Origin of the sequence: Micromonospora sp. RV43, from assembly GCF_001029515.1 — a bacterium.
Lineage (GTDB): Bacteria > Actinomycetota > Actinomycetes > Mycobacteriales > Micromonosporaceae > Micromonospora > Micromonospora aurantiaca.
Genome location: NZ_LEKG01000041.1, coordinates 1 through 43377, shown reverse-complemented (window position 1 = coordinate 43377; position 43377 = coordinate 1). Strand labels below are relative to the sequence as shown.

Below are 43377 nucleotides of genomic sequence, written 5' to 3'. Positions count from 1 at the left end.
GGGCCGAGTTGCCCGCTGACGAGGCCGCGACCGTCTCCCGTGCCGTGTTGCAGACCCTCGCCGACCGGATCACCGCGGACGAGACGACGGACCTGGCCGCGCAGCTGCCGGACGACGTGGGCGGCTATCTGGAGCCCGCCGGCACCGCCACCACCGGTGGCGCTGTCGACTTCCTGTACCGCGTGGCCGAACGCGCGGCGGTGGACCCGGCGGTCGCCGAGGTGGGTGCCGTCGCGGTGCTCGCGACGCTGCGCGACACGGTGACGGTGGGGGAGTTTCACGACCTCGTCGCGCAGCTCCCGAAGGGCTTCGACGCCATGGTGGACCCCATCCCACGACCGCCGTACGATGTCTGAGCAGGCTCCCCGCGATCCGGGTCGAGCTGCGGCACCGAGGCCGTCGCGGCGAAAGATTCCACGGCCTGGAAGTATTTTCACCGTAAAATAATTTGTCGGTTGTCACGTACGCTGAAAAACGTCTACGCGCTAGAGGGATGATCGGACGAATTCCTCCGTCCGAGGTTCCAAGGTGCCGTCCCCTCTTCGGCTCAAGCCTCATCGCCGCTCTTCCGGCGCACGGATCGAGCCATATTCTGCTTCCAATGTGAAGTCCTGGGGGGGATCAATGATCACATTCGTCGATTGCTGCCTGCCTGCCCTCTGTGGAGCGCAACCCGCTTCCTGACATGGCAGAGACGATGATCATCAATCGTTTCGGCGCGATCTCGGCGGTACACGGCGGACGTCCGGCACTTCTCGGTGAGACCCACGAGGTCACCTACACCGAGCTGGCCGGATCGGCCGGCGGGCACGCTGCCGTGTTCGCCGCCGCGGGCCTGCGCGCCGGAGACCGGATCGCGCTGCTCACCGCACACGGTGCGCCCACCGTGGCGGCGATGCTCGGTGCCCTCGCGACCGGATGCGCGTACGTTCCGCTGGACCCGGGCTTCCCGGTCGCGCGGCTGCGCCACATGGTCGACGCCGCCGGGGTCACCGCGGTGGCCTGCGCCGCCGAGCACCGCGACCTGGCGTCCGCACTGGCCGCCGGGCGCCCGGTCGTAGCGCTGGACGAGGCGCCGCCGGCCCCGCTGCGCCCGGTCGCGGCCGACCCGGACGCGCTGGCGTACGTGCTGTTCACCTCCGGCTCGACCGGAGTACCCAAGGCGGTCGGACAGACCCACCGCAACCTGGCCCACGTCGTCGACAACCAGATCGCCGCGCTCGGCGTCGGCCCGGACGACCGGCTCAGCCTGCTCGCGTCGTTCAGCTTCGACGCCGCCATCCCCGACCTCTACCCGGCGCTGCTCACCGGCGCCGCAGTCGTACCGGTCGACCTGCGCCGCCAAGGGCTGGCGCACGCCGTCGACCAGCTCGACCGGCACCGCGCCACGGTGCTGCACTGCACGCCCACCGTCTACCGCTTCCTGCTCGACACGCTCGGCGCGCGCCGGCTGCCCACGGTGCGGGCGGTGCTGCTCGGCGGCGAGCAGGCCACCTGGGCCGACGCGGCCCGCGGCCGGGACCGCTTCGCCCCGGGCTGCGTGCTCGTCAACGGCTACGGCGCCACCGAGATGACGTTCGCCGCCCGGCATGTGCAGCAGCTGTCCGAGGTGGACCCTGATGCCCGCGGGCCGCTGCCGGTGGGTGTCGCGTTCCCCGGCTACCGGCTGGACCTCGCCCCGGACACCGGCGAGATCGTGGTCCGCAGCCGCCACCTCGCCCCCGGCTACCTCAACCAGGACAGCGACCGGTTCGGCGTCGACGCCGACGGGCTGCTGTCGTACCGCACCGGTGACCTGGGCCGGCTGCTGCCCGGCGGGGAACTGGTCTGCCTCGGCCGGCTCGACCGGCAGGTCAAGGTACGCGGGCACCGGGTCGAGCTGACCGAGATCGAAGCGGTGCTGTCCGCCCAGCCCGGCGTGGCGGGCGTGCGCGCGATCGTGCGCGACGGCGAGCTGCTCGCGTACGCCCGCCCGGCCGGCGCCTGCCCGGACCCGGCGGCGCTGCGCGCGGCGCTGACCGCCGCGCTGCCCGACTACGCCGTGCCCCGCGCGGTGATGGTGGTCGACGAGTTCCCGCTCACCGTCACCGGCAAGGTCGACGAGCGGGCGCTGCCCGACCCGGTCACCGAGGTGCCCGCCGAGGAGGCCCCGGCCACCGACACCGAACGCGCCGTGCACGACATCTGGTGCGCGGTGCTGGGCCGCGACGCGGTCGCCCGCACCGCCAGCTTCTTCGACGTGGGCGGGCAGTCGCTGCTGCTGGGCCAGGTGCAGCAGCGCCTCGCCGAGCGGTTCGGCGTACGCCTGCCGATGCTGCGCCTGTTCGACCATCCGACCGTCGCCACCCAGGCGGCGCTGCTCGACGCCCCGCCCGAGGCCGTCCGCGCCCCGGTGCTGCCCGCGCCCGCCGCGCCGGTGCGCGCCGCACGCGAGTACACCGGCGACGAGATCGCCGTGGTCGGCGTCGCCGGGCGGTTCCCCGGCGCGCCCGACGTGGCCACGTTCTGGTGGAACCTGTGCACCGGCGTCGACTCGGTGCACGACCACACCGACGAGGAGCTGGCCGCGCTCGGTGTCGGCCCCGCTCTGCGCGCGGACCCCCGGCACGTCCGCGCCACCGGCCGACTCGACGGGGTGGCCGACTTCGACGCCGACTTCTTCGGCTTCGGCGCCGACGAGGCCGCCCGTACCGACCCGCAGCACCGGCTGTTCCTGGAGACCGCCTGGGAGGCGCTGGAGGACGCCGGGCACGACCCGGCGCGCTTCCCCGGGTTGGTCGGCGTCTACGCCGCCACCTCGGCCAACCGCTACTTCCTGTTCCACCTCATGGACAACCCGGCGGTGGTCGGCGACGTCGACCCGGACGACTGGGAGGCCCGGCTCGTCGGCCGCCAGTTCACCGACCACCTGCCCGGTCAGGTGGCCTACCGGCTCGGCCTGACCGGCCCGGCGATGGCCGTGCAGAGTGCCTGCTCCAGCTCGCTCGTCGCGGTGTGCGTGGCCGCGCAGAGCCTCGCCGACTACCAGTGCGACCTGGCGCTGGCCGGCGGGTCGACGGTGATGTGGCCCCGGAACCGGGCGGGCGGGCTCGCCTCGCCCGACGGCCGGTGCCGGGCCTTCGACGAGGCCGCCGCCGGCTCCGGCTTCGGCTCCGGCGCGGGCGTGGTCGCGTTGCGCCGGCTCTCCGACGCGCAGGCCGACGGCGACCGCATCTACGCGATCCTGCCGGGCTGGGCGGTCACCAACGACGGCCCGGACCGGGCCGGCTTCGCCGTACCCGGCCCGGCCGGCCAGGCCGCCGCCGTCGCGAACGCGCTCGCCACCGCCGAGGTCGCACCCGGCGAGGTCCGCTTCGTCGAGGGCCACGGCAGCGGTACGCCACTCGGCGACGCCATCGAGGTCGCCGCGCTGCACGAGGTGTACGCGGGCGCCGCGCCCGCCGAGTCCACAGCGCTCGGCTCGGTGAAGACCAACATCGGTCACCTCGACGCCGCGGCCGGCATCGCCGGGCTGATCAAGACGGTGCTGGCCGTCCGGCACGGGGTGATCCCGCCGAACCTGCACTTCACCCGCCCGCACCCGGAGATCGACCTGGCCGCCGGACCCTTCTACGTGCCCACCAAGGCGCGGGACTGGCCGGACGACGCGCGCCGGGTCGCCGGAGTGAGCGCGTTCGGCCTGGGCGGCACCAACGCGCACGTCGTGGTGGAACAGCCGCCGCCCGCCGAGCCGGCCGACCCGCCCGGCGGGGGACCGTGGCTGCTGCCGGTCTCCGCGCGTACCCCGGCGGCGCTGCGGGCCGCGCTGGCCCGCCTGCGCAGCCACCTCGCCGGGGCCGCCCCGGCACTGTCCGACGTGGCCGCCACGCTGGCGCTGGGCCGGCGGGCGTTCGCCCACCGGGCGGCGGTGGTCGCCGCCGACCTGCCGGCCGCGCTCTCCGCGCTGGACGTGCTGCTGGACACCGGCGCCCGCATCGCCGGTGACGGCGGCCCGCTGCGCGAGACGGCCGCCGAGTGGGTCGCCGGGCGCGACGTCGACTGGCACGCGCTGCACCCCGAGGGCACGGTCCGGCGCACCGGACTGCCCACCTACCCGTTCCAGCGCCGCCGGCACTGGATCGACCCCGTGCAGAAAGGTCCGCGGTGAACTGGTTCGTCTCCGCCGGAAGCCGACCCGAGGCGCCGGTGCGGTTGTTCTGCCTGCCCTACGCCGGAGCGGGCGCCAGCGCGTTCCGGCGCTGGGCGGCCGAGTTCGGTCCGAGCGTCGACGTGGTGCCGGTGCAACTGCCCGGCCGGGAGAACCGGATCACCGAGGACCCGCGCTTCAGCGTCGCCGAGGTGGCCGACGCCATCGCCTCCCGTGCCGACCGCCCGTACGCGATCTACGGCCACTCGATGGGCGGACGGCTCGGCTTCGACGTGGTCCGTGAGCTGCGCCGCACCGGCCGCCCGCTGCCGCTGCGGCTCTACGTCGGCGGCGCGCGCGCCCCGCACGTCGCCACGCCCGGCCCGTTCGACGGGCTGTCCCGGGCCGGCGACGACGAGCTGCTGCGCCGCCTCGGCGAGGGCGGCGGCCTGCCCGCCGAACTGCTCGACCACCCCGAGCTGGTGGAACTGCTGCTGCCGCTGCTGCGCGCCGACTTCGGCCGGGTCGACGACTACCGCCACGTGCCGGGCGAGCCGCTGCCGGTGCCGATCGTCGTGTTCGCCGGCCGCACCGACCGGGCGGTCAGCCGGGAGCAGAGCGCCGCCTGGGCCGAGCACACCGCGGCCGGGTTCACCCTGCACGAGCTGGACGGCGGGCACTTCTTCCTGCACGACCGGCTGACCGAGCTGGTCGCGCTGATCCGGGCCGACCTGACCGCCGCGTCCACCGACACCCGCCCCGGCACGCCGGACGCGGGTCCGGACCCGGTGCGCGCCGCCGGTCGCGGGACCGCCGGCGCCGCGCACCGGGTTCCGCTCGGCGGCACCGGCTGGTCGGTGTGGCGCGACGCGATGCTGCGGACCACCGGTTTCCCGGCCGACGGGCTGGAGCTGTTCACCGCGCCCCGGGCCGCCGCGGCGGCCGACGAGCTGCTGGCCACCGGCGCCGGTGAGGACCGGTTCACCAAGGAGTTCGAGGAGGCGCTGCGCGCCGGCGCGCAGCGGTTCAGCGAGCTGGCCGCCGACCCGCTGCTGCGCGAGGCGGTCACCTGGCAGAACCGGGGCGCGCTGGTGGCGTTCGACGGGCTGGTGCGCGGCGGCGCCGACGCGGCCCGCAACGTGCGCCGCCGCGACCGGGAACGGGCGCTGCTGAAGTACTGGCAGCGCTACTGCGGCAAGAACGAGACTGTGGGCTTCTTCGGCCCCAGCTGCTGGGTCACTGTCGATCCCGCGCAGCCGGAAGTTGCCCGAGTCAACCCCGGCGACAGCCTGACCCGGCGGCGCTGGGTGTGGTTCGAGTCGTGGGCGCTGTCCGCGTACGCCGAACGGATCGGCGCGGACCTGGCGGTGCGGCGGTGGTGGCCGCCGATGCTGCGGGCCCACCTGGCCGTCCGGGACCGCGACGTGCTGCGGCCCGGCCGCCCGCCGCTGACACTGACCCCGGTCGAGGCCGCGCTGCTTCGTGCGGCCGACGGCCGGCGCGCCGCCGCCGACCTGGTCGCCGACCCGGCGATCGGGCTGCGCCGCCCGGAGGACGGCTACGCGCTGCTCGACCGGCTGGTCGAACGGGAACTGATCACCTGGGACGCGGCCCTGCCGGTGAGCCCGGACGCTGAGCGGGTGCTGGCCGACCGCATCGACGCGATCGGCGACGACCCGGCCCGCGTCGCCGCCCGCGCCGGGTTCGACCGGCTGCGCGCCGCCCGCGACGACGTCGCCGCCGCGGCAGGCGACGCGGACCGGCTGCGGACCGCCCTGGACGCCCTGGACGCCACGTTCACCGAGCTGACCGGCGTGCCCGCGGTGCGCCGGGCCGGACAGATGTACGCCGGCCGCACGGTCTGCTACGAGGACAGCGCCCGGGACCTGGACGTGGTGTTCGGCGCGCCGCTGCTGGCCGAGCTGGCCGCCCCGCTGGACGTGCTGCTGCGCGCCGCCCGCTGGCTCGCCAACGCGCTCGCCCGCGCCTACCTGGACGTGCTGCGCGGCCTGTACGAGGAGCTGCGCGCCGAGTCCCGCGGCCCGGTGCCGCTGGCCGACCTGTGGTTTCTGGCCCAGGGGATGTTCTGGGGCGACGGGGACCGGCCGGTCGACGCGGTGGCGGCGGACTTCGCGGCCCGGTGGGCCGGACTGTTCGGCCTGGACACGCTGCCCGCCGGCACCACCGACGTACGGCTGCGCGCGGCTGACCTCGCCGGCCGGATCGACGCCGTGTTCCCCGGCGACGGTCCGGGGTGGTCCAACGCCGCCATGCACAGCCCCGACCTGCAGGTCTGTGCCACCGACGCGGACGCGCTGCGGCGCGGCGACTACACGGTGGTGCTCGGTGAGCTGCACGCCGCCTGGTCGTCGTTCGACTGCGCGGTGTTCACCCCGTCGCACCCGGACGTGGAGCGGCTACGCGACGCGCTCGCGGTGGACATGGGGCAGCGGCGGGTGCGGCTGCTGTTCCCGGCCGACTGGCCGCGGCGCACCAGCCGTACCGCCGAGTCGCTGACCGGCCCGACCGACCGGCACCTGGCGTTCCTCGACGCCCCGGGCGCCGACCCGGCCCGCGTGCTGCCCACAGTCGACCTGGTCGTCGAGGAGGTGGACGGCGAGCTGGTCGCCACCGCCTCGGACGGGCAGCGCTGGCCGCTCGTCGAGGTCTTCGCCGAGCCGCTCAGCGCGCACGCCGTGGACGGGTTCAAGCTGGTCGCCGCCGCGCCGTACACGCCCCGGATCACCGTGGACCGGCTGGTGCTGGCCCGGCAGACGTGGCGGACCACGGTGGGCGAGAGCGGCCTCGCCGTGCCCGACGGCGAGCGGGACCGCTTCCTCGCCGTCCGGGACTGGCGGCGCCGCCTCGGCCTGCCCGAGCAGGTGTACGTCAAGCTCGGCACCGAGACCAAGCCGTGCTTCGTGGACCTGTCCGCGCCGGCGTTCGCCACCACGCTGTGCGCGATGGTGCGCGCCGCCCGGGTCGACGGCGGCGACGACGTGTCGTTCACTGTGAGCGAGATGCTGCCCGCACCGGAGCAGGCGTGGGTGCCCGACGGGCAGGGCCGCCGCTACTTCAGCGAGCTGCGCCTGCACATCACCGACGCCCGGCGGGAGGACCACCGGTGAGCCATCTGCTGCCCCTGGGCGACACCGGCTGGTCGGTGTGGCGGGACGTGGTCCTGCGTACCGCCGGTTTCCCGGCCGCCGGGCTGGACCGGTTCGCCGCGCCGGACTGCGCCGCCGCCGCGGACGCGCTGCTCGCCGGCGACACCGGCCCCGAGGTGTTCGGCAAGGCGCTGGGCGACGCGTTCGCCGAGTCCTCCGCGGTGGCCGGCGAGCTGGCCGCCGACCCGCTGCTGCGCGAGGCGGTGACCTGGCAGAACCCGGACATGCTCATCGCGCTGGACGGGCTGCTGCGCACCGACCCGCAGGTCCGCAACGTCCGCCGCCGCAAGCGCGAGCTGAGCCTGCTGCGCTACTGGCAGCGCTACTGCGGCAAGGCCGAGACGATCGGCTTCTTCGGCCCGGTCTGCTGGGGCACGTTCGACGCCACCCGGCCCGGCGTGCACACCGCGCCCGGCGCCGCGCTGGTGCACCGGCGGCGGGTGTACTTCGAGGCGTGGGCGCTCATCGCGTACGCCGACCGGCTCGCCGACGACCTCGCGGTCCGCCGCTGGTGGGCACCCGCCCTGCAACCGCACCTGACCGTCGCCGGACGGGAACTGCGGGCGCCGCTGCACCCGCCGATCGCGTTGACCCCGGTCGAGGCGCTGCTGCTCGGCGCCTGCGACGGGCGGACCCCGGCGCTGGAGCTGGCGCACCGGCTCTGCGACGCCGGTGAGGTGCACAGTCCCGACGACGTCTACCTGCTGCTGGACCGGTGGGTGGAGCGCGGGCGGCTCAGCTGGGGCGCCAACCTGCCGATCGCGCCCGACGCCGAGCAGGTGCTCGCCGCGCGGATCGCCGCGATCGGCGACGAGCCGGTCCGTGCCGCGACGGCGGCCGAGTTCGGCCGGCTCCGCGCCGCCCGTGACGAGGTGACCGCCGCGGCCGGCGACCCGGACCGGCTCGGTGCCGCGCTCGCCGCGCTCAACGCCGAGTTCACCGCCGTCACCGGCCGCCCGGCCACCCGGCACAGCGGTCAGATGTACGCCGCCCGCACGGTCTGCTACGAGGAGACCGCCCGCGACCTGGAGTTCCGGATCGGGTCGGCGGTGATCGACGCGCTGGCCGAGCCGATGGCGGTGGTGCTGCGTACCGCCCGCTGGTTCACCACCGAGGTCGCCGCCCGCTGCGGCGAACTCTTCACCGAGCTGCACGAGGAACTGGCCGCCGACGGCCCGGTGCGGCTGGCCGACCTGTGGCTGCTGGCCCAGGGCACGCTCGTGGCCCCGGACGGCCCGATCGGCCGGGCCGGCGCCACGCTCACCGCGCGCTGGGCCGAGCTGTTCGGCCTGGCCGACCTGCCCGAGGGGCAGGCGGAGCTGCGGCTGCGCGCCGCGGACCTGACCGAACGGGCCCGGGAACTCTTCCCGGCCGAGCGGCCCGGCTGGCCGTCGGCCCGGCTGCACAACCCGGACGTGCAGCTCAGTGCGGCCTCGCCGGAGGCCGTCGAGCGCGGCGACTTCCTGCTGGTGCTCGGTGAGCTGCACCCGGCCTCGGTCGCGTTCGACAGCGCGGTGCTCAGCCCGTTCCACCCGGACCCGGCCGCGCTGCGCGCCGACCTCGACGCCGACCTGGGTCCGGTCCGGCTGCGGGTGCTCTGGCCGGACAGCTTCCCCCGCCGCACCACCCGCACCACGTACGCGCTGACCGGCCCGGCGGACCGCCAGCTCGGCATCGACACCGCGCACGGCGCCGACGTGGACCGCCTGGTTCCGGCCACCGCCGTGGTGGTCGAACGCACCGGGGACCAGCTCACCGCGGTCTTCCCCGACGGCGCCCGCTGGCCGCTGATGGAGGTGTTCGCCACGCTGCTCGGCTCGCTGCTGCTGGACGCGTTCAAGCTGCTCGGCGCCGCCGCGTACACGCCCCGCATCACCATCGACCGGCTGGTCGTGGCCCGGCGTACCTGGCGTACCACGGCCGGGGCGTGCGGGCTGGGCGGCCACGCCGACGAGACCGCCCGCTACCTGGCGGTACGCCGCTGGCGCGCCGGGACCGGCCTGCCCGAGCGGGTGTTCGTCAAGGTCGGCACCGAGATCAAGCCCTGCTACGTGGACCTGACCGGCCCGCTGTACGCGCAGTCGCTGTGCGCGATGGTCGACGCCGCGCTGCGTACCGGCCCGGACGTGCCGGTGTTGGTCTCCGAACTGCTGCCCGCACCCACCGAGGCGTGGGTGCCCGACGCCCGGGGGCGCAATTACGTCAGCGAACTGCGCCTCCAGATCACCGACCCGGCCGAGCAGCTTGGAGCACTCCGGTGACCGACACCCTGACCGTCAGCGCCGTCCACGGCCCGGACCTGCCGTGGCCGGACGCCACCCTGGCCGACCTGGTCACCGCGCAGGCGGCCCGTACCCCGGACGCGGTGGCGGTGCGCCAGTGGGACACCCGGCTCACCTACCGGCAGCTCGTCGACCGGGCCGCCGGGGTGGCCGCCGCGCTGCGCGAGCACGGCGTCGGCCGGGGCGACCGGGTCGGCGTGTGCGGCGCGCGCACCCCCGACCTGGTGGTCACCGTGGTGGGCGTGCTGCTCGCCGGCGCCGCGTACGTGCCGCTGGAGCCGGGCGGCCCCCTGGCCCGGCTGCGCGGGATCGCCCGCGACGCGGGCGTACGCGTGGTGGTCGGTGACGCGGCGGCGGCCGAGTTCGGCGACGAGCCCGGCGTGACGGCGCTCGGCCTGCCCGGCCCGGCCCCGCTCGCGCCCTGCCCGGCCCGCCCCGGCGACCCGGCGTACGTGCTGTTCACCTCCGGTTCCACCGGCCGCCCGAAGGGCGTGCTGACCACCCACCGCAACGCCGTCGAGTTCGTCACCGGCGTGAGCGCGCTGACCGGCGCCGACGCGTCGGTCCGCAGCCTCGGCATCGCCTCGCTCGGCTTCGACGCGGCCACCATGGACCTGTTCGTGCCGCTCACGCTCGGCGGCGCGGTGCAGCTGCTCGGCGCCGACGACCGGGCCGACCCGGTACGGCTGGCCCGGTTCGTAGCCGAGCACGAGGTCACCTGGGGCTTCATCACCCCGACCGTGCTGTCGCTGCTGGACCCGGCCGGGTTCCCGTCGTGGCGGGTGCTGCTCTGCGGCGGCGAGGCGGTCCCGGCCGAGCTGGCCGCCCGCTGGGCGCCCGGCCGGCGGTTCCTCAACGGCTACGGCCCGACCGAGACCACCGTGCTGGCGGTTACCTGCGACCTCACCCCGGCCGACACCGACCCGATGCCGATCGGCCGGCCGCTGCCCAACCACCGGGCGTACGTGGTCGACGCCGACCTGCGTGCGGTGCCGGCGGGGGAGACCGGCGAACTGCTGATCGGCGGGCCCGGCCTGGCCGACGGCTACCTCAACCGGCCCGGCCTGACCGCCGAGCGGTTCGTGCCCGACCCGTTCGGCGACGTCCCCGGCGAGCGGCTCTACCGCACCGGTGACCTGGTCCGGCAGGGCCCGGACGGCCGGATCGTCTACCTCGGCCGCGCCGACCGCCAGGTGAAGGTCCGCGGCCAGCGCATCGAGCTGGGCGAGATCGAGGCGGTGCTCGCCGCCCACCCGGGCGTCGAGCGCGTCGCGGTGGAGGCGGTACCCGGCCCGGCCGGCGCCGAGCTGGTCGCGTTCCTCACCCCGGCCGGCGCGCCCGACGACGACGAGCTGCGGGCGTACGCCGCGACGCGGCTGACCACCGCGATGCTGCCGGCCCGGACGGTGCGGCTGGACGCGCTGCCGGTCAGCGCGACCACCGGCAAGCTGGACCGGCCGGCGCTGCGCGAGCTGGCCGCGGCCACCCCGGCCGCCGTGGCCGACGCGTCCGCCGACGACGACCCGGTGACGGCGGCGGTCCGGCGCGTCTGGACCCGGCTGCTCGGCGCCGCGCCCGCCCCGGACAGCGACTTCCTCGCCGCCGGCGGCAACTCCGTCGCCGCGATGCGGCTGGTCGCCGCGCTGCGCGCGGAGCTGGGCCGGCAGGTGGACACGCGGGTGCTGTTCGCCGACCGCACGTTCGCCGCGCTCGTGGACCGGGTCCGCGCCGCCGACCCCGCCGACGCCGACGGGCTCACCACAGGCAATCCGCCGACGCTGTCCCCGCCGCAGCGGCGGCTGTGGTTCATGGACCAGCTCGCCCCGTCCAGCGCGCCGTACAACATCGCCGTCGCGCACCGGCTGCGCGGGCCGCTGGACGTCACCGCGCTCGGCGCCGCGCTGCGGGCCGTGGCGGAACGGCACGACGTGCTGCGCTGGCGCATCCCGCAGAACGGCGGGGTGCCGTACGCGGTCCGCGAGGAACCCACCGACGTGGCGGTGCCGGTGGTCGACCTGACCGGCGCCGCCGACCCGGACGCCGAACTGGCCGGCATGCTCGCGGCCGGAGCCGGGCACGCGTTCGACCTGGCCACCGGCCCGCCCTGGCAGGTGACCGTGTTCCGGCTCGCCGCCGAGGAGCACGTGCTCGCGGTGACCGTGCACCACGCGGTCTTCGACGGCTGGTCCGAGGCGCTGCTCTACGACGAGCTGGCGCTCGCGTACGCCCGCGCGCTCGGCCGGTCGGTGCCGGGCCGCCCGCCGCTGCCCGCCACGTACGCCGACTACGCGGTGTGGCGCGCCGACCGGGACCGGCGCCGGGGCGAGACGGACCTGGCCTGGTGGACCGCGCACCTGGCCGGCGCGCCGACGGTGCTGGACCTGCCCCGCGACCGTCCCCGCCCGGCCGTGCAGACGTACGCCGGCGCGGAGGCCGCGGTACGGCTGGACGAGACCGCCGACCGGGCCGTGCGCGACCTGGCCGCGACGCGCGGCAGCACTGTCGCGGCGGTGCTGCTGGCCGCGTTCGGCGAACTGCTGCGGCGCGTCACCGGCGGCGACGAGCACGTGCTCGGCGCGATCGTCGCCGACCGGCGGCTGGCCGCGTTCGACGAGGTGATCGGGTTCTTCATCGACACCGTGCCGGTGCGGGTCCGCTCCGGCGGCGCGAGCTTCGCCGAGCAGGTCGACCGGGCCGCCGCCGAACTGCACGAGGTCACCGCCCACCCGGGCGCGCCACTGGAACGCATCGTCGAGGCGCTCGGCGTGGGCCGGGACACCTCCCGCGCCCCGCTGGTGCAGGTGCTGTTCAACGTGCTCAACTTCGTCGCGCCCCGGCTGACGCTGACCGGCCTGGCCGTCGAGCCGGTGCCGGTACCGAAGCCCGGGTCGCCGTTCGACCTGACCGTCTACGTGGTGGAGCGCGACGGGCGGGCCGGCGTCGAGGTGGTGCACAACCCGGACCTGTTCGAGGGCGAGCGGATCGAAGCGCTGCTGGCCGACCTGGCCGCCCTGGTCGGCGCGCTCGCCGCCGACCCGGACGCCCCGGCCGCCGAGGTCGCGCCCGAGCTGCCCCGCCCGGCGGTACGGGTCGCGGCGCTCGGCGCGATGAGCGTCGCCACCGCCGAACCGGCCCGCGCGCCGCTGCCCGCCGGGTCGGACGCGCTCACCGCGACCGAGGAGCTGATCGCCGGGATCTGGCGCGACGTGCTCGGCCGCGACGCGGTCGGCGTGAGCGACAACTTCTTCGACATCGGCGGCCACTCGATGGCCCTGGCCGCCGTGCACGCCCGCCTCACCGAGGCCACCGGCCGCTCGATCACCATGCTCGACCTGTTCCGCCACCCGACCGTACGGGCGCTCGCCGCCAGCCTCGACGGGGCCGCCGACCGGCCGGAACTGGCCCGCGCCGCGATGCGCGCCGCCGCCCGGCGGGGCCGCGCCCGCCGTACCCCGCCACCACGCCGACCTCACCCGTGACGCGATCCCTTGTGAATGAAGGAACTCCCATGCAGAACGACATTCCCGCCGACGACGGCGTCGAGCCCATCGCCATCGTCGGGCTCGCCGCCCGCCTCCCCGGCGCGGCCGACGTCGACGAGTTCTGGCGCAACCTGGTCGACGGCGTGGAGTCGACGACCGAGCTGACCCGCGAGGAGCAGCTCGCCCGCGGCGCCCAGCCGCAGGAGGTCGACGACCCGGGCTGGGTCAACCGCGCCCCGCTGGTGGACGGCTACGACCAGTTCGACGCCGGCCTGTTCGGGATGACCGCCCGCGAGGCCGAGATCACCGACCCGCAGCACCGGCTGTTCCTGGAGACCTGCTACACCGCGTTGCAGGACGCCGGCTACGACCCGGGCCGCTACGACGGCGCGGTGGGCGTGTACGCCGGCACCGGCGGCAACACGTACCTGCACCGCAACGTGTTCCGCAACAAGCGGGTCGGGGGGAATCCGCACGGCGCCGTCTCGCTCGCCACCGGCAACTCGCCGAACTACGTGGCCACGAACGTGTCGTACCGGCTGGACCTGCGCGGGCCCAGCATGACCGTGCACACCGCCTGCTCCACCTCGCTGGTGGCGTTCCACCTGGCCTGCGAGGCGCTGCGCAACGGCGAGTGCGACATGGCCCTGGCCGGCGGCGTCAACATCGAGCTGCCGCACGTCGGCTACCTCGGCATGGACGGCTTCACCTCGCCGGACGGGCGGTGCCGGCCGTTCGACGCCGGAGCGAACGGCACGGTGTGGGGCAGCGGCGTCGGCGTGACGCTGCTCAAGCGGCTCTCCGACGCGATCGCCGACGGCGACACCATCCGCGCGGTCGTGCTCGGCAACGCGATCAACAACGACGGCGCCGGGAAGGTCGGCTTCACCGCCCCCAGCATCGACGGGCAGATGGAGGCCGTCGCCCAGGCCGTCGAGCTGGCCGGCGTCGACCCGCGCAGCATCAGCTATGTGGAGGCGCACGGCACCGGCACCGCGCTCGGCGACCCGATCGAGGTCGCCGCGCTGTCCGCCGTCTACACCAAGGACACCGACGAGCGCGGCTGGTGCGGCATCGGCTCGGTGAAGTCGAACATCGGCCACCTCAGCCAGCCCTCCGGCATCGTCAGCGTGATCAAGACGGTGCTGGCGATGGAGCACGGGCTGATCCCGCCGACCATCAACTACGAGACGCCGAACCCGGCCATCGACTTCGCCGACACCCCGTTCTACGTGGCGAACACGCTGACCAAGTGGGACACCGACGGCGGACCGCGCCGGGCCGGCGTCAGCTCCTTCGGCATCGGCGGCACCAACGCCCACGTGGTGCTGGAGGAGGCCCCGGCCGCGGGGCGGCACGAGCCGTCCGCCCGCCCGGCGCACCTGCTCCAGGTGTCGGCGAAGACGCCGACCGCGTTGGACACCGCCGTGCGGCGGCTCGCCGACCACCTGGAGAGCGGCAGCGACGTGGCGCTCGCCGACGTGGCGCACACGCTGCGCGTCGGCCGCCAGGTGTACGCCCACCGTGCCGCCGTCGTCGCCGGTGACCCGGTGTCCGCCGCCGCCGCGCTGCGCGAGCGGCGCAAGGGCCACCGGGGCGTCGCCGACGGCCCCGCGCCCCGGGTGGCGTTCCTGTTCAGCGGCCAGGGCTCGCAGTACGCCGGGATGGGCGCCGAACTGTACGGGCAGGACAGCGCGTACGCCGCCGCCGTCGACGAGTGCGCCGAACTGCTCCGCCCCGAGCTGGGGCTGGACATCCGCGACCTGATCCTCGGCCGCGACCCGGAGGCGGCGGACAAGCTCACCGAGACCCGCTACACCCAGCCCGCCCTGTTCACAGTCGAGTACGCCCTCGCCGCCGCCTGGCGGGCCGCCGGTGTCACCCCGGCCGCGATGATCGGCCACTCCATCGGCGAGTACGTCGCCGCGACGGTCGCCGGGGTGCTCGACCTCGCCGACGCGCTGCGCGTGGTGGCCGCCCGGGGCCGCCTCATGCACTCCCTGCCCGCCGGCTCGATGCTGGCGGTCACGCTCGACGAGTCGGAGGTGACCGGCAAGCTGCCCGAGGGCCTGTCGGTGGCCACGGTCAACGGCCCCGGCACCTGTGTGGTCGCCGGTGAGACGGCGCTCGTGGAGGAGTTCGCGGCGAGCCTCGGCGGCAAGAACAAGTCGAAGCTGCTGCGCACCTCGCACGCGTTCCACTCGCCGATGACGGACCCGATCCTGGACGAGTTCACCGCGCTGATGGCCACAGTGCCGCTGCGCGCCCCGGCGGTGCCGTTCGTCTCGAACGTGACAGGCACCTGGATCACCGAGGCGCAGGCCACCGACCCGGCGTACTGGGCCGCACACCTGCGCCGCCCGGTCCGCTTCGGCGCGTGCGTGGCGACGCTGCTCGCCGAGGGCACCTGGGCGCTCGTCGAGTGCGGCCCCGGCCGGCAGCTGGCCAACCTGGCCCGGATGCAGATCGCCAAGGCCGGCGAGGCACAGCGCGCGCTGACCCCGCTGGGCAGCCTGCCCGGCCCCGGCGAGCAGACCGGTGACGTGGCCGCGCTGCTCGGCACGGCCGGCGCGCTCTGGTGCGCCGGGGTGCCGGTGAGCGTCCCGGCCGACCCGCACGCGCGGCGGGTGCCGCTGCCCACGTACCCGTTCGAGCGGCGCCGCTACTGGATCGACCCGGACCCGGAGCAGGAGCTGGCTGCGGCGCCCGCCGAGACCGGCCCCCGCCCGCTGCCGGAGTGGTTCGCGGTGCCGGCGTGGCGGCAGGCCCCGCCGGTCCGCACGGCCGAGCCGCTGGGCCGCTGCCTGGTGCTGGCCGACGGCCCGCGCGGCGAGGCGCTCGTGGCCGCGTTGCGCGCCGCCGGCGACGACCCGGTCGAGGTACGCGCCGGCGAGGCGTTCACCGCCACGGCGAACGGCTTCCGGCTGCGCCCCGGCGTACGCGCCGACGCCGAGGAACTGGTCGCCGCGCTCGGCGCCGACCTGCCCCGGCGGATCGTGCACGCGTTCGCGCTCGACGGCGACCCGGCCGGCACCGACGCGGCGGCCGCCTGGGCGGCGCAGGAGCGCGGCTTCTTCGGCGCGCTGCACCTGGTGCAGGCCCTGGCCGGCGCCGGTGTGACGGCCGACGAGGCGGGCGTCCGCCTGGACCTGGTCACCGCCGGCATCGGCGACGTACGCGGCGACGACCTGACCCGCCCGGAGCACGCCACGCTGGCCGGCCTGGCCCGGGTGCTCCCGGCCGAGCTGCCCGGCCTGACCGTGCGGCTGCTCGACACCGACCCGGCCGCGCGCGGCGTGGCCGCCCTGGTGGCCGAGCTGCGCAGCCCGGTCGACGCCGAGCACCCGGAGGTGGCGCTGCGCGGCGACCGCCGCTGGCTGGCCGGCTACGAGCAGGTCACAGTTGCCGCCGAGGACGAGCCGGGCGTGCTGCGCGAGGAGGGCCGGTACCTGATCACCGGCGGTCTCGGCGGCATCGGCGTCACCCTCGCCGAGGACTTCGCCCGCCGGGTCCGCGCCAAGCTGGTCCTGCTGGCCCGTTCCGGGCTGCCCGAGCGGGACGAGTGGGACGCGCACCTCGCGGTGCACGGCGGCGCCGACCGGGCCGGGCGGGCCATCGCGGCGATCCGCCGGATGGAGGCCGCGGGCGCCGAGGTGCTGGTGCTCGCCGCCGACGTCACCGACGCCGACGACCTGCGCCGGGTCCGCGACGAGGCGGAGCGCCGATTCGGCGGGCTGGACGGCATCGTGCACGCCGCCGGTCTGCCCGGCGGTGGCATGGCCGAGGTGAAGGACCGCGACGAGGCGCGGCGCGTGCTGGCGCCGAAGCTGGCCGGCACCCTGGCGCTGGCCCGGGTCTTCGGCGACCTGCCGCTGGACTTCGTGGTGCTCTGCTCCTCGATCACCGCGGTGATCGGCGGGTTCGGCCAGGTCGACTACTGCGCCGCGAACAACTTCCTGGACGCGTTCGCGCGCTCCGGCACCGGGTTCCGCGCGCCGGTGGTGTCGCAGAACTGGGGCGGCTGGGCCGAGGTCGGCATGGCGGTGGAGACCGCCGCGCCTGCCGCGTTCCGGGCCGCCGGGCGGGACACCGTGACCACGGCGGTCGCCCACCCGGTGCTCACCACCATGGTGGCCGGCCCGGACGGCACGGTGCTGCACGGCCTGGTCTCGGCGGACACCCACTGGCTGCTCGACGAGCACCGGATCGGCGGGGTGCCGGTGGTGCCGGGCACCGCCCACCTGGAGTCGGTGCGCGCCGCGGTGGTCGCGGCGCTGCCCGCGCCGGGGCCGGACGCCGCGGTGGAGCTGCGGGACGTGGTGTTCCTGGAGCCGTTCTCGGTGCCGGACGGCACCGTGGCCCAGTACCGGGTCGAGCTGACCCCGGCCGAGGACGGCACCGACTTCGCCGTCGCCAGCCTCGCCGCCGGCCAGGCGCGCACCCACGTCCGCGGCACCGCCGGGTGGACCACCGACGCGGCGCCGCCGGCCGCCGTGCCCGCGGTGGCCGGGCGGCGGGTCGACGACGACGCCTCGTTCGGCCGGGGACGCACCAGCATGCTCACGTTCGGGCCGCGCTGGGCGGCGCTGGCCGAGCACCACCTCGCCGACGGCGAGGAACTGGCCCGGGTGCACGCACCCGCCGCCGCGGTCGGCGACCTGCCCTCCTGGGGCATGCACCCGGCGCTGCTGGACGTGGCCACCGCGTTCGGCCGCGGGCAGGGCTCCGGCACCTACCTGCCGCTGTCGTACGGCCGGATCGTGGTGCGCGGCGCGCTGCCGGCGACGTTCCACAGTCACCTGCGGCACCGGCCCGCCGCCACCGACGAGGTGGTCGCCGCCGACCTGTCGCTGCGCGACCCGGACGGGCGGGAGCTGGTCGCGATCAGCGACTTCGTGCTGCGCCGGGTCGACCAGGGCGCGGTCACCGGCAACCTGGCCGAGGCCCCGGCGGCGGACGCGGACGCCGCGGCACCGGTCACCGAGGACATCCGCCCGGTCGACGGCGCGGAGGCGTTCCGCCGCAGCCTCGCCGCCGGCCTCGGCGCCCAGGTGGTGATCACCACCCGCACCGTCGCCGACATCCGGCACCGGGCGGCCCGGGTCACCACCGACAGCCTCGCCGAGGAGACCGACGTGCCGGCCGGCCCGACCGCGGCCAGCGGCGGCGGCTCGGCAGCGCCCGGCACCGAGCTGGAGAAGACGATCGCCCAGGTGTGGCGCGACGGCCTCGGCGTCACCGACGTCGGCGTGGACGACGACTTCTTCGCCCTCGGCGGCAACTCGCTGGTGGCCGTGCAGCTCATCGCCGCCATGCGCAAGGCGACAGGCGTACGGCTGCCGATGCGCAGCCTCTTCGAGACCCCCACGGTGGCCGGCCTGGCCGCCCGGATCGAGGAGCTGCGCGCCGAGGCGCCCGCCGACGCACCGGCCGCCCCGGCGGCGATCCCGGCCATCCCGCGGCTGCCCCGCGGCTGACACCCCCGACCAGAACCAGGAGACACCGCACCATGAGCGAGACAACCACGACGCTGCCGGTGGTCGTCGAGAGCGACGGCCGGGCGCTGACCGACCTGATCACGGCCCGGCGTGCCGAGCTGCGGGACACCCTCGTCGCGAGCGGAGGGCTGCTGTTCCGGGGCTTCGACGTGGGCGGCGTGGACGGCTTCGACCAGGCCGTCCGCGCACTGGCTGGCGAGCCGCTGACCTACACCGAGCGCTCCTCGCCCCGGCACTCCATCAAGGGCCGGGTCTACACCTCGACCGACTACCCGCCGGACGAGGAGATCTTCCTGCACAACGAGAACTCGTACCAGGCGCGCTGGCCGCTGACGCTGTTCTTCTACTGCGTCACGCCGCCGCAGACCCAGGGCGCCACGCCGCTGGCCGACGTGCGCCGGGTGTACGAGCTGATCGACCCGGCGGTCCGCGAGGAGTTCGTCCGCCGCCGGTGGATGCTGGTGCGCAACTTCCACGGCGACTTCGGCACCCGCTGGCAGGAGGTGTTCAACACCGAGAGCCGCGCCGAGGTCGAGGCGTACGCGGCTGACAACGGGATCACAGTGGAGTGGGTCGGCAAGGACGGCCTGCGTACCCGCGCGGTCCGCGACGCGGTGCACCACCGGCCCGGCTCGGACACCCCGCGCTGGTTCAACCACGCCACCTTCTTCCACCTCAGCACCCTGCCGGCCGACTACCAGGAGGGGCTGCTGGCCATGTTCGGCGCCGACGGGTTGCCGTCGAACACCTACTACGGCGACGGCGGCGAGATCCCCGCCGACGTCATGGACCACCTGCGCGCCGCCTACCGGGCCGCGACGGTCCGCTTCGACTACCAGCGCGACGACGTGCTGGTGGTGGACAACATGACCGCCGCGCACGGCCGGGAACCGTTCACCGGTCCCCGCAAGATCGCCGTGGCGATGGCCGAGCCGTACACCCCCGAGAACGCAGGAGCGAACTGACATGGCCGAATCCCGATTCCTGGTCGTCCGCAACGACGAGGAGCAGTACTCGATCTGGTCGGCCGACCGGGACCTGCCCGCCGGCTGGCACGACACCGGTTTCGCCGGCAGCCGCGAGGAGTGCCTGGCCCACGTCGACGAGGTCTGGACCGACATGCGTCCCCGCTCGGTGCGCGAGGCCCTCTCATGACGCAGGAGTGGACCTTCCCGGCCTCCTACGCCCAGGAGCGGGTGTGGATGGCCAACCAGCTCGACGCCGGGTCGCCGGTGTTCAACGTGTCCTTCCCGTGGCTGTTCCCGGCCGACGTGGACGCGGACACGGCCGGCGACGTGGTCAACCGGGTCATCGCCCGGCACGAGGCGCTGCGTACCCACCTGCGGACCGACGACGGCGTGCTGGTGCAGGTCGTGCGCGCCCACGAGCCGGCGCCGCTGCCCGTCACCGACATCACCCACCTGCCGGCCGGTGAGCAGCGGCCCGAGTTCGAGCGCATCCGCGGCGAGATGGCCCGCACGCCGATCCCGCTGGACGCGGCGCCGCTGTGGCGGGCCCGGCTGATCCGGATGGAGGAGGGGCTGGCGCTGGCGTTCGTGGTGCACCACGCCGTCTTCGACAGCCACTCGGCTGTGCTGCTCCACGCCGAGCTGGTCGCGTTCTGCGAGGCCGCGCGCACCGGCGCCGAGCCCGCCGTGCCCGAGCTGCCCATCCAGCACGCGGACTTCGCGGTCTGGCAGCGCCAGCAGCTCACCGGCGAGGAGCTGGACCGGCAGCTCGCGTTCTGGACCGGTCACCTGGCCGGGGCGCCGCCGGTCACCGGCCTGCCGCTGGACCGGCCCCGCCCGGCCCAGCTCGGCTTCGCCGGTGACGAGGTACGCTTCACGCTGCCCGACGGGCTGCTGGACCGCATCGGCGCGCTGGCCACCGGCGCGCAGGCCACCCCGTACATGGTGCTGCTGGCGGGTTTCGCGGCGCTGCTGTCGCGGATCTCCGGCGACGCCGACGTGGTGGTCGGCGTCTCCACCGCGGGCCGGGACAACCCGGAGCTGACGCCGCTGATCGGCATGTTCGTCAACCCGGTGGCGCTGCGCTGCGACGTCTCCGGCGACCCGACGTTCGCTGCGCTGCTGGGCCGCGTCCGCAACGGCCTGATCGACGCCATGGAGCACGGGCAGACGCCGTTCCAGAAGATCGTCGAGGCGGTCGATCCACAGCGTGACCCGTCGGTGCAGCCGATCTTCCAGACCGCGCTGAACTGGATCCCGGACTCCGGCCTCGACCCGGTCGAGCTGGGCACGACGAAGGACGACCTGGCCTTCGACATCACCACCGGCGACTGCCGCCTGGTGTACCGCACCGAGCTGTTCGACAGGTCCACCGCCGAGACCGTGGTCCGCCGCTACGTACGGCTGCTCGCCGCCGCCGTCGCCGAGCCGGAGCGTACGGTCGGCGCGCTGCCGCTGCTCACCGACACCGAGCGGGACCGGGTGCTCGGCGCCTGGAACGACACCGCCCACGACGTGCCGGTGACCACTGTGGTCGACGAGGTGCAGCGGCAGGCCGCCGCCACCCCGGATGCGGCGGCGCTGGTCTGCGACGGCGTGACGCTCGGCTACGGCGAGCTGAACACCGCCGCGAACCGGCTGGCCCGGCTGCTGGTGGCGCGCGGCGCCGGCCCGGAGACCCGGGTCGCGCTGGCGCTGCCCCGCTCCTGTGATCTGGTCGTGGCGATGCTGGCGGTGCTCAAGGCCGGCGCCGCGTACGTGCCGGTGGACACCGCGTATCCGGCCGGCCGGATCGCGTACCTCGTGGAGGACGCCGCGCCCGCGCTGGTGGTGACCGCGCCGGACACGGCCGGCCTGGTGCCCGGCGACGCGCTGGTGCTCGACGGCGAGGTCGGCTCGGACCAGTCCGGCGACGACCTCACCGACGCCGACCGGGTCGCGCCGCTGCGCCCGGAGCACCCGGCGTACGTGCTCCACACCTCCGGCTCCACCGGCCGCCCGAAGGGCGTGGTGGTCGAGCACCGGGCGGTCACCGCGTACCTGGCCTGGGCCCGCGCCACCTACCCGGGGCTGGCCGGGGTGGCGCTGCTGCACTCGCCGGTGTCGTTCGACCTGACCGTCACCGGTCTGCTCGGCACGCTCACCGCCGGCGGCACGGTACGGCTCGCCGCGATCGACGAGCCCGCCGCCCGCGCCGGTGGCCGGCCCGCGTTCCTCAAGGTCACGCCGAGCCACCTGCCGCTGCTCGACGGCGAGCTGTCGCCGACGGCCGACCTGGTGATCGGCGGCGAGGCGCTGACCGGGGAGCAGCTCGCCGCCTGGCGGGCCGCGCACCCCGACGTGGCGGTGATCAACGAGTACGGCCCGACGGAGGCCACAGTGGGCTGCGTCGCGGCCCGCATCGCCCCGGGCGAGCCGGTCCCGGCCGGTCCGGTGCCGATCGGCACGCCCACCTGGAACACCCGGGCGCTGCTGCTCGACGCCGCGCTGCGGCCGGTGCCGCCGGGCGTGGTGGGGGAGCTGTACGTCACCGGCACCCAGCTCGCCCGCGGCTACCACGACCGGCCCGCCCTGACCGCCGAGCGGTTCCTGCCCTGCCCGTACGGCCCGCCCGGCGCCCGGATGTACGCCACCGGCGACCTGGCCCGCTGGCGTGCCGACGGCACGCTGGACTACCTGGGCCGCCGCGACGACCAGGTCAAGGTGCGCGGCATGCGGATCGAGCTGGGCGAGGTCGAGGCGGCGCTGCTGGCCCACCCGGACGTGCGCGCCGCCGCCGCTGCGGTCCGCACCGAGGGCGGTGAGCCGACGCTCGTCGGCTACCTGGTGGGCCCGGCCCACGAGGACTCGGTCCGTGCCGAACTGGCCCGCGAACTGCCCGCGCACCTGGTGCCGGCCGCTCTGGTCCGGCTGGGCGCGCTGCCGCTCACGCCCAACGGCAAGCTGGACCGCGCCGCGCTGCCCGCCCCGGCGGCGGCCGAGCAGGCCCAGGACAGCTACGTCGCGCCCCGCACCGAGGCCGAGGGTCTGGTCGCCGAGGTGTACGCCGAGATCCTCCAGGTGGAGAAGGTCGGTGCCCTGGACGACTTCTTCGCCCTCGGTGGCAACTCGCTGCGCGGCATGCGGGCGATGGCCCGGATCCGCGCCGAGGTGGACGTCGACCTGCCCATGCGGGCGCTGTTCAGCAGCCCTGTGGTGGCGGAACTGGCCGCCCAGATCGAACAGCGGATCGCCGCCGAAATCGACGGGCTCTCCGACACCGAGGTCGCCGCGCTGCTCGCGGCGGAAGAGGGAACCAACTGATGACCGACCTGAAGGATCCGGCCCGCGAGGCGGCCCGGCAGGCGCTGATCGCCCGACGGCTACGCGCCCGCCAGACCGCCCCCGCGGCCCGGATCACCCCCCGCCCGTCCGGCGCGGAGGTGCCGCTGTCCTACGCCCAGGAGCGGGTCTGGTTCATGGACCAGCTCGCCCCGGGCGAGGCGGCGTACCACATCGCGGTGCCGCTGCGGGTACGCGGACCACTCGACGTGGACGCGCTGCGCGCCGCCCTGACCGCGCTCGCCGACCGGCACGAGTCGCAGCGCACCCGCTTCCCGGCCGACGTCGACGGCCGTCCCACAGTGGTCGTCGCGGACACGGCCGACGTGCCGCTCACAGTGGTGGAGGCGTCCGACGAGGCCGCCGCGCAGGCGCTCGTCGACGCGGCGGCGGCCGAGCCGTTCGATCTGGCCAACGGGCCGCTGCTGCGGGCCCTGCTGATCCGGCTGACCGCCGACGACCACGTGCTGTTCCTCGCCCAGCACCACATCGTCGGCGACGGCTGGTCGGTGGACGTGCTGCTGCGCGACCTGATCACGCTCTACCGGGGCGGCGAGCCGCCCGCCCTGCCGATCCAGTACGGCGACTTCGCCGTCTGGGAGGCCCAGGAGCTGGACGGCCCGCAGGCCCGGGCGCACGTCGACTACTGGAAGCAGCGGCTGGCCGGCATCACCCCGCTGGAACTGCCGCTGGACCGGCCCCGCCCGGCCACCCAGACCTACCGGGGTGACTTCGTCGAGTTCCAGCTCGACCCGTCCGCCACCGAGACGCTCAACGCGCTCACCCGGGACAGCGGCGGCACCCTGTTCATGACGCTGCTCGCCGCGTACCAGGTGCTGCTGGCCCGGCACGCCGGCCAGGACGACTTCGCCATCGGCGCGTCGGTGGCCGGCCGGTCCGCGCCGGAGCTGGAGAACGTCGTCGGCATGTTCATCAACATGCTGCCGCTGCGCGCCGACCTGGCCGACGATCCGACGTTCGCCGAGCTGCTGGAGCGCACCCGCCGTACCGTGCTCGACGGGTTCGAGCACGCCGAGGTGCCGTTCGCCAAGGTGGTCCACGAGCTGGGCCTGCCGCGCGACGTCAGCCGCTCCCCGGTGTTCCAGACCATGTTCGTGCTCCAGAACTACGAGATGGGCCGCTTCCGCGGCGTGTCCCGCACCGACGAGGTCACGTTCTCCTGGACCCCGATGGAGTTGCAGGCCACCCGGTTCGACTTCGAGCTGCACGCGGTGGAGACCGTCGACGGGCTCTGGGGCAAGCTGGTCTTCAACACCGACCTGTTCGACCGGGCCACGGTGGAGCGGATGGCGCAGCGGTGGACCGCGCTGCTGGACGCCGTCGTCGCCGCGCCGGACACCCCGGTGTCCCGGCTGCCGCTGCTGCCCGCCGCCGAGCGGGACCTGCTGGCCGCCTGGAACGACACCACAGCCGACTTCCCGCGCGCCGAGACGCTGCACGGCCCGATCGAGGAGCGCGCCGCGGCCACCCCGGACGCGGTCGCGGTCACCATCGACGGGCACAGCCGCACGTACGCCGAGCTGAACGCGCAGGCCAACCGCGTCGCGCACCGGCTGCGTGCGGCCGGCGTCGGCCCGGAGACCCTGGTCGGGGTGTGCGCGGAACGGTCGGTGGAACTGGTCGCCGGCCTGCTCGGCGTGCTCAAGGCCGGCGGCGCGTACCTGCCGCTGGACCCGGAGTACCCGGCCGACCGGCTCGCGTTCATGGTCGGCGACGCGGACGCGCCTGTGGTGCTCGTTCAGTCGCACCTGCGCGACGTGCTGCCCGACACCGGCGCCACGGTGCTCGAACTCGACGACGCCACGGTCTGGGCCGACCGGCCCGACACCGACCCGGCACCGGCCGCCGGGCCGGAGAACCTGGCGTACGTCATCTACACCTCCGGGTCCACCGGCCGCCCGAAGGGCGTGCCGAACACACACCGGGGCATCGTCAACCGGCTCGACTGGATGCAGAAGACGTACGGCCTCGGCGCCGACGACGCGGTGCTCCAGAAGACCCCGGCCAGCTTCGACGTGTCGGTGTGGGAGTTCTTCTGGCCGCTGCGCACCGGCGCCCGCCTGGTGCTGGCCAAGCCCGGCGGCCACAAGGACGCCGGGTACCTGCGTGACCTGCTGGTGTCCGAGCGGATCACCACCGCCCACTTCGTCCCGTCGATGCTGACCGTCTTCCTCGCCGAGGACGGCGTGGAGGCGGCCACCGCGCTGCGGCGGGTGATCTGCTCCGGCGAGGAGCTGCCGCTGGCCTCGGCCACCGACTTCACCGCCCGGCTGCCCTGGTGCGGCCTGCACAACCTGTACGGCCCGACCGAGGCGGCCATCGACGTGACCGCCTGGGCGTGCGAGCCGGACCGGCTCGCGCAGGTGACGAGCGTGCCGATCGGCGCGCCGATCGCCAACCTGCGGCTGCACGTGCTCGACCCGTCCGGCGCGCAGTGCCCGGTCGGGGTGGCCGGTGAGCTGCACATCGGCGGTGCCGGGCTGGCCCGCGGCTACCACCGCCGACCGGCGCTGACCGCGGAGAAGTTCGTCCCCGATCCGTTCGCCGAGGAGCCGGGCGCCCGTCTCTACCGCACCGGCGACCTGGCCCGCTGGGTCGTCGGCCCGGACGGCGCCGGGGTGATCGAGTTCCTGGGCCGCATCGACCACCAGGTCAAGCTGCGCGGTCTGCGCATCGAGCTGGGCGAGATCGAGAGCGCGCTGCGCGATCAGCCGGGCGTCACCGAGGCGACGGTGATCGTCCGCGAGGACAGCCCGGGCGACAAGCGGCTCACCGCGTACCTGGTGGGGGAGGCCGAGCACGCCGCGCTGAAGGCGGCGCTGAAGGACACGCTGCCCGAGTACATGGTGCCGGCCGCGTTCGTCACGCTCGACGCGCTGCCGCTGACCCCCAACGGCAAGCTGGACCGCAAGGCGCTGCCCGCGCCGGTGGTCACCCGCGAGGCGTCGGTGGCGCTCGTGGAGCCGCGCGACGACACCGAGCGGGCGCTCGCCGCGATCTGGTCCGAGGTGCTCGGCGTGGACACGCTCGGCATCGACGACGACTTCTTCGACCTGGGCGGGCACTCGATGCTCGCCACCCAGGTCGTCGCCAAGATCCGCAAGGCGGAGCTGGGCGGCCGGGCGGTCGGCGTGATGGACCTGTTCCAGCAGCGCACCATCCGCGACCTCGCCGCGTTCATCTCCGGCGACGCCGCGCAGGAAGGGCCGCGCCGGCTGCTCTACGAGCTGACCAAGCCGATCCCGGCGGGCAAGCGGGTGCTGACGTACGTCTGCGTCCCGTACGGCGGCGGCAGCGCCATCGTCTACCAGCCGCTGGCCGACGCGCTGCCGGCCGGGTACGGGCTGTGGTCGCTGGCGATCCCCGGCCACGACGTGGGTCTGAGTGAGGACGCGCTGCCGTTCGACGAGCTGACCAGCCGGGTGGCCGACGAGATCCTGGAGCGGGTCGAGGGGCCGATCGCCCTGTACGGCCACTGCGGCGTGGGCAGCGCCATCCTCGCCGACGTGGCCCGCAAGGTCGAGGCGGCCGGCCGGGAACTGGAGGCCGTCTACATCGGCGCCATGTTCCCCTTCGCCCGCCCGAAGGGCGTGATCGCGGCACTCCGCGACCGCCTCGAGCGGCTCAGCAGCAACAGGCACTCCGCGAGCTGGCTCAAGTCGATGGGTGTGGACACCGACGAGCTGGACCCGGAGCAGGCCGACCGGATCATCAGCAACATGCGGGCCGACTCCCGCGCCTCGGAGGAGTACTTCACCCGGCTGCTGGACCAGCAGGCGGCGAAGCTCCGGACGCCGATCATCTCGGTGGTCGGCTCCGAGGACCCGGTGACCGACTACTACCGCGAGCGGTACGCCGAGTGGCAGTTCCTCAGCGACACGCTCGGCCTCGTCGTCCTCGACCAGGCCGGGCACTTCTTCCTCAAGTACCGCGCCGAGGAACTGGCCGAGATCGTCACGCAGGTGCACCCGGCGGTGGTCGCCGGTGACGTCAGCGCGCTGACGCCGGAGGCCCGGGGTGAGGACGCCGGCTGGGTGGTGGCCGACACGCTGCGGGTGGGTGAGGACCGCAAGCCCACCAAGACGGTCAAGCCGAGCATGGGCCGGTTCATGGCCATCACGACTGGTCAGCTCATCTCCAGCACCGGTTCCGCGCTGACCGCGTTCGCGCTGCCGATCTGGCTGTTCAACCGCACCGGCTCGGTGGCGAACCTCGGCCTGCTCTGGGCGCTCGCGCTGATCTGCGGCGTGCTCATGCTGCCGGTGGCCGGCGCGCTGGTCGACCGGGTCAGCCGGCGCCGGATCATGATGACGGCGAGCTGCTTCGCCGGGTCCGTCCAGCTCGTGCTGGCGGCCCTGTTGTGGACCGACAACCTGGTGCTCTGGCACATCTACATGCTGGTGGCGCTCAGTTCGGTGGCCGGTTCGTTCCAGCGGATCGCGTTCCAGTCGGCGGTGCCGCAGCTGGTGCCCAAGCGCTACCTCGGGCACGCCATGGGCATCACCCAGCTGTCCACCGGTGTGGCCACGCTGCTCATGCCGGCGTTCGCGGCCGGCCTGCTCGCCACCATCGAGCTGAAGGGCATCCTGCTGGTCGACGTGGCCAGCTACGTGTTCGCGGTGCTCACCCTCGCCGTGGTCCGCTTCCCGGACGCGCTGGGCTGGCGGCCCCGGGAACGGCTGCTGGTGGCCATCGCCAACGGCATGCGCTACTCGTGGCGGCACCGCGGGTTCCGGCTGATGCTCGGCTACTTCGCGCTGGGCAACATCTTCCTGGCGCCCGCGCTGGTGCTCATCACGCCGCTGGTGCTGTCGTTCGGCAGCCCGACCCAGGTGGCGCAGGTGGCCCTGGCCGAGGCGGTCGGCGCGGTGCTCGGCGGCGTGCTGATGTCGCTGTGGGGCGGTCCGCGCAAGCGCCGGATGATCGGCGTGCTGATCGGCAACCTGGGCACCGCGATCGGCTGCGTGCTGATCGGCCTGGACGCGTCGGTGGCGATGATCTGCGTCGGCTTCTGCTGGCTGGCCATGTCGATGACCACCGCGCAGTCGATCTACGCGACGATCGTCCAGGTGAAGGTGCCGCAGCGCTTCCACGGCCGGGTGTTCAGCCTCAACCAGACCATCTCCTGGTCGACGCTGCCGATCGGGTTCGCGCTGCTCGCGCCCGGCGCCACCGCGCTGTTCGAGCCGATGCTCGCACCCGGTGGGGCGCTGGCCGGTTCGGTGGGCGCGGTGATCGGCACCGGACCGGGCCGGGGCATCGGTTTCGCGTACATCTGCTTCGGCGCGGCGCTGATCCTCATCACGCTGGGCGGGTTCGCGATCCGGCTGCTGCGCCGGTTCGACCTGGAGGTGGAGGACTCCCTGCCGGACGACCTGATCGGCGCCCAGGAGCGTGAGAAGCGCCTGGCCGCCAAGGCCGAGAAGAAGGAACTCGTCTCGGTCTGACCCCGCCTCCCATCAGGTTGATCAAGGAGTTCGCGTCGGTCCCGGGCTTCCGGCCGGCGCGAACTCCTTGATCACCGGGGCTAGCATCGGTGCGATGAGCGAGGACGTCACCGACGCGCTGTTGCGGGAGATGGGGCGCCTCGATCCGTGCGCCGCAGTGGTCGAGGCCGGCGAGCAGGACGCCGACGGCCTCACCGACTACAGCCCGGACGGTCACCAGGCCCGCGCCGACCTCGCCGCCCGCGCCCTGCGCCGGATCGAGGCGCTGCCCGCGACCCCGCTGCACGCCCACCTCGCCGAACGGCTGCGCGCCCGGATCGCCTTCCACGACGCCGGGGAGGACCTGCGGGAACTGCACGCCGCGGCCACCGGCCCGCTCCAGCTCATCCGGCAGTGCGTCGAGTCAGCCGTACCGGGCCGCGACGCCGGGCACGCGGCCTCCGAGGACGGCTGGGCCCGCGTCGGCGCGCGCCAGGCCGCGATCCCGGCCGCACTCGACGGGTACGCCCGGAGCCTCGTGCTCGCCGCAGCGCGCGGTCACCTGCCGGCCCGGCGTCAGGTGGAGCTGGTGACGCAGCGCTGCCGCGCCTGGATCGACGACGACATCGCCCTGGTGCAGCGGTACGGCGACGGTCCGCAGCGCGCCTCGTTGCAGGCGGCGGCGGAGGACGCGCGGGAGGCGTACCGGAGATTCGCCGCGACGCTCACCGCGGACCTCGCGCCCCGGGCGCACGACGACGAGGCCTTCGGCCCGGCGCGGTACGCCCTCTGGGTGCGGGCCTTCCTCGGCGCGGAACCGGACCTGCGCGAGCTGTACGCGTGGGGCTGGGACGAGTTCACCGCGATCGAGGCGGAACTGGTCGCCGAGGCGAGAACCCTGGGCGGCACCGTGCCCGAGGTGCGGGACCGGCTCGACCGTCCCGACGCGCCGGGCGTCCTGCGCGGCCGGGACGCGTTCGCCGCCTGGCTCCAGGAGCTGCTGGAGGCCACCACCGAGCGGATGCACGGCACGCACTTCGACATCCCGGCGCCGCTGCGGCGCATCGAGTCACGGGTCACCACGTCGGGCGGCACCGCCTACATCGGGCCGTCGCGGGACCTGACCCGGCCGGGCCGGGTCTCGTGGCTGCTGCCCGAGGGCCGGGAGCACTTCTCCACCTGGTGGGCGTACAGCACCGTGTACCACGAGGGCGTCCCCGGCCACCACCTGCGCCTCGGTTCGGAGGCGTGCCGGGGCGGTCCCGGGCAGCGGCTGAACCTGCTCGGCGGGCTCTCCGGCGCCCAGGAGGGCTGGGCCCTGTACGCCGAGCGGTTCATGGACGAGCTGGGACTCTACGAGCAGCCGGGCGCCCGGCTGGGACACCTGTTCATGCAGTTGCTGCGGGCGGCCCGGGTGGTGCTCGACATCGGCCTGCACCTGAAGCTGCCGATGCCCTCCGGCGGCGGCGCGCGGTGGACGCCGGACGCCGCGCTGGACCTGCTGCGCGACCGCTGCCACCAGGGTCCGTACGCACCACTGGAACTGGCCCGCTACCTGGGCCGGCCCGGGCAGGCGCTGACCTACAAGGTGGGGGAGCGGGTGTGGCGGGACGGCCGCGCGGTGTTCCCCGGCGACCGGCGCGCGTTCCACAACCGGGCGCTGGAACTCGGCTCGCTGGGACTGGACCAGCTCACGAGCGCGCTCGCCGCCTATCCGGCCTCGTCGGCGGTTAGCTCCTCCGGGTCGGCCACCCAGGCGGAGTAGACAGGCAGCGCGTGCCACGGCCCACCGGCCGGGTCGGTGGTCACCGCGACGACCGCGTACGGGTGACCGAACCGCAGCTCGGCGACGCGGGCGACACCCTCCGGCGGCAGGCCGGCCACCATGCCGAACGCCGTCACCGCGGCGGCCTCGAAACCGTAGCGCCCGAACCGGGCCACCGCGGACTGCGCGGCGTCGAACCCCGGCCCGGCCAGGCCCAGCAGTTCGCCGAGAGCCCGGGCCGCCGCGTCGAAGCCGAACCCGGGTGCGGTCAGGTCGTGCCGGCTGCGCGCCGACCAGCAGGGCAGCACCGCCGTGGCGCGTTCCTCCCGGCCGTCCGGGGCGAACGTGTTGACCGGCTTCTCCCGCAGCGTCCACAGCGGCGTCTCGCCCAGCGGCAGGTCGAACAGTGACAGGCTGCCCGGCACGGAGTCCGGGATGAGCGCGGCGGCGCTCGCCAGCTCCTGCGCGGCGGCCAGCACGTCGGCCGCGGGCACCTCGGGCGCGGCGACCACCGACACCACGAGCATCCCCGCGCCGTCGTCGCCGGTGCGGGCCGGCACCGCGTGCACCGCCACGTCACCGGCCCGGTCGGTGGCCGCCACCCAGCAGCGGTGCCCGAACGGCGGTGTCCGCAGCACCCGGCTCAGCCGCCCGGCCCAGGCGCTGCCCGCGCCCAGATCCGTGCCCGGGGCCGTGTCGAACGGGTCGGCCCACGACACCCGGGTCGCGAGCGCGCTGGCCAGGACCAGCAGGGTGTCCGGGGCGACGTCGACCGGGAAGCGGTCGATCAGCCCGCCGGTACGCTCCCGGGCCCAGGCGTCCAGCGCCGCCTGGTCCGGCAGCGGACCGCGTTCGGTGTTCTCCGGCAGGGCGGCCCGCCACGCGGCCAACTCGTCGGCCGGGGTGCGCTCCCACAGCGCGGTGGCGGCGGCGACCATCGGGTGCGGCGCGGCGAGCAGCGCCCGGGCCTCGGCGGCGGCGTCGTCCGGGTCGGCGTCGAGCGCCTCGGCCAGCGCCGCGCGGGCGTCGCCGGTGGCGGCCGGGCCGGCCAGCGCCAGCAGCAGCCAGGCGCCCAGCGGGGAGGCGACGTGGTGGGTGTCACCGGCGGCGCGGTGCAGCCGCTCGGCGTAACGGGCCAGGGGTGCGCGCAGAGGAGTCACGGCTCCACTCTGCCCGCCGCCGCGCCCGGTGGCACGTCCCGGTCACGACCACAGTTCGAACGGCTCGTCGATCTCCTTCCCGGCCAGGAACGCCGGCAGCAGCTCGGGCAGCCGCCCGGGATAGCAGCGCGGCCGCTCGGCGAGCACCTCGGCCAGCGGCCACCAGCGGAACCCGAAGTAGTCCTCCACCTCGTAGTCCAGCCGCAGCGCCTCGTCCACGTCCGGCCCGGGGCCGGGCAGCCGTACCGTCACCACCACCTCGTCCTGGAGGTGGCGGCGCTGCCGGTGCCGGAAGCTGGCCCGCCGCCGCCACGTCGGCGCGCCCACCTCGTCCGGGCCGATCGCGATACCTGTCTCCTCGCGCAGCTCGCGTACCGCCGCCTCCCGGTACGTCTCACCCGGGTCCAGGCCGCCGCCGGGCAGCTCCCACCACACGCCGAGGTCCGGGTGGTCCGGGTCGCGGGTGTGGAACAGCAGCAGGCGGTCGGCGGCGTCGAGCACCACCAGCCGCACCGCGCTGCGCTCGAACAGCGGCAGATCGTCGGGTAACTCCACGCCCCCAGCGTAAGGAAGGGCCCCTTCTTAACGCCTCCGGTAGTAGAAGGGCCCCTTATTAACAGCGCGCCTCGCGAGGCTCCCCGCCCGGCGGCGCCGGCGGTGAACGCGGCGCGGATCTGGTGGCGGGGCACCGTCACCGGCGCATGATGGCACCGCGTACCCGGCCCGGCGACCCGATTCCCGGGCGGTCGCACCCCGGCCGCTAGGCTGCCCGCCGTGGCAGGTCTGTTGAAGAACGTGGCGTCGCGGCTCGGCCGGATCACCCGGGTCGTGCCCGCCCCGGCTCGCACGGGCGTGCCGATCCCGGCGCAGGTCGCGCGCCGCCGCCAGGTCAGCGCGTTGCAGCGCCGCGAGTTGTCGTACGCGCCGGAGCCGGACGGGCAGGCCGACCCGGGCGAGATCGTGTGGACCTGGGTGCCCTACGAGGACGATCCCCGCCAGGGCAAGGACCGCCCGGTGCTGGTGGTGGGCCGGCACAGCCGCACGCTGTTCGGGCTGATGCTGTCCAGCCAGAGCGACCGGGACGGCCAGCGGCACTGGCTGGCGCTCGGCCCGGGGGAGTGGGACCGGGACAGTCGGCCGAGCTGGGTACGCCTGGACCGGGTGCTCACCATGCGCGAGGACAGCATCCGCCGCGAGGGCGCGGTGCTGGACCGGCCGCGGTTCGACCGGGTCGGGCAGGCGTTGCGCGCCGGCTACGGCTGGCGCTGACCGCGCACCCGGGACCTGCACCGACCGGGAGGCGGACCGACCGGGCACGCCGACCGACCGGGCACGCGGACCGACCGGGCACGGAGCAGCGCCGGACCGGGCCGGTCAGCACTCCGCGACGAGCTGGCGGGTCGGACGGGCGGCGTCGAGCGTCTTCGCCTCGTACATGGCCGCGTCGGCGCGGCAGAGCGCGTCGGTGAGCTGGGTGGGGCAGTGCACCGGCGCGAGCCCGACCGAGGCGGTGACCTGGATGCTGCGCGCGCCCAGCGGGATCGGCGCGGCGAGCGCCTCGCAGAGCCGCCGGGTGGCGTGCTCGATCCACCGGCGGTCCGCCGTCGGGCTGGCCAGCAGACCGGCGAACTCGTCGCCGCCCAGCCGGGCCACCAGGTTGGGGCCGGCGAACGCGGCGAGCCGCTGCGCCACGCTGACCAGCACCTGGTCTCCGGCGGCGTGCCCGTAGCGGTCGTTGACCTGCTTGAAGTTGTCCAGGTCGAGCACCACCGCGACGAGTGGCTGCCCGGCGGGGTCGGTGAGCAGGGCGGCGGCCAGCCGGAAGAACGCGCGGCGGTTCGGCAGCCCGGTGAGCGGATCGTGGCTGGCGGCGTGCCGCTCGGCGGCCAGCTCGGCCTGGAGCAGCTCGATCTCGGCTTCGGCGCGCAGCGCGCGGCGGCGTAACTGCCAGGCGGAGACGAGCGCGCCCGCCGCGGAGATGCCGGAGGCGATGGTCATCGGATCCGCCAACGCGTCCTCCTCACCGCAGTCCCGAAGCCGCGCGGAGCGGCGTCCCGGGGCCGGGCTCGGGTCACCGTGCGTGAACGAACCGGCACACCGTATTTCGGTTATCATGCTCTCTGTCCATTGCAGATGCAATAGCAGATGCACGTGCATCTCACTCCTCAGTCGACAGACGTCGCCACCCACCGCTCCTCCCGCGGCCTCGGCTGGCTCATCCCGAAGGACGCCCATGCAGCAACCCCCGAACGGCGTGCCCGTGACCGAGTTGCCACCGATGCGCTGGTTGAAGAGCCGCCGCAGCAACCCCAGCGGCAACTGCGTCGAACTGGCCGAGTTGCCCGGCGGTGGCGGCATCGCGGTCCGCAACTCCCGGCACCCCGAGGGTCCGGCACTGATCTACACAGTGGACGAGATCGCCGCGTTCGTGCTCGGCGCCCGGGACGGCGACTTCGACCACCTGATCCCGCCGTCCCGTACACGGGACTGACTCCGTCCGTCCGGAGGAGTTCACCTCACTGTCGGTTCATGGCATGCTTACTCGTCGGTCCGGGAGGGTGCCCGGCCGGGGCGGTCGGGATGCGAGGGTGGTCAGGTGGCGACGGTGCCCGTCGAGGGTGGTCCGACAAGCGGTCCGACAGTGCTGCGCATGCTGCTCGGCGGGCAGTTGCGCCGGCTGCGGGAGAGCGCCGGGGTCAGCCGCGAGACGGCCGGCTGGGAGATCCGCTCGTCGGAGTCGAAGATCAGCCGGATGGAGCTGGGCCGGGTCGGCTTCAAGGAGCGCGACGTGGCCGACCTGCTCACGCTCTACGGCGTCACCGCTCCGGAGGACCGTGACGCGCTGCTTAAGCTGGCCCGGGACGCGAACAGCCCGGGCTGGTGGCACCGCTACGGCGATGTGCTCCCCGCCTGGTTCCAGTCGTACCTGGGCCTGGAGGCGGCCGCCGCGCTGATCCGCACGTACGAGGTGCAGTTCGTGCCCGGCCTGTTGCAGACCGCCGCGTACGCCCGGGAGGTGATCCTGCTCGGCCACCGCAGCGCGTCGGCGGCGGAGCTGGACCGGCGGGTGGAGCTGCGGATGCAGCGCAAGGAACTGCTGCGGCGCCCCAACCCGCCGCAGTTGTGGGCGGTGCTCGACGAGGCGGTGCTGCGCCGCCCGATCGGCGGTGCCGCGGTGATGCGCGAGCAGATGGACGCGCTGATCGAGGCGACCTCGGGCCCGCACGTGCGGTTGCAGATAGTCCCGTTCGCCGCCGGCGGGCACGCCGCGGCCAGCGGCGCGTTCAGCATCCTGCGCTTCGGTGACGCCGACCTGCCCGACATCGTCTACATCGAGCAGCTCACCAGCGCGATCTACCTGGACAAGCGCGACGACCTCGACTTCTACGCCGAGGCGATGGAGAGGTTGTGCGTGGAGGCCGCGCCGCCGGAGCGGACCCCCGAGTTGCTGGCCCGCATGCGCGACGAGCTGTACCCGGCCTGAGCGGCGCGGCGCCGGGCAGTAGCATGACGGCGACCGGAGACAGTGGACGGTGGCACGCGAGTCGTGGAGGTGGCCTTGACCAGCGACGCACCAGGTACGGCATCCGAGTCGGGCCGGATCGACACCACGGTGGCGCATCCCGCCCGCCGGTACAACTACTGGCTCGGCGGCAAGGACAACTTCCAGGCCGACCGCGACTCCGGCGACGCGATGGCCGCCCGGTTCCCGACCATCCGGATCAGCGCGCTGGAGAACCGGCGGTTCCTGCGTCGCGCGGTGCGGCACCTGGCCGGCGAGGCGGGCATCCGGCAGTTCCTGGACATCGGCACCGGCATCCCCACCGCCGACAACACGCACGAGGTGGCGCAGTCGACCGACCCGCGCGCCCGGGTGGTCTACGTCGACAACGACCCGATCGTGCTGGCCCACGCCCGCGCGCTGCTCACCAGCTCGCCCGAGGGCGCCACCGCCTACCTCGACGCGGACCTGCGTGACCCGGAGCGCATCCTCGCCCACCCCGACCTGCGCCGCACGCTGGATCTCTCCCAGCCGGTGGCGTTGATGCTGCTGGCGGTGCTGCACTTCGTGCCCGACGGCGAAGATCCGTACGCGATCGTCGGCCGCCTGCTGGACGCGTTGCCCGTCGGCAGTTACCTGGCCGCCTCGCACGCCACCCACGACTACCTGCCGGAGGAGCTGGCCGCCGAGGCGAAGGCGGCAGCCCGCGGCGGCGGTCCGCACGGCGTGATCAACCTGCGCAGCCGGGAGGAGGTCGTGCGCTTTTTCGACGGCCTGGAGCTGGTCGAGCCGGGCGTCTGCTCGGTCGCCGAGTGGCGCGCCGACGGCGAGCCCGAGCCGCGCCCGTCGGTGGTCGACGTCAGCATGTACGGCGGGGTCGCCCGCAAGCCCTGACCCGGGCCCTCGCGCCGGGCGGTTGACGGGCACGGGGACCGGACGGGCAGACTGGAGGCATCATGTCGCCTTTCACGCCCGCCCTGCGCCTGCACGACCGATATGTCCTGCGCGAACGCATCGGCCTCGGCGGGATGTCCGAGGTGTGGCGCGCCGACGACGAGGTGCTGCACCGGCCCGTCGCGGTCAAGGCCCTCGCCGGGCAGCTCGCCGCCGATCCGCAACTGCGGGCGGTCATCCAGCGCGAGGCCCGCGCGGCGGCGCGGCTCACCCACCCGCACGTGACCCAGGTGTACGACTACGGCGAGGCGACGCTGGACGGCGGCGTCGTGGTCCCGTACCTGGTGATGGAGCTGGTGGAGGGCCAGACGCTCGCCGACCGGCTGGCCGGCGGGCCGCTGGCCTGGCCGGACGCGGTCCGCACGGCCGGGCAGGTCGCCGGGGCGCTGGCCGCGGCGCACCGGATCGGCGTGGTGCACCGCGACGTCAAGCCGGCGAACGTGATGCTCACCGAGACCGGCGCGAAGGTGCTCGACTTCGGCATCGCCGCGCCCGCCGGCCCGCACCCGGTCACCGGGCAGACCGGCGCGCTGCTGATGGGCACTCCCGCCTACTTCGCCCCGGAACGGCTCGACCCCGGCCCGGCGAACCCGGCCGGCGACGTGTACGCGCTCGGCGTGCTGCTGTACCGCAGCCTCACCGGTCAGGCGCCGCTGCCGGTGCGCAGCTGGGACGACGTGCTGGACGTGCGGCGTAACCGGCCGCCGGTCCCGCCGCTGCGGGTGCCCGGCCTGCCGCCGGAGATCGCCGACCTGGTCCTGGCCTGCCTGGCGGCGGACCCGGAGCGGCGGCCCACCGCGGCCCGGCTCGCCGACCGGCTCGGCGCGGGCCGCCCGGTGGACCCGCCGACCGCGATCCTGCCCACAGTGGCGCCGGTGGCGCACCCGCCCACCCTCGTCGAGCGGTCCCCGGCCGCCGCGTCCCGCCCGGTCCCGCCGGCACGTCCCGTCGCGCCGCCGCGCCGGGCGGTCTCGTCGAATCGGCTGCTCGGGCTGCTCGTCGCCGGTGCCGTGGTGCTGCTGCTCGCGGTGGTCGGCTCGCTGGTGTGGGGCGACGGCTCCGGCACGCCGCCGGCCGCCGCGCCCACCGCCGGCCCGTCGACGCGTGCCGCCGAACCGCCCGCCCCGGAGCCCAGCAGTGCCGCGCCGACGTCGGCGGCAGCCGAGCCGGTGACGCTGCGTCAGCTCGGCGACCGGTTCGGTGAGCTGCTCGACCGGGCCGAGGCGATCGGGCTGATCGACCGCAAGACGGCCGACGACCTGCGGAAGAAGGCCGCCGAGCTGGACCGGGGCAAGCCGAAGGACCGCGACAAGCGGGTCGAGGACCTGCGGGAGAAGATCGAGGACGCGGCCGAGGACGACAAGATCGATCCGGTCACCGCCGCCGCGCTGCGCAAGCTGATCGACGGCTACGAACGGCTGCGCGGCGGCGCCGCCGACGAAGGCTGACCGTCAGCGCAGCGTCCCGGTGACCACCTCGCCGACGCCCGTGCCGGCGCGGACCACCGGCTCACCCGCCGGTGACCAGATCCCGGAACCACCCGCGGCCCGCGCGTACCCGCCTCCGGTCGAGCCGGCGAAACTGGCCGTCGCCACCCACACGCCGTGCTCGGCGGCGACGCGGCGGGCGCGTTCGTCCGGCACGGCCGCGTCGTCGGCCGACTCGAGCACCCCGGCCAGGTAGGCGTCCGCGCCGAGCGCCACAGTGGCCGCCGCGTGCTCCGGCGTGCCGGTGTCCTTGCACACCGCCAGCCCCAGCCGCCAGCCGTCCACATCGAGCACCGCCGGCTCCCGGCCCGGTCGCATGTGCCGCGGCTCCGCGCCACCCAGGAACATCTTCCGGTACGCGACCCGCACGCCCTCCGCGTCGATCACGAGCACCCCGATGTGCGGGCCGGGCACCGGCGCCCCGGCCAGCGCCAGCGTGCCGGTCTCTGCGCAGGCCGCCCGCAGAGGCGCGAGCCTCGGGTCGGCCGGGTCCAGCGGCGCGGCGGTCAGCTCGTACCCGGTCAGCGACATCTCCGGGAAGACCACCACGCGCGCCCCGGCGGCGCGTACCGCGTCGGCGTGCCGGGCGGCGTTGCCCTCGACGTCGTGGGAGCGGGTCAGCGGCTGGGCGACGGCGATCCGCAACGGCGTACGCATGACGTACACGATAATGGTTTCCATGACGCGTGGTCGTCCGCGGCTTCGCCCCGTAACGTTGGTCCGATGATCGGAAACGCACAGCTGCTCGCCGTCCCCCGGGCGAGCACCGCGCGGGCCGCGGAACCGTCCGGCGACGGAGTAGCCGGCTGGGTCACCGGCCTGATGGAACGGCTCGGTGGGCCGGGCGCCGGCCTCGCGGTGGCCCTGGAGAACCTGTTCCCGCCCATCCCCAGCGAGGTGATCCTGCCGCTGGCCGGCTTCACCGCGAGCCAGGGCCGGATGAGCCTGGCCGGCGCCATCTTCTGGACCACGCTCGGGTCGATCGTGGGCGCGCTGGCGCTGTACTACATCGGCGCGGCCCTCGGGCGGGACCGGATGCGCGCCCTGGCCGCGCGGCTGCCGCTGATCAAGCTGGAGGACGTGGACCGCACCGAGGCGTGGTTCCTGCGCCACGGCGTCAAGGCGGTGTTCTTCGGCCGGATGATTCCGATCTTCCGCAGTCTCATCTCCATCCCGGCCGGAGTGGAACGGATGCCGGTTCCGGTATTCCTGCTCTACACCGCGCTGGGCAGCCTGATCTGGAACACCACGTTCGTGCTCGCCGGTTACCTGCTCGGCGAGCAGTGGCACGTGGTCGAGGCGTACGCGGGCACGTTCCAGAAGGTCGTCATCGTGGCCGTGGTGGCCGGTGTCTGCTGGTTCGTGGTCAGCCGCGTCCGCCGCTCCCGCCGCACCGCCGGGGACGTGCCGCAGGAGGCGGAGGCGCCGCAGGAGGCGGAGGCGCCGCCGGAGCCGCAGCCGACCCCGCAGGGCACCGTCTACCGGGGCGGCTGGTACTCCCGGGCGGAGGACTGAGGCAGGGTCAGCACGGCGGGTAGAGCGGGCGGGTGCCGGCGCCGGCGGCCCGGGCGGCGTGGTCGCTGAACCGGCAGCCGAAGTCCGGCGCCGCCACCGCGCGCCGGTCGGTGACCGCGTCACCGGCCGGGCGCTTGCCGGTGCGGACCCAGCGGGTCAGGTCGTCCCAGGCGGCGCCGGCCTCGGCCGGGCTGAACTCGCAGTGCTGCGCGGTGCGCACGGCCCGCTGCACCAGCAGCCGGGACCGTCCGTGCCGGGCCACGTCCCGGGCGTACGCCTGCTCCATACCGAACGGCACGAACAGGTCGCCGAGCCCGTGCAAACTGAGCACCGGCGCGGTGGGCCGCCCGGCGATCCGGGGCACCTCGGTCAGGCCGGGCGCGAGCCGCTGGCGCAGGTTCTCCGGCGCGACCCGCTGCACCGTGGCGTTGAGGTTCACCGGCTGGTTCGGCGTGTACCTGGTGAACAGGTTCGTGGCGAGCTGGCCGGGCCGCCGGGCGGGGGAGCCGTCCGCCTCGCCGACGGCGATGCCGAACAGGAAGTCCTTCCACACCGCGAACGCGGCGTCGGCGCCCGGCCGCGGCCCGCCGGAACGGTCCACTGTGACCGCGCGCAGCTGCTTGCCGAGGTCGTTCGTGGTGTCCGGGCCGCCCGGGGTCAGCCCGGCGAGGCCGAGCGTGACCTGGATCCGGGGCACCGCCGAGGTCAGGTAGTCGGGCGGCGTCGGGTACGCGCGCACCCCGGCCAGCGCCTGCGCGACCAGGTTGTAGTCCAGGAAGAAGTCGAACAGCTCCTGGTCGCCGAGCACCCCGCACATCGGCAGCGCCCCGGCGTAGTAGCCCGGGTACTGCTCCAGCGACCGGCCGATGACGTGGCCGCCCATCGACACGCCGGCGATCAGTACCCGGTGCGGGCGCCGGACGGTCCGGCTGAACAGGTCGGCCAGGGCGCGGGTGCCGCGAACGCCGGAGCGCACGTCGTAGCCGTTGCGGTCGTACGACGACGACGCCCACGCGTACCCCTGCGCCACCAGGCGCTGCCGCAGGTCGAAGCCGGGCGGCTCCGGCGACAGTTCGGTGCCCTGGCCGCGGTAGCCGTGCGCCCACATCACCAGCTCGCCGTTCCAGCGCGCCGGGATCTCGATGACGTACCCGGCGTTGGCGTGCACGCCCTGCCGCACGGTGGTGGCGGCCCCGCCGACCACGAGCGGCGGCAGCGGCGGGTTGACGATGGTGTAGCCGGGCAGCGGGCCGCTGCCGTCGTCGCGGCCGGTGGTGGCGGCGGCGGGGGCCGCGCCGGTGAGGCCGAGCGTCAGCGCGAGGGCCGCGCCGACGGCGAGCAGCCGGCGACGGACGGGTGAGGGCTGCATCGCTGCTCCCCGGGGGACGGGTGCCACCCCGGGACGGGGGTGACGACGCGGGACGGATGCCTACCGGCCGGTAGCGCCCTGAACCTAGGCCGGGCGTCGAGAGCTGTCAATCGCTGAGTGACCGCTGCGCCGGCGTCCGTCCCGCGGACCGCTCAGACCAGGCCGTGCGCCAGCATCGCCTCGGCCACCCGCCGGAACCCCTGGATGTTCGCCCCGGCCACGTAGTCGCCGGGCAGGCCGAACTCCTCAGCGGTCGCCCAGCACCTGTCGTGCACGTCCCGCATGATCTCGCGCAACCGCTGCTCCGACTCGCCGAACGTCCACGTGTCGCGGCTGGCGTTCTGCTGCATCTCCAGCCCGCTCACCGCCACCCCGCCGGCGTTGGCGGCCTTGCCCGGGGCGAACCGCACCCCGGCCCGGCCGAGGATCCGCACCGCCTCCGGCGTGGTGGGCATGTTCGCCCCCTCCACCACCGCGACGCAGCCGCCCGCTACCAGCGCGGCCGCCTCCGCGCCGCCGATCTCGTTCTGCGTGGCGCAGGGCAGCGCCAGGTCGCAGGGGACCTCCCACACGTTGCGGTCCGCGACCGCCACCGCGTTGCGCGCGTGCTCCGCGTACTCGGCCAGCCGTCCCCGGCGCTGCTCCTTCAGCTCGCGCAGCAACGCCAGGTCGATGCCCTTCTCGTCGACCACGTAGCCGCCGGAGTCCGAGCACGCCACCACAGTGCCGCCGAGCTGGTGCACCTTCTCGATCGCGTAGATGGCCACGTTGCCGGAGCCGGACACCACCACCCGCTTACCCTCCAGGCTGTCCCCGGCCTGGCGGAGCATCTCGTCGGCGAAGAACACCGCCCCGTACCCGGTCGCCTCCCGGCGCACCTGCGCGCCCCCGTACGCCAGGCCCTTGCCGGTGAGCACGCCCGCGTCGTACCGGTTGGTGATGCGCTTGTACTGCCCGAACAGGTAGCCGATCTCCCGGCCGCCCACCCCGATGTCACCTGCGGGCACGTCGGTCTGCGGGCCGATGTGCCGGTACAGCTCGGTCATGAAGCTCTGGCAGAACCGCATCACCTCGCGGTCGGAGCGGCCCTTCGGGTCGAAGTCCGCGCCGCCCTTGCCGCCGCCGATGGACAGGCCGGTCAGCGCGTTCTTGAAGATCTGCTCGAACCCGAGGAACTTCACGATGCCCAGGTAGACCGACGGGTGGAAGCGCAGGCCGCCCTTGAACGGGCCGAGCGCGCTGTTGAACTCCACCCGGAACCCGCGGTTGACCCGCACCCGGCCCCGGTCGTCCTCCCACGGCACGCGGAAGATGACCTGCCGCTCCGGTTCGCAGACGCGCTCGACCACCTCGGCGTACTCCGGATGCCGGGCCAGGGCCGGACCGATGCTCTCCAGCACCTCGCGGACCGCCTGGTGGAACTCGGGCTCTCCCGGGTTCCGGGCGACCACGCCGGCGAACACCGACTCGACGATCTCCGGCATCACGGGCACCTCCTCTCGCCTGGGACGCAGGCCCTCCGGCCTGCGTCGCCCCAGGATACGAACGGTGTGCGGGGTGCGGTTCACTGGTCCGCGTGGACGCCACCATCTGGACGACGGCGCGGGACGCGCGCGCCTGGCTCGACGCCGCGAACGGCCGCGGCGACACCGAACTGACCTGTCGCATCCTCAAGATCGGCGAGGAGGCCGGTGAGGTCGCCGCGGCCTGGATCGGCCTGCTCGGGCAGAACCCGCGCAAGGGGGTGACGCACACCCGCGAGGAGGTCGCCGCCGAGCTGGCCGACGTGGCGTTCACCGCGCTGGTCGCCATCGAGAGTCTCGGTCTGGACGCGCACGCCGTGCTGGCCGCGTGCGCCGGCAAGGTGCGCTCGCGTACCGGAGTGGGAATGAACCGAGACGCCGACGCAGACGTATGACCCGATGGGGACCGGCGAGAGGGGACGACCATGACCGCATCCGAGGACGACCCCGGCCTGGCCAGGCCCCGCTGGTCCGGCGGAGCCCGGCTGCTCGCGGCGGCGGCGGTGCTGGTGGTGGTGCTCGGCGCGGTGGCCGTGGCGGTGACGCTGTCCAACCCGGCCCGTCTCGGCGTGGTCTTCTCCGGCGGCGCCCCGCCGTCGCCCGCTCCCGGCGGTGGCTCCGGCGGGGCGGGCGCCGCCGAGGTGGCCGGCGCCGAGACGCTCGCCGCGCCCCGCGGCAACCGGCAGCGCGCCCAGTTCGAGCTGGTCGACGGGCTGACCCGGTTCACGCTGCGGGCCGCCGACCTCGGCGACGACCTCTACCGGATCGGCGCGCCGGACGGCTCGGGTGTGACGCCCCGCCCGCAGCTCGTGGGCGACCGGGTCCGGCTGCGGATCGAGGAGAACGGCCGCCCCGGCCCGGCCGCCGTCGAGGTGGTGCTCAACTCCCGGGTCACCTGGCGGCTGCGGCTGCTCGGCGGCGTCAGCGAGCAGCGGCTCGACCTGGGCGAGGCCCGGCTCGCCGGGATCGACCTGGTCGGCGGCGCGTCGCGTACCCGGCTGCTGCTGCCCCGGCTCGACGGCTCGCTCACCGTCCGGATGACCGGCGGGGTCAGCGAACTCACGGTCACCGTGCCCGGCGGGCCGCCGGCCCGGGTGCGGGTGGCCTCCGGCGCCGGCTCCCTGACCCTGTACGACCAGCGTCGCGGCGGGATCGCCGCCGGTGACCTGGTCAGCTCACCGGGCTGGGACCGGGCTGCCGACCGGCTCTACCTCGACCTGGTCGGGGGTGCGAACGCGGTGAGCGTCACCGCGGAGTGAGCGTACAGTCGGGCGGTGGACCGCACCGAATCCCTGCCCGCGCAGACGCTCCCGCCGGGCGTCGGCCCGACCGACCCGGGCAGCGTGCTGCTGCCCGGCCACGACGTCCCGCTCGGCCGCTACACCACTGTGCGCCGGCTGCTGCCGCAGCGGCAGCGCCGGATGGTCGGCGCCTGGTGCTTCGTCGACCACTTCGGGCCCGACGACGTGGCCGACCGGCCCGGCATGGAGGTGCCGCCGCACCCGCACACCGGGCTGCAGACCGTCACCTGGCTGCTCGACGGGGAGATCCTGCACCGCGACAGCCTCGGCAACGTGCAGCCCATCCGACCGGGCCAGCTCAACGTGATGACCTCCGGGCGCGGCATCGCCCACTCCGAGCGTTCCCCGCTGGTCCACCCGCCGCTGATGCACGGCGTGCAGCTGTGGGTGGCGCTGCCCGACCCGGCCCGTGCCGGTGACCCGGACTTCGCCCACCACGCCGACCTGCCCCGCTTCCGCGACGGCGACCTGGACGTCACGCTGCTCGTCGGCGATTTCGGCGGGGAACGC

Annotated in this window: 26 protein-coding genes; 20 read left to right on the top strand and 6 right to left on the bottom strand. The window is 75.0% G+C overall.

Annotated features, from left to right (window positions below; genetic code table 11):
- The 11 genes from ABD52_RS13070 to ABD52_RS13020 all read left to right on the top strand — a co-directional run.
- The coding region (locus tag ABD52_RS13070; protein WP_047891980.1) for a DUF2267 domain-containing protein at positions 1–356 on the top strand (356 nt) is incomplete at its 5' end.
- 329 nt (positions 357–685) lie between these two features.
- Positions 686–4147: an AMP-binding protein gene (locus ABD52_RS13065; RefSeq protein ID WP_047891977.1), complete on the top strand. Its 3462-nt coding sequence runs from the start codon at positions 686–688 to the stop codon at positions 4145–4147.
- Complete coding sequence (locus tag ABD52_RS13060) at positions 4144–7254, top strand: thioesterase domain-containing protein (protein ID WP_047891976.1); 3111 nt, start codon at positions 4144–4146, stop codon at positions 7252–7254. Before ABD52_RS13065 ends, ABD52_RS13060 begins: the two co-directional genes overlap by 4 nt.
- A complete protein-coding gene (locus ABD52_RS13055) occupies positions 7251–9554 on the top strand; it encodes a lantibiotic dehydratase (protein ID WP_047891975.1) in 2304 nt (767 codons plus the stop codon). The genes ABD52_RS13060 and ABD52_RS13055 overlap by 4 nt, the downstream gene beginning before the upstream one ends.
- Complete coding sequence (locus ABD52_RS13050) at positions 9551–13054, top strand: non-ribosomal peptide synthetase (protein WP_047891974.1); 3504 nt, start codon at positions 9551–9553, stop codon at positions 13052–13054. Before ABD52_RS13055 ends, ABD52_RS13050 begins: the two co-directional genes overlap by 4 nt.
- A 29-nt stretch (positions 13055–13083) precedes the next feature.
- On the top strand, positions 13084–18534 hold the full coding sequence (locus ABD52_RS13045; RefSeq protein ID WP_047891973.1) for a type I polyketide synthase: 5451 nt from the start codon (positions 13084–13086) through the stop codon (positions 18532–18534).
- A gap of 32 nt (positions 18535–18566) precedes the next feature.
- Positions 18567–19520: a TauD/TfdA family dioxygenase gene (locus ABD52_RS13040; RefSeq protein ID WP_013285949.1), complete on the top strand. Its 954-nt coding sequence runs from the start codon at positions 18567–18569 to the stop codon at positions 19518–19520.
- Position 19521: 1 nt separating this feature from the next.
- The gene (locus ABD52_RS13035; RefSeq protein WP_013477061.1) at positions 19522–19710 is read left to right on the top strand and encodes an MbtH family NRPS accessory protein; all 189 of its coding nucleotides are present in this window, start codon (positions 19522–19524) and stop codon (positions 19708–19710) included.
- Complete coding sequence (locus ABD52_RS13030; RefSeq protein ID WP_047891972.1) at positions 19707–22826, top strand: non-ribosomal peptide synthetase; 3120 nt, start codon at positions 19707–19709, stop codon at positions 22824–22826. Before ABD52_RS13035 ends, ABD52_RS13030 begins: the two co-directional genes overlap by 4 nt.
- Entirely contained in the window at positions 22826–28312 is a 5487-nt protein-coding gene (locus ABD52_RS13025) for a non-ribosomal peptide synthetase/MFS transporter (protein ID WP_047891971.1), read from the top strand. Before ABD52_RS13030 ends, ABD52_RS13025 begins: the two co-directional genes overlap by 1 nt.
- 94 nt (positions 28313–28406) lie before the next feature.
- On the top strand, positions 28407–30056 hold the full coding sequence (locus ABD52_RS13020; RefSeq protein ID WP_047891970.1) for a DUF885 domain-containing protein: 1650 nt from the start codon (positions 28407–28409) through the stop codon (positions 30054–30056).
- On the opposite strand, the gene ABD52_RS13015 is transcribed toward ABD52_RS13020, so the two are convergent.
- Both ABD52_RS13015 and ABD52_RS13010 read right to left on the bottom strand, forming a co-directional pair.
- Positions 30002–31216: a hypothetical protein gene (locus tag ABD52_RS13015; RefSeq protein ID WP_047891969.1), complete on the bottom strand. Its 1215-nt coding sequence runs from the start codon at positions 31214–31216 to the stop codon at positions 30002–30004. The genes ABD52_RS13020 and ABD52_RS13015 overlap by 55 nt on opposite strands.
- A 42-nt stretch (positions 31217–31258) precedes the next feature.
- A complete protein-coding gene (locus tag ABD52_RS13010) occupies positions 31259–31771 on the bottom strand; it encodes an NUDIX hydrolase (RefSeq protein ID WP_013285954.1) in 513 nt (170 codons plus the stop codon).
- A gap of 219 nt (positions 31772–31990) precedes the next feature.
- Between ABD52_RS13010 and ABD52_RS13005 the strand changes: the two genes are divergently transcribed.
- A complete protein-coding gene (locus ABD52_RS13005) occupies positions 31991–32485 on the top strand; it encodes a type II toxin-antitoxin system PemK/MazF family toxin (RefSeq protein ID WP_047891968.1) in 495 nt (164 codons plus the stop codon).
- Positions 32486–32590: 105 nt separating this feature from the next.
- On the opposite strand, the gene ABD52_RS13000 is transcribed toward ABD52_RS13005, so the two are convergent.
- Positions 32591–33226, bottom strand: a complete 636-nt coding sequence (locus ABD52_RS13000; RefSeq protein ID WP_047891967.1) for a GGDEF domain-containing protein — start codon at positions 33224–33226, stop codon at positions 32591–32593.
- A 223-nt stretch (positions 33227–33449) separates the two neighbouring features.
- On the opposite strand from ABD52_RS13000, the gene ABD52_RS12995 reads away from it, so the two are divergent.
- The 4 genes from ABD52_RS12995 to ABD52_RS12980 all read left to right on the top strand — a co-directional run bounded on the left by ABD52_RS12995 (position 33450) and on the right by ABD52_RS12980 (position 37120).
- Entirely contained in the window at positions 33450–33707 is a 258-nt protein-coding gene (locus ABD52_RS12995) for a DUF397 domain-containing protein (RefSeq protein WP_013285958.1), read from the top strand.
- A gap of 105 nt (positions 33708–33812) precedes the next feature.
- On the top strand, positions 33813–34700 hold the full coding sequence (locus tag ABD52_RS12990; RefSeq protein WP_013285959.1) for a helix-turn-helix transcriptional regulator: 888 nt from the start codon (positions 33813–33815) through the stop codon (positions 34698–34700).
- Positions 34701–34775: 75 nt separating this feature from the next.
- On the top strand, positions 34776–35612 hold the full coding sequence (locus ABD52_RS12985) for an SAM-dependent methyltransferase (protein ID WP_047891979.1): 837 nt from the start codon (positions 34776–34778) through the stop codon (positions 35610–35612).
- A gap of 62 nt (positions 35613–35674) precedes the next feature.
- On the top strand, positions 35675–37120 hold the full coding sequence (locus ABD52_RS12980) for a serine/threonine-protein kinase (RefSeq protein WP_047891966.1): 1446 nt from the start codon (positions 35675–35677) through the stop codon (positions 37118–37120).
- 3 nt (positions 37121–37123) lie between these two features.
- On the opposite strand, the gene ABD52_RS12975 is transcribed toward ABD52_RS12980, so the two are convergent.
- Positions 37124–37816 carry a carbon-nitrogen hydrolase family protein gene (locus ABD52_RS12975; RefSeq protein ID WP_047891978.1) on the bottom strand — a complete coding sequence of 231 codons (693 nt, stop codon included), beginning with the start codon at positions 37814–37816 and terminating at the stop codon, positions 37124–37126.
- A gap of 66 nt (positions 37817–37882) precedes the next feature.
- Here ABD52_RS12975 and ABD52_RS12970 point away from each other — a divergent pair, with 66 nt between their 5' ends.
- Positions 37883–38674 (top strand): DedA family protein, encoded by a 792-nt coding sequence (locus ABD52_RS12970; RefSeq protein ID WP_047891965.1) that lies wholly within the window; start codon positions 37883–37885, stop codon positions 38672–38674.
- Positions 38675–38681: 7 nt separating this feature from the next.
- On the opposite strand, the gene ABD52_RS12965 is transcribed toward ABD52_RS12970, so the two are convergent.
- Positions 38682–40043, bottom strand: coding sequence for a S9 family peptidase (locus ABD52_RS12965; RefSeq protein ID WP_047891964.1), 1362 nt, complete (start codon positions 40041–40043; stop codon positions 38682–38684).
- 152 nt (positions 40044–40195) lie between these two features.
- Positions 40196–41527: an NADP-specific glutamate dehydrogenase gene (gene gdhA, locus ABD52_RS12960; RefSeq protein WP_013477050.1), complete on the bottom strand. Its 1332-nt coding sequence runs from the start codon at positions 41525–41527 to the stop codon at positions 40196–40198.
- A gap of 92 nt (positions 41528–41619) precedes the next feature.
- Between gdhA and ABD52_RS12955 the strand changes: the two genes are divergently transcribed.
- From ABD52_RS12955 to ABD52_RS12945, 3 genes are all read left to right on the top strand, one after another.
- Positions 41620–41961: a MazG-like family protein gene (locus ABD52_RS12955; RefSeq protein ID WP_013285966.1), complete on the top strand. Its 342-nt coding sequence runs from the start codon at positions 41620–41622 to the stop codon at positions 41959–41961.
- A 30-nt stretch (positions 41962–41991) separates the two neighbouring features.
- Complete coding sequence (locus ABD52_RS12950; RefSeq protein WP_013477049.1) at positions 41992–42825, top strand: hypothetical protein; 834 nt, start codon at positions 41992–41994, stop codon at positions 42823–42825.
- Positions 42826–42840: 15 nt separating this feature from the next.
- A partial coding sequence (locus tag ABD52_RS12945; RefSeq protein ID WP_047891963.1) for a pirin family protein occupies positions 42841–43377 on the top strand: 537 nt, incomplete at its 3' end.

What these genes read in the sequence shown, in the direction of transcription:
- ABD52_RS13065 (WP_047891977.1), top strand. Translation starts at nt 686, where the DNA reads ATGGCAGAGACGATGATCATCAATCGTTTCGGCGCGATCTCGGCGGTA.
- ABD52_RS12980 (WP_047891966.1), top strand. Translation starts at nt 35,675, where the DNA reads ATGTCGCCTTTCACGCCCGCCCTGCGCCTGCACGACCGATATGTCCTG.
- ABD52_RS13030 (WP_047891972.1), top strand. Translation starts at nt 19,707, where the DNA reads ATGACGCAGGAGTGGACCTTCCCGGCCTCCTACGCCCAGGAGCGGGTG.
- ABD52_RS12950 (WP_013477049.1), top strand. Translation starts at nt 41,992, where the DNA reads ATGACCGCATCCGAGGACGACCCCGGCCTGGCCAGGCCCCGCTGGTCC.
- ABD52_RS13025 (WP_047891971.1), top strand. Translation starts at nt 22,826, where the DNA reads ATGACCGACCTGAAGGATCCGGCCCGCGAGGCGGCCCGGCAGGCGCTG.
- ABD52_RS13045 (WP_047891973.1), top strand. Translation starts at nt 13,084, where the DNA reads ATGCAGAACGACATTCCCGCCGACGACGGCGTCGAGCCCATCGCCATC.
- ABD52_RS12975 (WP_047891978.1), bottom strand. Translation starts at nt 37,816, where the DNA reads ATGCGTACGCCGTTGCGGATCGCCGTCGCCCAGCCGCTGACCCGCTCC.
- ABD52_RS13035 (WP_013477061.1), top strand. Translation starts at nt 19,522, where the DNA reads ATGGCCGAATCCCGATTCCTGGTCGTCCGCAACGACGAGGAGCAGTAC.
- ABD52_RS13040 (WP_013285949.1), top strand. Translation starts at nt 18,567, where the DNA reads ATGAGCGAGACAACCACGACGCTGCCGGTGGTCGTCGAGAGCGACGGC.
- ABD52_RS13020 (WP_047891970.1), top strand. Translation starts at nt 28,407, where the DNA reads ATGAGCGAGGACGTCACCGACGCGCTGTTGCGGGAGATGGGGCGCCTC.
- gdhA (WP_013477050.1), bottom strand. Translation starts at nt 41,527, where the DNA reads ATGCCGGAGATCGTCGAGTCGGTGTTCGCCGGCGTGGTCGCCCGGAAC.
- ABD52_RS12965 (WP_047891964.1), bottom strand. Translation starts at nt 40,043, where the DNA reads ATGCAGCCCTCACCCGTCCGTCGCCGGCTGCTCGCCGTCGGCGCGGCC.
- ABD52_RS12970 (WP_047891965.1), top strand. Translation starts at nt 37,883, where the DNA reads ATGATCGGAAACGCACAGCTGCTCGCCGTCCCCCGGGCGAGCACCGCG.
- ABD52_RS12995 (WP_013285958.1), top strand. Translation starts at nt 33,450, where the DNA reads ATGCAGCAACCCCCGAACGGCGTGCCCGTGACCGAGTTGCCACCGATG.